Here is a 56,245-nt window from a genome sequence, read left to right as displayed (position 1 = left end):
TGTCAGATGGCAGTTGGGCATCGACTGGCCGGCTCGCAAGGGACTTTTTCCTAGCGGTGTGGCGTGAGCTTTCGGTCATCCATAGTGATCTGGCCAACAAGCGAGCACGCGTGCGCGCCCTTCGCATTCACGCCAAGCCGAAAAACGCGCCTGTGACTGAAACGGGCAGCGCAGCGGCATTCGCCAAGCGGATGAATCCACTTGGCGCTCCCCCGCATCTCGTCTGAAGGAGATCGATATGCCACATGTAATTGACGACCGAAACCATGGCACGGGCGGAATCAAGATTCACGCGATTCTGGCCGAGGGAAGCAGCAGTACCGGTGAGCGCGCCGCGCGGGACGTAGCAGAGATTTTCGCGATGGATATTGAAGAGGTCCTGCGCGAGAAAATTGCACCCGGTCTGGTTGATGAGCAGCTTCATCACCTGGTTCGCAAGGCTCTTGAGGAGCGCCTCACCACGATGCTTGTCATCGAGGCGGGTACGCCCAAGGCGGCCGCGCCGGTGTCGTTGCCTGTGGGCAATCTCAAGCCCTCGGATGTGAAAGGACAGGGACTGGTTCAACTCTCGCTCGCTAGCTTGTATCGATGCGTGGACACAAACCGGTTCTACTGCGTGAAGCCACCCGGCCAGAGCAACGGCCGCGTGTTTCCAGAATGGCAATTTGTACAGCCCGTGCCGGAACTGCTTCCTGCCGTCTTGTCTGAGCTTCGAGGGGCCGTAACGACTGAGATTCACGCCTTTCTCGTGACCGCTCGAGACGAACTGAACGAGCTTGCGCCGGCCGAATTGCTCGCCGGAAAGCCGTTCGCAGGCCGTGGAGAACTCCACAGCAGCCAGTTGCGCCTTTTGCAGCTGCCTGCTGCGGAACGGCAGCGCCGCGTTCTCGCCGCAGTTGAGCGTCAGAGGGAAGGTGTGGCGCATTAAACGGCCTACCCATGCAGAAAAACAACCAGTTGGAACCGCCCGACGTCGGCGAAGCAATGCCGTCCGTCGGGCAAATCATCACCGGTCTCGCGAACGAGACTGTACTCATCAACTGCGGGGAGCCGCTCTACCGTGCAGCATGGTCGCCTCACGCGATTCTCCCGGAGCAGGCGCCGCGTCCATATCGCTTTGGTCCTCCTGATGCCCTTAGGGCGGCCGACGGTGCGGTGCCGTTCTGGTGGTTGTACCTCGCTCAGACACCCGATACCACAGTTTGGGAAGCGCGTTTCTGTCTGAACGACGTTACCCGGCCTGGGACCTTCTATATTGATCCGGCGGCCGAATGCAACGGGCTGATCGCGAAGCTGTCGTTTCCCCGCGAATTGCGGCTCTGGAACCTCAACGGCGAGGCGTCGAGTCGGCTCGGCATCTACGACTATCTCTCTAGTCCGGACTACGAATGGTGCCAATGGTTCGGGGCCCGCATGCACGCTGCGATGTCGCAGATCGATGATGCGTCGAGGCCCGATGGGTACATCTATCCGTCACGTCGCCTGCGCGGAAGCACCGCAATCGTTCTATCGTCCGAGGCAGTCGAGTCGATGCGTGCGCAGGTGACGTCGCAATACGGGCGATTTATCGACCATCCTGTCTATGAGCGGCTGCGCGACCAGTCGCTGCGCGTGGCCCCGCCGCCAGCCTGAGATCTTGCACGAGCTGGCGTCGTCCTGGCGGGTTCGGAACGGCGACAGGACCCTCGATGTCCCAAAAGAAGTAGCGCCACCTGCGGGTGGCGCTCTCACTTCTTGTCGCGTTCAATTCAGAAACAGATTCTCGGTACGGGGCCTTGGGCTGCCGTGCAGGGATCAACACTTTAGTTGGGCCTTACCTCGCGGAAAAGCGCCGTCAACGTGGTGCCAGACCCGCGAGCCGTCTCGGTATGCACGACTGGCTTGCCAAGTTGATATCTTGGCGACCACACTCCGGTGCTTGCGCTTGAAGGAGTTGCATCGCATGTGCTCTATGTCTTCCCAAAACCAAATCACTGATTGGATCATTTGCTCCAGCAGGCATTCGGGTAGCGTGATCGAGTCGAAGGGGGGATTCTTGGGACCATCCTGCGATGCAACGATGCGAAAGGGACCTGCCACTACCTCTTCTCCTGGCGCTATCCAGTTGAACCAAAGCTTCGGGCAAAGTTGATGCACTTTTCGTGCGGCGGCTCCGTCGCCATGCCGAATGGCGCCGCCCAGGCGCTCACTGCCTCATGGGAGAACGCACGACAAGCCCCCGCGTGTTCAGACGATGCCGACGCGCGCGAGCCTGTGGAAACTTCTCGGCGTCAGTTCGTCGGTACGGGGGGCAAACTCCGCCCGATAGAGCCGACCCGATGAGCGCTCTATTCGTGATCAAGCCGTGGCAGGTCCGCGAGCGCTCGGCCCGCATCGGAATCAGCGACCACCATTTCGATGCCTTCGCGTCTGGCCTCGTCCACGACGCGTCGGACCTCTGGACCAGCGACGCGCTGTCCATCCAGCGGAAAGACTGCGACGACGGTGTCGCCCCTGGCCAGTGCCTCTACCACTTCGATGACAGGCGATGCGTGCGGCGCGACCTCAAATTGCTCCCCGCTCACTGACACCTGCCCCCAAAGCACGTGCGTGACCCTTTGCGAATGCCCGTCCATCCGAACCGCCGTTATAGCGTGCACTGCCATCGCCTTTCCTCCCTTGTCGGGGAAATCCTGGCACGAGTGCAACGACCGCCAATTCGGCACCTACCGATACCGCGCGCCGGCGCCGCACCCTTCGCCGACCGTGCGCGGACGAAGTTCCTAATGCTGAACCCGAGCGCGGTCAACACCTGATGCGGGCGTGCAGGGCGTGCGCCGTTGCGATCTCTCACGAAAAGCGCTGGCTGCCGGCGCGCATGCCGGCCGCGTCGGGGTGGCCGCGTACGTGGCACTCCGGGGCAGGCGCCCGGGTTGCGGGTTCGCAGCGGGCCGGTATCCCGTCGGTGCGGGGTTCGCCAGGCCGGCCGGGACGGACTTCTTACAGTCCACGTGATATGTCAAAAGTAGCAAAACTACGTGGTCGGGCGGCGAGCGGTGCACCTGCGCCATCAACTGAGATCCTTTAACCGACCTCAGCACACAGAATTTCTGACACCTCCTCCCTCGGGGCTTACTCGGTTCATCACTTCGGCTTTGATCGCTCCAGGCATGCTACAAGGCGCGCATCGCTGGCCCCGGTGCCGTACGCTCTCTAACGACGGACATCCTCAGCCCCTGTCGACCACGCCTGCGATGTGGAAGCAGCATCGTATTGCCATCGCGAGACATTTTCACAATCGCATCTCGGCCAGCTCCGGCCCTGGCCTTGGCAATCACGATCACACGGGCTCGACTTGTAACGCAGCTTAGGAGCCAGGAACGAAACCGATGCGCAGCGCTCGCGTCGTTTTCGCTGCTGGATCGTCGGCGGCAGGTGTTGCGCCGGACGACAACGGAAGGGGCGCACCGGAGGCAATCGCGACGAGGCGCACGAAAACGGCGCGGCCGCGCATGAACACATTCTTGATCGTATCGATGAGAAGCCGATAGTCCTGAAGCGTGCTTGCCATGCTCAAAGAACGAATCGAGAGATCGTTCCGCGACCGGCGTGATTTGCCAGGCGCGATCGGAGGCGCTGCATGTTCAAGCGCACGCGTTCCGCTTTCATTGCACATACATTGCACGCAAACGAATAACGTAAGCGCAAATCCGTTGTTATCTGAGCGAGCGCGCATCCCTATACTGGTTCGCTGTACTGCCGAACAAGTTCGGCATCAGGCCCACGCATGCCGGTCTGCAAGTCCAGCACAAGGAACGTTGAATGCCTGCACACGATCGAGCGAGTTCGCCCGCGCTCGAAGGCCATTGGGGAAGGCGCTGCATCGCGAGAGGCATGCCGCGAGTTGCCCTTCAAGGCCTTCACGCCCTTGCACGCAATCTTGCCTTGGCCAGTTGGGGCTTCCCATCGAACAGGCGGCTTGAACGGCTCGCTCAAAGACGCGCACATGGGCTCGCGATACTCGCCGCCGAAGCGGCGATTGCACGCTCAACGGCATGATAACGCATCTCCCACAAGGCCGGCATTTTTGGCCTTTTCTGGCGCGTATTCACGTATTCGTACGATATTCAACGGCCTGTCACGCTAATAAGGAGCGACATGCAATGAGCCGCGATCTTCTTTTGCTGCTGGAACCCGGATTCGCCGATCCCCGCTATCCGGGCGAGCGTTTCAGCTGCCCCGATGGCGCGCCGATCGAAGGGCTGCTCGCGAGCGACCCGTCGCGCGTCGAAAGACTCGACGTGAAGCGCCTGCCGTTCGAGCGGCCACGGGAAGTCGTCGTCGACATGCTCGATGCCGAACATCAGGGCTTGCCCGTGCTCGTGCTCGACGACGACCAACCCGCGCCCGCCGATGCACAGACGCTGGGCGAGCGGCGCTTCGTCACCGACCCGCGCCGCATTCTCGAACTGCTCGTCGAGCGGCACGGTTTTCCGAAGGTGCATTGATCTTCGCATACGTTGACGCCATCGTCATCGATGGCGATTGCCGATGTACCTCACCCACGACTTGCGCACACCATGAGCCAACGCAAAGGACATCTGCGCCTCGGCGCTTTTCTGTATCCCACCGGACATCACATCGCAGCGTGGCGCCATCCAGATTCACAGTCGGACGCGGGGCGCGACTTTCGCCACTATGTGCAGCTTGCGAAGGCTGCGGAAGCTGCAAAGTTCGACCTGATCTTTCTCGCGGACGGCTCGGGCACACGCGGCGACAATGTCGATTTTCTGAGCCGCACGGCGCACAGCTACGTGGCGCAATTCGAACCGCTTACGTTGCTCTCGGCGCTCGCCGCCGTGACCGATCGGATCGGTCTCGTGGGCACGGCGTCGACGACGTTCAACGAGCCGTATCACATCGCGCGCAAGTTCGCGTCACTCGATCACATCAGCAGCGGGCGAGCGGGATGGAATCTCGTCACGTCGTCGAGTTCACACGAGGCGAAGAACTTTAACTTCGATGAGCATCTCGCGCATGCGCGGCGCTATGAGCGCGCGGTCGAGTTTGCCGAAGTCGTCGAGGGGCTGTGGGACAGTTGGGATGAAGACGCGTTCGTGCGCGACAAAGCGGCGGGGCGCTACTTCGATCCCGCGAAACGCCACGTGCTCGATCATCGCGGCGAGTTCTTCAAGGTGCGCGGGCCGCTGAACGTCGAACGCTCGCCGCAGGGTCGGCCCGTGGTCGTGCAGGCCGGTTCGTCGGAAGCGGGCAAGGCACTCGCGGCGCGCACCGCGGAGGTCATTTTCACGGCGCAGCAGACGCTGGACGACGCGGTTGCGTTTTACGCGGACGTCAAAGGCCGGATGGCGGAATATGGCCGCGAGCCGGATGATCTCAAGATCATGCCAGGCGTGATGCCGATCGTCGGTGCGACGGAAGCCGAGGCGCGCGAGAAATTCGAAGCGCTTCAGGCCTTGATCGACCCGAAGGTAGGGCTCGCGCTGGTATCCACGCTGACGGGAGGCATCGATCTGTCGGAGTATCCGCTCGACGGTCCGATTCCGGAACTGCCGGAAACCAACGCGAGCAAGAGCCGCCAGTCGCTGACGCTCGAACTCGCACGGCGCGAAAACCTCACGCTCCGCGAGCTGTATCTGCGTGTCGCCGGTGCGCGCGGACATTGGCAGCTGGTCGGCACACCAGAGCAGATCGCCGATGCGCTGGAGGAGCGCTTCGTCCACCACGGCGCGGATGGCTACAACGTGATGCCGGCCTTGCTGCCCAACGGCCTCGATGATTTCATCAACCTCGTGCTGCCTGAACTGCGGCGGCGCGGACTCTTTCGCAGCGACTACGAAGGTCGCACGCTGCGCGAGAACCTCGGCTTGCGTCGGCTGGTGTCGCGCTATGCGCGCGAATCCGTGGCGCAATGACGAAGCGCATATCGCGACCCGTCATAACGTTAGTCGGATCCGGGTTTGAGCGGTGACCTGGCACTGCTTATACTCGGCGGGTTGTCGATCCACCTTCGCCACCTTCACCACCTTTGCCGCCTTCGGGCACTTGCATGCCGCGACATTCACGCTTTTCACCAAACGTCCCGTCTAACTCGCGCAGCACACCACGCGACGACGCATCGAAGAACACGCCGGCATTACCCCGTCGCAGGATGCTGGGTGGTCTCGCACTCTCCGCGTTCGTCGCACCCGGAGTGAAAGCCGCCACGTTGTTGAGGCCGCTGGGCGTCGACGCATGGTCGCAAACGCCGGGTGCGCCGATTCTCGAGCATCCTTATGGGTTGCCGTCGCCGCATGAAGCGAACGTGGTGCGGCGGGCCGCGCGTGCGTGGCCCACATCGGCACCGGGAAAACCACCGGATCCAGTGGAGGCCGGCGCGGGGACCGGATGAGGCGGATCGGCCGGCCCTAGAGTTTGATAGAAAAAAAGACGCCTTATGATAAGAATACTTATCCTAATGGCACGATCATCGATCGTCGGTCCATGGTCTGTTTGATGGCTTGGTAACAAGCCACGACCGTTCGATTCGACAATGGGCGAATGCGCGCAATGACGAAGGGTGATCAAGGATAAGGCTCCCGCGTACTTCTCAAGGGCTCAGTGGGTCGTACTGGGGGGGTACACGGGCTGCCGGATTCACATGCAGCCCTGGTTGAGCTTCCACGCGCCGACTGCATGGGCGAGCGTGCGCGCGCGTCCGTTGAGATCGTCGGTCGCCTCCACGAGATGCTGGACCATGCCTGCATTCTGCTGCGTGACAGAGTCGATTTCCCGGATCGCCTGGTTCAACTGCTGCACGCCGTGACTCTGTTCGCTCGCCGAGCGGCTCATTTCGTCGCTGAGCTCCACCACTTCGTGTGCGGCCGCAACGACTTCGTCCATGGTGGCGCCCACGTGGGCACAGAGCCGCGCGCCTTGCTCGATCGTGCTGCGCGCGCTGGTGATCAACTGGTCGATCTCGCGAGCCGCGCTGGCGCTGCGTTGGGCGAGGCTGCGCACTTCGGAGGCGACGACGGCAAAGCCTTTGCCTTGATGTCCGGCGCGTGCCGCTTCGACCGCTGCGTTGAGGGCGAGGATGTTCGTCTGGAACGCAAGGTCGTTGACTACGGAAACCACGGCGCTGATCTGCCGCGAATCGGTAGCGATAGAGTCCATGGCATCGATCACGGCGCGCACGCGGGTGCGGCTCGCGTCGGCGAGACGGGAGGCGTTTTCGGCCAGGCGGTTGGTCTGGGCGGCCAACTGTGCGCTGCGCTGCACGCCTTCGCTGATCTGCTGGGTCGTGGCCGCAGTTTGCTCGATGGCGGCGGCCTGCGACTCCGCGCCGCTCGAAAGGCGGAGGTTCTGGCTGGAGAGATGCGTTGCACAGTCATCGACGGCAACAGCCTCATGCGTGACGAGCGAAAGCGTCTTGACAAGCCCTTGCTGCATCTGCGCGAGCGCCGCGAACAGCTTGCGCGCCTGGGTCGCTTCGTCGATGACGATCTTCTCGCGCAACTCGCCCAGCGCGATGGCATTGACTGCCCGCATGGCGCCGTCGAGCGGATGGACGACCTTGGTGGTGAGCCAACGCCTCCCGGCGATTGTCAGCAACACGTTGCAGATCGTAAGGAGGCCGATGCAAAGCAGAGCGCTGTGCTCAAAACGCTGCAACGTCATCAGCGCTGCATCGCGCGGCGCCCGCGTTGCGCCGAGCGCGGCCTGGGCGAGCACGGAGGAAACGTGGACGCATGCCGCGCCTGCCGCAGCAATGGCCAGCGACATTGCGAGACCCACGCCGACAACGAGGCTCAACGCGGCAGGAATGCGGACCTTCTTCATCACCATCATCGACGTTCCAGGCTAGAAGGCGTGCACGATGCCAAAAATTCCGGTCGTGATGTCTTTGCCCGGGGAAACGGCAATGCCCGGGCCCGCAGCGTCCATCACGGTGAACGCCGTCGTGCCGTGGTTGTGCACGCCCGCTACGCCAGCATAGAGACCCGTGCGCTTCGAGAGCGGGTAGTCGTAGCGCAAGGCCCATGACGTGGCGTGACCGTCGCCGCCCGACTTCAGGAAGTACTGGCCGAAGCTCGCGAGCAGCGAGCCGTTCCCCAGATGGCGAATGAGCGCGTTCACTTCGTAGAAGTCGTGGTTGGGCGTGGCGTAGGCGCTCGAGATCGACGTGCTCACGCCGGTCGCGTTGCGGTGCATCTGATAAAGCGCGGCCGTCTTTACGAAGCCGAAGTCGTACGACGCGCCGATCAGGTAGTAGCGTCCCGTGCCGACTGGCGTCGTGGTCGTGAGCGTCGCCGTGTTGGCGAAACGCTGCTGCAGATAGTCGACGTCGGCGGAGAACTGGCCGGCCTTGAAGTTCACGCCCGCGGAGAGCGTGTCGCCGAGCGAGGCGGGTACGCCGCTCGTTCCGTTCGCGCCGCGCGCGTACAGCGCGCGCACCGTGAAGCCAGCGAGTTCATTCGAGGTGTAGCGGATCGAGTTCGCGGTGCGCGCCACCGGCACGAACACGTAGTTGTTGGTTGCGTTACCCCAGGCGAGTGCGTTGAGTTCGCCGATCGAGTAAGTCACGTAGGAGAGAAACAGCGGCGTGTAGTTGTTACCCGCCTGGACCTGGCCGAACGGTCCGCGAATGCCGATCCACGCCTCCCGGTTGAAGAGCGTGTTGCTGCTCGCCATCGCGCCCGAGTTCAGGTTGAAGCCGTTTTCGAGCTTGAAGACCGCGCTATAGCCGCTGCCGAGATCTTCCTTGCCGAAAAGGCCCCAGCGGTTCGGCGCGACCGAACTCGACGCCTCGCGCACCACCGTGTTGCCGCCCGTGCGGGCGACCTGGATGGCGGTGTCGATGATGCCGTAGAGCGTGACGGACGACTGCGCGTTGGCCGCGGGCGCAGCGAGCGCGGTAGCGAGCACAGCGATGGGAAAGGACGGCGCGAGCGGTAGCTTCATGAAGTCTCCTGAACGGTGCCGTCGGGATGCGGCACTCTCTGAAAGCAGGAGTTTTGTGTACGGAGTATCCAGTCGTCAATAAAAATATACAAAACTATCGAAAACACCAGGTTGTGTATGTTGTATGTGCGGACGAGCGCAACCGCGCCCCGGAAGGGGCGGCAGGCTGCGTTGACGGGGAAACGGCTTAGTGGGAGGAAGGCGGGAACAGGTCGGCGTCCGTGAGGATGATGTCTGCCGTCTGCTGGTAATGCGTGGTGAGGAGCTGGATAGCGTGGGCCGCGTCGCCGGCCACGACCGCGTCGAGAATTTCCTTGTGCTCGGCGCCTTCGTGGCGCTTGGGAAAGACGCGCCGCACGGAGAGCTGGCGGTAGCGGTAGAGCTGGTCGGCCAACTGCTCGCAGAAGTTGATGAGCCAGCGCGACTGGCAGCCGCCGATCAGCGCGCGGTGAAACTCGCGGTGGCGGCGCTCCCACTCGGGGTTTTCCTTGTATTCGCTCTCGGAAAGCGAGCGCGGTACCTTGGAAAGCCGGTGATACGCGAGCACGACGTCTTCTTCCCATTCGGTCGAACGGGTGGCGAAGGCCTCGCGCAGGGCGACTTCCTCGAGCCAGCAGCGCGTTTTGGTGATCTCGCGCAGGTCGCTCGAGCTGATGCCGGCGACGGCGAAACCTCGCTGGTCGCGGCGCTCGACGAGGCCGTCGGAGGTGAGCCGGTTGAGCGCCTCGCGCACGGGCGTCTGGCCCGCCTGGTAGTGGTCGCAAAGGAACTCGATCTGGAGCTTGCGCCCCGGTTCGAGCTTGCCGTCGAGCAGGTCGGCGCGGATGCGGTCATACAGGTTCGTTGCCAGGGTCGCGACGCTCGCGCCCCCCGTGCCTGCGGGCGCAGCTGGGTTAGCCACGATGCGGGACAAGTCACACCTCATTAGGATTCGATCTGGAATGAAGTATATCTGATTTGAGCGACTACACGGATCGGAAGCTCAAATATGGGGTTTTCCCTCAACAAATACACAAAACGTTCGACATACTAGTTTTGTATATATTATGATTCTCAACAGATCGAATCGCGACCGGAGAGCAACTTGGGGTAATCGTCCTTTTCGTGCTAAATCTGGCGGTTTGATCTGATTTGGCTTTTAAAAACAATGGGATACGAATTTCCCATTTTGCGGGAGCGCATCCTTTTGATGCAAAATATGGCGCTTTTGTTCGACCGCGCCTGATCGGCGAGCGCGTGATCGGGTGCGGCTGGTAAATCCTCGCCATGCGCTTGCTGTTTGCGCGCACGTTGTCAAAGCCAGATTCATATGTCGTAGCCACTGATTCGGAGTCGAGTCGCTTTGTCCCGGTTCACGGCTTTACAGAACCGCTTCACGATCCGGCCACGCGTCGCCATGGCGCTGCGTCGAGCAGCATCTCGCGATAGCGGTCGATCGGAAAGCTCAACGTTCCGCGGAAATTGACATGTGCGAAGTGCGCCGGCCCCATCCGCCGCAACCAGTCGTCGTCAATCCCTTGACCCTTGCTTCGCCAACGATCAAGGGTTGTCTGGATGCGCTGAGTATTCCACGCAATGACGAGGTTTGTCAGCAGCGTTAAAGAGCCCGATATCGCGATCATTTCGTCGCGGCGCCGCCCGCGCTCCGGCGCGATCTTGCCGGTATAGATTGCGCGCTGCAACTGATGGACCGATTCGCCGCGGTTGAGCAGCGTATGCATTTCCCGCCTGAATTCAATGTTGCTGAAGTAATCGCACAGGAAAAGCGTACGCAGCAACCTGCCAAGGTGGTCCGCTGCCCTGTACACTGGGTCGCCCTGCGCCGCGCTGCCCAACCGCTGCAACGCGACCATTGCGCCCACGCGTCCCGCATGAATCGATGCGACGAGGCGCAGCAGTTCCTTCCAGCCCTCGCGAATCGCCTTGATAGAGATCTCGTAGGCAACGACCGCTGCCAGTCCCTCGGGCGCAGCCACGCCTTTCGGCAGATGCAGTTTGCGTTCTGAGAGGTTGCGCAGACGCGGACAGAGATCAAAACCGAGCAGCTTCGACACCGTCATGCCTACGTTCGTGTATCCATGCGTGTCTACTGAAAGTCGCAACAGTCCGCCGTCGTCGCGGTTCTCGTTGTGTCGGATGACGCCCTCGATCGCCACGCCAGCCTGGCGTTCGTTCAGCACGATGGGCTGGTTATAGACAATGCCGTGCTGATCCAGCACGTGCGTGTACATGCCCACCGCGTGGGTGCGACGTCGCGGATCGACCCGCGCATAATAGAGGTGCGGTGACGTATCCAGGCTCATTGAGTCGCTCGATGCCTGCCGTCCAGTACCCCAGAGTTCCGTAATCGGATGCGTGCGCTGGAATTCAACCACGCGGTCATTTGCACGCGGCAGCCTGCCGGGCATCTCAAGCAGGCGCATTGCCGTCGAAATGTGCGCCGGGTCCAGTTGCGGGATCATGGCGGCGACGCTCTTCGCGTCAAGTTCCGTCCCGTGGGCGATCAACGCAGCGTACAGCGAGACGAGCTCATTCGCATCACGTGCCTTGCGTGAGCGGAGCACTTCACTGAAGCCAGTGTGGGCGTCCATCTCCATGATCATGTCGGCGAACTGTGCCGTGCCGATCTCCGCGAATATCAGATCCCGCGTGCGTTTCGGTATGCCATCGGTCGGCAACGCTTCGATCGCCGACAGGTGCAATGCGCCGTCGGTGCCGATCGTCACGCGGTCTGCCTCGCGCGCTTCTTCCAGCGCGGCCAGGCCTGCCTTGAGATGTTCCGTCAACCGTTCGAGGAATGGCTCAGCGGTCCCCGGCAACCCGAGCGATGTCAGGTAGCGGTCGCGTTCGCTTTCCCATTGCGCGGGGGGAATCAGCAACTGGTCGCGCTCCCGGAAGGACAGGCTGTGGTCGATCCAGACCGAGCCGCGGCGAAGCCCCTTGCGCAGACCCGTGATTGCCGAGGCTTGCAGTGCCCGCAACGCGCGAACACGATCGTCACCGTGGACGAGCTCGCGCCACGCGGCGCTGACCGGCACATCGCAGTCGCGCGGCAATTCGGTCGAGCCACTGTCGTGAAGTGTGCCGACAAGTTCGAACTGTCGCAGGCTCGGCTCCGCGTCGCGGCCCTCGAAGCCTAGCTCACGTAACGGCCCCAGCAGATTGCGGATGCGGTGGTGATCGTTGGCGAGCGTTTCGCGTACGCTGGCTGCGTGACTTGCCGGTGGCCTGTCGCCGAGGTCCTCAAGCAGCTTGCCAATATCGTCGAGACGTTCTTGCGCTGTACGCTTGCTGTCCTGAACCAGCGCCTTGATGGCGACCAGTTGTTGCCGGTATTCGATAGCAGAGCGTGCCTGCCGGACCGTCGTGCGGTCGTACGCCTGCCGTACGAGGTCGGAGACGCGCCGCCCTGTTTGGTAGAGTAGCGCGTCCGTCAGCTCGAGCAGCGAGACGCGCAGGAAGAAGACCAGTTCGATGGTGCGGGTCGACGCCTTGAGTTCGCGGACCTTCGCAGGACGGCGAGCCTGGATGCGTTGCGCGTATGCACGCTGCTTTTCGATTGGCACGGTGTCAAGTCCCCACGTATGCGCGCCGAGGTCCTTCAGAAACCGAACCTTCTCAAGGGTTTCGGTGAGCGTCGTGGGGCTGTGCCGCGCCGGCGGCGTCTTCAGCCATTCGAGAACTCTTATGCCGGAGGTTCCGTGCTGGGCGGAGAGGGCGGCATCGGCGTGCATCAACTGCGTTTCTGTGACCGTTGCCTTGATAAGTGCGAGCAGGCCACGTTCAACGTCCGACCAGATCGACCGGCCGAGATCTCGCAGCTTCCGTTCGGCTGGTATCAGAACGCGACGCTCATACAGCCAGCAATGGGCGTGCTGAAGCAGTTCGTCGAGCGTGAGCGATTCGGTGGCGTCCTGTCGCATCCACGCTTTAAGTTCCGCCCAGTGGCTCGGTCCAATCGACGTCATGCCGAGATATTCGCAGGTCCAGACCTGATGCTCGTACAGTGTCTTATAGCGCTGATAGAGCGTGCGGAGCGAGGCGATTGTCGGGGTAGGCAGGCCGAGCCGCTCGCCGACATAGCGCAACAGCTGGCGTGGCAGTGTGCCGACATGATCGAGCGTATGACCACTGGCACGCAGAAAGACCAACTGGATCGCGACGCCGGCACGGGAATCCCGCCGAAATCGCTCGTTGACCGCGGCGACGTCGCTATCGGTCAACGCGAAATAGCGCTCCACGTCGAATTCCGAAAGTCGGGCGGGCAGGCGATCCTGTCCCACATAGCGAAATCCCGGGCTTGGCATCTTCTGCCCCCTGTCAAGGTCGCGCGATACGTAGTCGCGGGCACGTATGTTATCGCAGGCGCTTTTTGGGCCTCGTGACAACGGTCAGAGCCGATGGCAGCCTTATAGATAAAGGACCTGCGGCGGAACCGCCAGATTTAGCACGAAAAGGACGATCACCCCTACGAGCCGCACCGCGCCAATCGGCAGCCCGCGTAAATCGTTGTCGAGAATGCGGTTCAGTACCTGATCTCGAACGCTTGCCGAAGCAACCGGGCTCGCATAGGAATCGTCATCCTGCTGCAAATGAACGACCGCAAGCCAGGGCTCTTGTCGCGTAAAGACGATACGATAGAGCATCGCGCAGGGTTTGCCCGCTTCATCCGGGTAGATAATGGGCATACTGGGACTTCGAAACCGCATGTCTGCTCCTTCGGTTGGAAACGTCGCCGGAAGTGGCGACCTTTCCACGGTACGGAGCGCCAGCTGAAGTCAAGTCGGGACGCTTCGGCTTTGGATCGTGGCGCGGAGGCGTACCGCGGTCCGATGGCTCGCGAGTCCAAGCATCCGGCTCACTTCTTCGTTGGATCGTCCACCTAGCAAGAGGCGGCGTGCGTATGTGTTGCGCAGGACGCGCGGGCTCATGTCCGGAAGCCGCACACCGATCGCATCCAGGGCCGTGCGAACGATTGTCCAAAGGGCAACGGGCTGCAGCGCGCCGGGCCCGCGAGGTGACGGAAAGAGATGGACTCCCGAACGATCAACGGCTGCTCTCAACCACGCTTGAAGTGCCACATCAGCGTACTCGGGAAGGGGAATGCGGCGACCGGGGCGTATGCCGCATTCCTCGACGTCGACGTGCGGCCGCGGTGCGGAGACAAGGACCTGAGCCATTGTCAACGTCCGAAATTCCGCGGCCGTGATCCCCGAGCCCAACAGCAGCGCGACGACCGCGCGATCCCGCACCTGCAGCGGCGCGTCCGTAGCGCGGGGCTGAACGTGGAGTTGCAGCCGCCTGTCAGCGTCTACGTCCAGGAATACCGGCGCAGGCTCGCTATCGGGCCACGTCGTCGCGAGGACCAACCCGGCCGCAGGGTTGCTGCTACGGATGCCCAGTTCTATCAGGTGACGGGACATTCGATCAACGAGCTTTATGTATCGCAGCCCGGTCGTCGTCCCCGGCGCGCTACGCCGACTGACATCTGCCAGAAAGCTCCCGAGGTGCTCGTCCCCGAAACTGGCCACCGTCACTCCGTGATGTTGTAGATGCCGCATGAAGCGCGCGAACATTGCTGCATGCTGCTTCGCCGACCGGGGAGCGAAACGTCGGCTGTCAGCGCCCGTCGCTTCCGTTTCCTGCCACCGTCGGAAGGCGCTCGTGGGGGCATCCAACCATTCGTGTCTGGTATCCATTTCGACCGAATATACTGAATTTGGCGACTCGCCCCTTGATACGGATCTTCGATCCGCATCGGGCTACCAATCGGAAGGGCTAGTAACGCCGCGAAGCAGGTCAGGAATTGCAGTGAAAGGTAGTGGTTTTTGTGCGGCTTTCGTCTGAATGAAACGAAGCCGCAACGGGGGCTGGTCGCCGCGCTGGACGCTGGCCCCCCGCGTTGTTCGCTGGACTATTCTATACGCCCCGCCTCGTAAGGGGGCGACTCGCGAATCCACTGTTCAATCTCGTCGAATCGTTCGAAGACCGGCTTTGAGCACCAGCCTCCGAACACTGCGGCCCATTCATCCCATTGCAGGTCGAACGGATCGAATTCTTCCTCGATCAGCGCCACGTTATCCTCACGCAGATAGGCGAACACAAGGTTCCGGCCGCTCCACCACGCAATGATGTGTTGTGTCACTCGGGCAGCGGTCCCGCGCGGTTGGTCCCGCAGCAGCATACCGGCGTCCGCGTAGAATTCCTGAAGGGTGTTCGTGGCCATCTCCGCCTCTCTGTCAGCAACACGATCGCCCAGTCTACGCCGGGTGTCACGTGACGTCTTGGAAAGCTGCCAGTTCCCGGATGCCCCCGTTCGCTTCGAAGCACGCATAGATGAGATGTGCTGCCGTGCTCCTCGTTATCGAAACTCTAGCCGGCCGTAACCGACCCGTTGCGGACAATCCAGGCCCGTGCCTGAATATGTCCGTTTCCAGCTTTCCTGCGGCCAGTCAAGTCAGGTGGTACTGCGTTTCAAGAAGCCTTCGATAACGGTTGCGAAATATGGCGGGCACTCCTGCATCGGGTAATGACCGCAGTTGGGGATAACTTGCAGTTCTGCGTTCGGATGCCATGCGAGAAAAGTGCGCGCCATTGCCTCCGAATCCAGTCCGGGATCCTTATCACCGACGATGACCAAATACGGTGTTTCAAGACCCCGAACGTCATCGACGAAGTCCGCCGTGACGAGCATTTCGAGGTATCTGGCCCGGCAGTCAGGTGAGACTGTGTCGCGGCTTTGTCGGGCCTTGCGTTCAGCCCACGAATCGGACAGTCCTCCGGTGACGAAGCGAAACAACCTCCGAAGGGCATCGTCGTCTTGCATGGTGCTGGCAAAGAAAGCCAGTGCATCAGGACTCAACCGATTTCCAGCTGCGGAAACGGGACATACGGCGATCGCGCTTATGACGCGGGACGGCGCGTCCGCCGAAATACGTTGCGTGACCATTCCGGTCATCGAGTGGCCGACGATATGGAAGTGCGTCCAACCCAGTCGGTCAGCGAGCATGAGGCAATCGGCTGCAATCTCCTCGACCGTGAATTCACCGTCCAGGTTGATGGATTGCCCGTAGCCGCGCAAATCGACGAAAACGTAGCTAAACGAATGGCCATCGAGCCAAGGCATGACTGCATCGTAGCTGGAATGGTCGCCGAGCCAGTCGTGCATGACCAGCACGCGAATTGGACCATTGCCATACTGCACATATCCGAGACCGGCATCCGAGCCAGATCGGATTTCAAGAGAGGCTTTCATTCCAGGGTTCCATTTTGGTTGCAGGAACCAAAACGAAACGCCCTCCCGGCGGACCGGGAGGGCGTTTTGAAAGTGAGGCCATCCTATCAATCTCCGGAGCATGGGTCAATAGGCGAGCGCGCGACGGGCGCGTGACCGGAGTACGGACATCAAGCACCGCTCCGGCATGCGCGTTGGCCCCGCTCGAACGACCGCATCTGGCCGGGTAGCGCCCGCCGTCCGGGCCTGGCGATCCCGCGGGCGCGGCGCCTCATGCAAAGGGCATAAAGCGACCCGTTGTTGCCGGTCGGAATCGCATTATCCGGCGTCGGCATTAGAGCCGATAGCAGCCATTTAGACGATAATTCGACGACTAAATGCCCCCACGTCGCGCACATCCCACAGCGATGCTGCCGATAAACCACGCCTTGAGCAATTGAACCGCCTGTTTGGTTCCGGCACTGGCGGGATGGACGAGGTAGTATCCGGCGTCCAACGCCAGCGCATTATCGAATGGCTCGATCAGTTCTCCACGAGCCAGTTCCGCTTCTACCAGCAGGGGGCTGGTAAGCACAACGCCTTGCGCGCGCACTGCGGCGTCGATCGCCATCAACGACTGGTCGAACCTGATACCGGTAATGGTTTCAATCCGCGAACCGTCGAGACCGCTGAATCGAGCAAGCCACGCGGCCCAGTGCGGGTGTAGCGTGTTATGGAGCAGTGTCGCCGTGCGCAAATCGTCGGGGCGCTTCAATCGGCGCTGTTTCGCGTATGCCGGATGGCAATACGCGCGGGCCTCGTCATGGCACAGTAGTTGAACGGATAGTCGTGCATCCATCCCGTCGAAATGCCTAACCGCGAGATCGACTCCATCCAGTTCGAAGTCGACCATCGTTGTCGATGTGCTCAGGCTCAGCGCAATCCCGGGGTTTGCCTGCAGGAAGTCGGCCATGCGTGGGGCGAACCACTTGGCAGCGAAGCTCGGCGGCATCGACAACCGCACGCCGCTACCGCGACGCTCACGAATGCGATGGCTCGCATGAATGAGGTCGGCCAAGGCGGGTTGAATCTGCGCGAAGTAGGCGCGACCATCCTCTGTGGGCGTTACCTGCCGTATCTGGCGTACGAACAGGGCAACGCCGAGCCATTCCTCAAGCTTCTGAATCTGCTGCCCTATCGCACCAGGCGTCACGTTCAGTTCCCGGGATGCAAGAGTAAAACTGCCGAGCCGCATGGCAGCTTCGAATGCAGGCAGGGCTTTCAGTGGAGGAGTCAATCCCATAACTCAGTTTTTCTATTCCATAGTCGACATTAAATCATTTGTAGCGCATGACCGGGCCGAACACAATCAGGACTTCATCCGCTTTCCGGTGCGCTGTCATGAACCCCGCTTATTTCGCCTTCGCCGCCCTCGGACTGATCTGGGGCACCAATTTCCTGTTCATGAAGTGGGCGAGCGTCGATCTGGCTGCCAGCCAGATCGTGTTTCTGCGCGTGCTTTTCGGCTTTATCCCGCTGCTGGCCGTCGCGCTTTTCAGTAAGGCACTCAAATGGCGCCATCTCCGGCACGCTCACCATTTCGTGGTGATGTCCCTGCTCGCGACGGTGATCTACTACTACGCATTCGCGAAGGGAGCCGGCCTGCTGTTCTCGAGCATTGCTGGGATGCTAAGCGGCGCCATCCCGCTTTTTTCCTTCCTGTGCGCATGGGCGCTGCTGCGTGAGGAGCGCCCGAACGCGCGAATGATCGCGGGCATCGTCTGCGGATTCGTCGGCGTACTGCTGATCGCGCGTCCGTGGAATGCCCACGCGGCTGGCGTCAACCTCCTCGGAGTCGGCTATATGATCGCCGGCTCGCTGAGCGTGGGCTGCTCGTTCGTGTACGCGCGCCGCTTTCTTTCCGGCCTGGACCTCTCACCGCTCGCCCTCTCGACGTGGCAGATCGGCTTCGCACTGGTCCTGATCGGCTGCGTCACAGATTTCCACGGCATCGTGCGTGTGACCGGCGATGCGCGAGCGCTGCTCGGCCTCGTGCTGGGACTCGGTCTGACGGGCACCGGGATCGCTTACATCCTTTATTACTTCATCGTCGGACGGCTCGGAGCAGTGGCGGCGTCCAGCGTGACGTACATTCCGCCGGTCGTTGCGTTGCTGATGGGTTCGTGGCTCGCGCAAGAACCCATCGGCGCCGTCGAACTGTTCGCGATGGGCGCAATCCTCGGTGGTGTGTTTCTGCTGCAACGTGGCCGGCAACCACGCGCAGCCGCGGCGCGCGGTCCGGCGAAGGCAACCGGTCAGGGCCGCAGTGTCGTATGAATGCTTCGATGAAATATCGCGCGGACCGCAATTCGGCATCTCGACGGAAGTCCACGGGCGAGTGGTCGGCGTACGGGTGCCCGATGCCATATGAAGCTGACATCCGTGCCATTGGCGCGCAGCGCCCGGTCGGCAAATCTATCCAACTCATACCAGCGTGAACAAACATGTCTTCACGGGTTCCCTCGACCATATTCGTCATCGGTGGAACGGGCGCACAGGGATTGCCCGTCATCCGGGCGCTCGTCGCCGACGGCAAATATGCCGTGCGCGCCTTGAGCCGAGATCCTGAATCGCGAAGGGCAATCGAACTCTCCACTCTGGGGAACGTCTCGATCGTGAAGGGCACGTTTGCCGATGAAGCGGTTCTGCGTGACGGTTTTCGTAATTGCAACGCAGCGTATATCAATCTCGATGGATTCAGCACCGGCGAGAAGACTGAGATTTATTGGGCCATCCGATGCTATGAAATAGCCATCGAAGAAGGTGTCAAGTTCTTCGTATATGGAAACCTCGATTACGCGCTCAAAAGGTCCGGATACGATTCCCGGTTTCGGACAGGCCACTATGATGGCAAAGGCCGCGTAGGGGAATGGATTCTGTTCCAGAACCTGACAAACCGGGACCGGATGGGCGCCGCGCTGCTTACGACCGGCCCGTATATGGAGATGGCCATCTCGGCAATGACACCGATGACGCCGTCCGTGGAAAACGGCGTCGTTACATGGCGGGTGCCGCTCGGTGACGGCGCCGTCCCGCATGTAGCGCTTGAGGACTGCGGGTACTACGCACGTTGGCTTTTCGACAATCCGGAGCGTGCGAATGGCATGAATCTCGAGGTCGCGATCGATCATGTCGAGTATGCGAAGCTTGCCGAGGCGTTCGAAGCCGTGACCGGACATCCCGCGCAATATATCGATACCGACCTCGAAGCATACTGGAGCGGACCGCTCAAAGCCGCGGCCGATTTGCCTTCCGGATATAACGCCGATCTCCGCGACAAAAGTACGATGAGCTTCCGCGAAAACTTCACCGGCTTCTGGAATCTGTGGAAGTACGGGATCGTCAAGAGAGACTACGCATTGCTCGACGAAATTCATCCTGGGCGAATCAGGACGGTCGAACAATGGCTCAGGCGCGAAGACCAGTTGGGACGAGCACTGGGCAACGGAGGCCTCTGGGAAAGGGTTCAGCCTGAAAATCTGCTCAGGTCGCCGCCTGTCTTGAAGCTGTCCGAAGACAAGAGGAAGGGCGCGTTATAAGTTCCTCGCGAACGTCTGGTTCAACTGCAAAACGCCTCACTACTTGCTACGCGCTTTCTCACGCTGCGATGCCGGCGAAGATCGTCGACGCTCAACGTCCGAAGCTGTCGCCAAGGCGGCCGACGAGGAACGGCATGCCAATGTCCGGACATGGCCGCGAAGCGCCCGACAACCAAGCGCGGCGGTCGCTGCAGGCGCAGCCTGTCATGCAAAAGGCATAAGGCGACCCTTAGCCGCCCTGACCCAGCCCGTGGCGGACATCGGTTTCGACAGCGAATTCACCGACGCTTAACCGATGGTCGGCGGCGCTTGACGCAAAGGCCGGTATTCGTGGTTGGGCGAGGCGTAGTCGATGTACTGATCAGCCGCGTTGGTCATCCGTAGCAGTAGGCGCTGGAACAGCCCCCTCAGCAGCTTCATGTCCCGGATCGCAGCCACCTCCTGACCCTGTGGGATCGGCGTGCCATGGGCGGCTTTGTTCCGTCGGCGCCACGCGGCGTCCTCGTCATCGCCCAGCTCAAGGTTCAAGGCAGCCATCACGTCTTTCAGCCGCTGACGCTGATCGATGCCATTGAAGGTAGGCAGCTTGTTCTTCAAGGCCATCTTCGCCTCAAGGGAGATGTTGCCGCCGTCGATGACGGCGCTGAGTGCAGTCTTGAGGATCTTCCATTCGTCTCGGGTGGCCCAGCCCTCTTGCACCTTTCCGGGGTTGGCTTTGGTGTAGGCACTCTGCAAGCCCTCGATCGCCGCGCCGAAGTGAGCGGGCGCGATGTGCGGAGTGGCGGCGCACGCATGCCAGAAGGCCCAGTGCAGGTTCGCAAGATCTAGGGAGTCGAACGCCGTCACAAATGCCTGGATCGCTTTTGACAGTTGTGGGGCACCAAGCTCATTCAGGAAGCGGTCGCCGAGCGGCGCGAGCTGGAGAGTTTCAATGTCGAAGGCATGGCGGCGCAGGCTGTAGGCGCTCCGTGCGAGCGTGGACACGACGTTCCATTCGGCATCGTAGTGGGATGTGCCGAGATCGACCAAGTACACGCCCATCGCGAAAGAAAGGCCTGTTCGGACCTTCTTTCGAAACTGGTCGTCTGGGGCGCCATCGTAGACGATGCACCCCGGCTTGATGGCGCCGGGGCGGTCTTCTCTGTCGAGCGCGCAAACGTAGAAGGTCGCGCCATCCACCGTCACCTTGGCGGAGTTCCACGAGGTGCTGGAACGGTCGGTATCGCTCGCGATAGTGATGCCGTCGTTCAGAGAAATTCTTCGAGTGGTGATGGTTCTGGTAACCACGTCGGAAGCCGCTGGCCAAACGTATGGGCTCGTGGGCAGGTTTTCGAGCCAGTCGATGACATATGCCGCGGGCGCCCCGGACGGGTTGTTTGTCTTGGCGACATGGACCTGAGCCAGCTCCTTGAGCGGCTGCTCGGTCACACCGAGGGTCTGGCGATTCTGACTGTAGGGCATCAGCCCAAAGAATTCCCCTTCGAGACCACCCACGCTCCGGAGGAGCGCCCGCTCGTTCGTCAAACGAACCGTGCCTGGCGGCAGATTGATCGCCGCCGACGTCGCATTGGGGGCGGCCTCAGTCTCCAAGATAAGGTTCAGCTTTTCGTCCCGGCGGATCGAAAAGCTACGAATTGGCTGATGGAGTGGGCCGGGATCGGTGATCTCGAAAAAGCCCTTGTTCAGGATTCGAAGGCATTCCTCGGTCAGGTCGCGCATCACAAGAAGAGCCGCCGGATGTCAGTTATCGGCCGAAATAGCTTTATGGGCTGATCGGGCAATGCGAGGAGACTCTCCCACTCATAAAAGCGACGAGCGCCCTCATCTTTCGCGTCGATGATAACAGCGAACGACGCAATTTCACTCCGTGCGGCGCGGTGGAGCGCAAGCGATCGCTGGGGACCGTGGCCAGGGTGATTGCGGCGCACGCGTATTGAATGAAGGAGTGAATACGTTCGGGACAGCATGGCGGGCAGGTCTTGCCGGTGAAGCGGTCACTGGACAGGCTACTTGAGCGATCGCGCAAAAGACTCATATTGGCCGGCTAGCGCCAGACGACCACGCGTGGCGATCGCCGCGGGCACGGACTCTCATGCAAAAGGCATAAAACGACCCTCAACGGCCGTTGCACCCAATGTTGGCCAGTGGCTCTTTTCGGAAATGCAGCCGCCATTCGATACGGTGGTCCGACAGAGGAGCGGATGGCGTCGCCTCGGGTGATCGCAGCGATCCGCTACACTGGCAATCTCCCGCATGCTGAGTTGGGGCTTCCGAAATGCTTGAATTTCAAGTTCGAGTCGATGACATGCCTAGGATCTTCAGGGGGCTTTCTGAAATCGTCGGGGACGCTAGTTGGAACAAGGTAGTCCACAATAAAAAAAAGCATTCGCGGAGCAACGCATTTCTCCGTGAGCACTACGAGCGCGAGTACGCAATTGCATTTCAGCTTGCCAAGTGCAGTGAGCTGATGACCAAGTACGGCAAATTGCCCGTGACCGAGCTCGCGCAGCTTCATCATGCCTGTGGTTTTGCCGGCCAAACGCTGTCCATACTAGAAAGCTTGCAGACGAAACACCGCAACGAGTTCGCCGGGAGGATTCGGGGTGCGCTCAAAAACTCTGACAATATGCGCGGCATGCTACTGGAAATCGCCACCGCCACACATTTTGTCCGTCGCGGAAACCAAGTTTTGTGGCCGGAGCACCAGACGGCGGGGTCTCCAATTGCGGGTTCTACCTACGATCTTTTCATCGAGGACGTTGGTCCGAATGGACTAGAAGTCGAATGCAAGTCGGTATCTGACGACAAAGGCCGGAAATTCCATCAGGAAGAACTGCTGGCTTTCCAGCAACTGATCAAACGTAGGCTTGAGCCCCTCGTCAAGAACATCAAAGCGGGCGTTGCGGTCATAATCACTGTACCTGATCGTCTACCGAAGTCGCATAAAGAGCTGGAAGAGTTGGCTGACCGCGTGCGCGCTCAAGTGCTGTCGAATGAAAGCAAAGTATTCGACGACGGCTCGAGTGTACGCGTCGCCGATTTCGACATCGCCTTGTTGAAAGACATACCGATGATTCCAAACTCTCCCGCCGTACGTGCCGTGATTGAGAAAGTGACAGGCACACGAAATCGAAACGCGATGATTATTGGCCGACCGAACGGTGGCGCGATTGTATTTGTTCCGCAGAGTGCTCAAGACGATAGCGTACTTGCAGCGGCGTTCGATACCGCCGCTGATGCCGCGAAAAGGCAATTGACCAAAACGCGGCCGGGTCTTCTTGTCCTTGGTTTCGATGGGATGGAGGCCGATCAGCTGCGGAGTGTTGCCGAGGATGACTTTGAGAACCCACAGAAGCCGACGGCATTGCGCATCGGCGTTAGTCAATTTCTTTCTGGCGAATCGCGCGATCACATCGTAGGTATAGGGTTCGTCAGCCGAGGCACGCTCACGCCGCAGAGCGACGGGGCGCTTGATACTGGGGGCTCGGTCTACAGCTTCTCTAAAGAGGAAAGCTCCTTCTGGCACAGCGACTTCGCCAACATTTTTGGTGCCAAGAGCACCTGAACCCCGAGCCTCGGCTTAGCTTTCTGGGTTTCCTATGCGTGTTGCTCGCGTTTCTTAGCCACTTTCAGCACCTTAACTCGCACCCATTTGCCGCGACCACCGGTTGCCGTGTACAGGATCATGAACAAGTAGCCGTCGCGGGCCATTTGCATGATCTCATCGGTCTGTTCAGCGATGCCTATCCATTGAGACCCCACGTCGAACCGATAGGGGATTCGCTGTGCCGGCGCCGGATCAGTGATAATGAACGCCTGTTTAGGCTTTCGGCGTCGAAAGGCATACCACCAGGATTCGAAATACATTCCACCAAGGTTCGTTATGGTTGTCGGCCGATCGCCCACATTGAGCGCGGTGACCGTCACATAGCTCCGCGGGTCTTCGGCTTCTCCGCCAACCATCTTCATTCCGGTTGAAACTGACAGATCGATCCTCGGGCCGGATCTGAGCCATTTATACGCGTCCCATCCGAGCAAGAAGGTGGAAACGAGAGCGGCGTATGCCGCTATTCCCAAGGTCCACACCTCGTTCGAATTAAAGGCGTGCGGGGCGATTGTTATCATGGCCGTCAAGTATCGTCGTGAAGACTCACTATACCTGTACTTCTTCGGACTCAGGTGCGATGACGACAATGACAACCTCGCGATCAACTACCACTTTTGTCCCCGCTCAGCTTTTTTCTCGGCTTCTTGACTGCAACTTTCTTTTCAGATGAAACCGAATCTGTTACCTGAACTGGCGTCGTCGCGTTAGGTCCCAGCAGCGCCAAACGTCGCTCTTCATCTTTCTCGGCGTCGGACAACGCCGACTTTCGGAAATCAGCGCTCGGAAGCTGCAACATGCCATGTGAGCTCCGTGCACTGGTCGTCGAGAGCATCTCCCGAATCGCACCATACAACATTGGATAAGCGGAATAACGCACGGCCTTGAATCGATCAACACCATGCATTTCGCTGCCCAAATATGTCAGATAGGCGATAACTTCTACATCGAACTCGTATGGGAGAGTCTTCTTCTCTTGATCCTTTTCCAAAGCAGTCATAGAAAAAACGACTTGGAAGTGACGCGGATCCGCTGCCTCATCGTCGGGAAAATTGACCCGGGTCCGACGAACAAAGTTAACTCCAGAGAAATTGAAATTCAATTGTGGATAAGCACAGTTCGCCTCTTCCGAACTGGGATCGAATTTTGGATTGGCCACGACATGAATTTTCGTGAATTCAAGCCGATCAAGTGAAAGCGAAGCGGGTTTCATATTAAACTCGTCTTGATCAACCAAAGGCAACACGGGCTTCATTCTCCGTATCACCCATTTCTTGGTGTACGCGATGACGCTCAGCCTGCTTCCATCGTGGTACCAGTCTAATCACGTTGTCGGGAGATTGGAAAAACTCGATCCCGTCAGTGCCTCCGCTTCCTTCAGCACCAACCGTCAACAACTCTCCGTCGCCCCCATGCGTTTCTCCGCCATCACCCGCAACGACAGTATTGGCATCTCCAATGGAAATGAAAAGCTCCGTTTCGACGGCATCAGCAAGCATATAAAGCGTGTCAAGAGTCACATTGCCCCGCCCCTTCAAAATTCGAGAAATATTGGCCTCGGACACGCAAAGCCGCTCCGCAATATCAACATTCTTCAAATTCTTATTTCGCATGGCGGTTTTCAGTTGAAGCATGGGATCGAGTCTACGTACAGCACCCCAGGTCGCGGCCTTTTCCTTAATTTCCGCAGCAAATTCCGCATTGCTCTTCGCCATTTCGCTCACCTCTTAAATAAACTTAATCTCCGCCATGCCAGTGATCAACTCTTTGATCTCTCGTGTACATGGCGTCTTTACCTCATTTGGCGTGTTTTGATCTTTTTTATGATACGCCATTAACAGAAAAATTATCTTAACGTCGCCAGCGCTAACAGGAAAGAAGTAAATCCTGTCTTTATTCTGATATTTAATTTCCCAAAGATTTACAGTTTTTGATTGAAACTTGAAATCGTGCGCAACCTTAACACTTACGGGTGTATCATCCTTCAAGGCTTTCTGATAATTATCGACCTGAATGGCGTGAAATAAAGCACGCCCCATCACCAAGTAATTAGACTTCTTTTCCGCCGAGTCGACAAAATCCTTGACCGTTTTCGCGAAACGACTGGCCGTGTAATCACCCGCACCACAAATAAGTGCGACATCCCAACGCTGCTTCACCCCCATCGGCTGGAGACCTGGCAGATTGATAGCCGGGTCCCCGATCAAGCCAATCAGCTCTTTAAGGGTCAGTTTGCGTGCTCGAATCATAGCCCCGAACTTAACTTATAAATTAACTTTACGCAACGCCGATGTGTGGGTTGGGCATCAAATTTCAACCCGGAACGCGACATCTGTTGGCTGTCGAACGTGGCTTGGTGCCAATACTGACGCGTGGCGCCGCCTTGTAACGAAATCCTACATCAAACTAGGGGTCGATCCCACAATGCTAGTCGACGCAGCGGTCACTGACGCGCTTTCGCAGCATACGACTGAAACAGTCGCACGCCGCCCCTCGTGGCACGGCACGCATCAAGCAAAGGGCGATCGGCAAGATGCGGCCATAAGTACGCATTTGCCGATCTGAGAGTCGCCGCTCCGAAACCGGCTTGAGCGAACGGCCGGTTAGCACCGCGCAGCAGCCCAATGACGGTCGGTAACTAGGCGTCTGCAATGGCCGAATTCCGCACATAGGTCCTCCGGCAGGTTCCAGAGTATTGCAGCCGCTCCAACGGCAGGATTTCCAGCTTGCTGAACGGCTGGTTGTGGCCGGCTAGCGCCCGACGACCAAGCGTGGCGATCGCCGCGGGCACGGACTCTCATGCAAAAGGCATAAAGCGACCCACACCGGTCAGATAACTTCCTCCATAACGGTCAATCAGCAGATTCAGGTTTTGCGAACCGGAGTGCCAGTAAGCGGTCGTTGTCGCCCTCACCCAATCGGCCATGAACGGCCACTCAAGGTGGCCGGGTGGATCATCAACAATCGCCGCGGCCATCAAGCAAACCCTCGGCTAGCAGTGCCGTCTTAACCTCGCACTCCAGGGCCTTGAGGCGCGCGCGCTCGTCTGTGGTCACGCCATCGCGCTCACCGTGGTCAACCTGGTCGCGCTTGACCCAATCATGTAGCGTCTGCGGCGTGCAGTCGATCATCGGTGCAATCGATTCGACCGCTGCCCACATAGATGGATGTTCCTACGCTGCTCGCGCACCAGACGTACTGCACGCTCGCGAACCTCCGGGGAAAACTTGATTGCCTTCTTGTTCATGGCTCCATTGTCTCAAGGGTTGGAGCCTCCACAAAATCCGGTGCGTTTCAACGAGCTTTGCGGCGCCTGCTGCCTTTCAATCATCTGCGACGCATGGGATCGCAGATGCGAGCAACATCCACGCTGCGTTTACGGGAACGTGACCACGTACGGAAGGTCGGTAGACCAGATCCCCACGTCTGATTGGTGCGCTTGTTAAAGCGCACACGCCGCGCCCTCGGGCCCGCGTCAAGCGCCAGGGCTGCTCTCCGTAACAACCTGCGGTGGGATCCTTCAGGCAGACCGCGATCAGGACGTCCGAGTGGCGTCCTACAACGGTTATATTGCTGGTCGCTGGTGCGGTCTTTGTCGGAGCCTGAGCCATCGGCCGATGTCCTGCGGCCGCACGCCGTGCGCCTTGGCAACCCCCGGAGACTTCCAACATTTGCGCCAAAAGGGCAAGCGCGTAACCCCAGGCATCGGCAGGTAACCGTTCATTCATGACTGGTCTCAGGCAACTGGCGGTGAGTTAGCTCGAAGCCCCGGGGTGTTCGACGTGTCCTGCAGTTCGATCCTCGGGTCTCTGGCGATAACCTGGCATAACTTAAGATTGGTGCGAACCCTGCTGTCTGACGTTGGTAAAGTCGGCCTATCGCGACCATGAAGTAGTTGCCTGCCATGGTCGGAAGCAACGATGATATGGTCGGCAGAAGTCCACGCAGAAGTTCGGCTGCAGCCCGTCGAATGAGTCGGACACAGCGAACGGGCGCGACACCATCCAGCTCGCAGGTGCGTTCGTGACTTGATAGCGGAAAAGCAGTGATGCGAGTTCATCGTATCGGCTGGCCAGCGGCATTTCTGGTCGCTGGGTGCCATTTAGACGGGCAACGGTTGACTGAACGTGCCACGGGGGTGGCAGATATTGTCCGACAAATGATGCGCACATGTCCCATCGAAGTGCGAAGACGCTCTATACTCGATTCCGCATGATATTCGTGTAGCGTGAGTAGCCTTGGGGTCTGAGATGACAATTACGACAAACACTTCTCTTTGCCATTGGTCGACCAGCGAAGTCGAACCAGCCATGCGATTTGAGTACTATGCGAACGCACTATCCACTGCACTTACGCCGATGCGGCTGATTGCCGGAGACCCGCGCACATTCGAATCACACATGACCGCGGCATCAGTAGGCCCCGTCTCCGTGATCCGGCAAAGCGGGTCTTCGCACAGTGTTCGCCGGGACCCGTTCCACGCCGACCGCGCTCTCGAGCACTCGTGGCATTTGATAGTCAATCTGTCGTCCGCATGGAATACACGCCATCGTGAACTCGTTCGCCTGCTGCCCGGTGAGATGATGATTGTGGACTCGCGCCTGGATTTTATGGTCGAGATTGCCGGTCGTTACGACGTCGCCCATTTCAAATTTTCGCCGGCCTGGCTGCGCCAGTGGATACCGGCGCCTGAAGCGCTGGTTGGGCGCCGTATTGCTTCGACTTCGGGATGGGGGCGTGCGCTGGGTGTCTATCTGGCCGAGCTTTCGCCCGAGGTGATCGAGGCAGCGCCGTTGCCCGTGTCAGTCCTGACCGATCACATTGGCGCCCTGCTGGCGCTGATCGCCGCTGAGCGCGATCTACCAGCCGCTGTTGCGCAGCGCCGCGACGACTCGCTGCTTCGGCGCATTCGCGACTGCATCGCCCAGCGCAGCGCTGAGCAGGGTGTCTGCGCCGCCGACATCGCCAGGGAACTCAATATTTCAGTGCGTAGTTTGCACCGGACGCTCGCGGCACACAACGAGACGTTCGGCAAGCTCCTGATCGACCGCCGGGCGGCGGTAGCTGTGCGGATGATTCGCTCGAGCGTCGGCCGTCGCCTAAGCCTTGCGGAGATAGGCCGGCGCGCTGGATTCGCCGATCCGTCGCATTTCAGCCGCGTCATATCGGGCCGCTACGGCATGACGCCGTCGCGCATACGGAATGAGGATCAACGCTCGCCCGATGACGCAGAGAATTCTGGCTCGTAAGGAGAATCGGTCCTGATTCTGCGTTGTGTTAACTCCACAACGCTTTAGATTAGCGGCTTGGTTGCGTGACCAGCCAGGTGACGCTCTCTTTGGCTAGTCGAGCAATAAAATGGGTCCTCCAGTATGGCCGACTTCCTGAATCACCTGCGCATATTCGTTCGTGTCGTCGAGGCAGGGTCGTTCACCGCGGTCGCAAAAGAAAACGACTCCACTGCTGCCCAGATTTCCCGCGCCGTATCTTCGCTGGAAGAGGAGTTGCAGGCGGTCGTATTGCATCGCACGACGCGCCACCTTTCCGTGACCGACGTGGGCGCACGGTTCTACGAGCGCGCAAAGGCGATCCTCGGCGAACTCGACAACGCGACGGACGAAGCGCGCAACGCCACCCAGAAGCCATCGGGGCGTATCCGCGTGCATTCGGCACCGGGGCTGGCGTACAGCTGCGTGGCGCAGGTGCTTGCGAGCTATCAGCAGGCATTTCCCGATGTTTCCGTCGAACTCAAGGTCGAGCAGAGCATGCCGAGCCTTGTCGAGGACGGCTACGACCTTTCGATCGTCTCGGCCACCCAGTTGCCGGACTCTGCCTATATCTCGCAAGCGTTGGGCGCGGCGTACGCAGTGCCGGTTGCCTCCGAGTCATATCTCAAGCAGCGTGGCTATCCGCGAAAGCTGACCGATCTGGCCAATCATGCACTGCTGCAACTCGAAAGCCCCGTCGCGCCGCCCGACGAATGGCATCTGCAACAGGGAGCCGACACCCACGTCTGGACCATTACGCGCACGCCGTTCCGGGCAAACTCGCCCGAGGCGTTGCGGGCGGCGATTCTGGCCGGAGCGGGCATTGGCACGCTTGCCACCTATTCGGTGGCTGACGATCTCGCGAGTGGCAAGCTCAGGCGCGTTCTGCCGCAGATCCATCTGCGTCCGTTCTCGGTTTATGCCGTCTATCCTTCGCGGCGCTACCTCGACGCCAAGGTGCGCACCTTGCTTGCGCATCTGCGTGCAACGCTCTCTCCCGCATTGGCACGGGCAATGGGGATCTGCGAGGCCCACGCCGACGCAGCCGTCGCTCCCAGCGCGCGGCGGAGCAACCGGACAAAACAGCAGACGAAGCGCAAGTAGGGCAGTCTGGCCTCATACGCGCAGATATGTACATGATTCCATGCACGCGCAGCAAAATTGATTATCGCGCGACCCGTCTTAATCGCCGACGGCTTCATTTCTAGACTCCATTGCAAGCCGATGATTGTTCGATCGTTCATCGACGGATTCTCAATCCGATACTGGAGTCACCACATGAAACCCACCTTGTTTTCCTGCCTGCTCGCGGCCGTGCTGGCCGCGCCCGTTTCAGCCTTTTCACAGCCAATCATCACGCGTGCGCAGGTCCGCGACCAGCTCGTGACGTTCGAGTCTGCCACCGTTCCCGGAACGCCGGGCGATGCGCATTATCCGGATGCTGTCCTCGCCGCCGCCAACGGCGGTGCGAAGACTGCAATGGCGGCGCGTGCCTTCGGCGATCACGGTGGCGTTGCCGCCGGTTCGAGCGAAGCGGGCCGGCGCTCGCAGCGCACGGTTTCGGGTGACATGAACGACGTTCCCGGACTCAAGCCCATCTACTTCGGCCAGTGAGGGAGCGGCGAATCATGCAAACAATCGACCTCGTTCATCACACGGTCAGGGCGAACGGCATCCGGCAGCACTATGTGGAAACAGGGGATGGACCGCCCGTGGTGCTGTTGCACGGCTTTCCGGAAACGCACTACGCGTGGCGCCATCAGATTCCGGCGCTCGCCCGGAAGTATCGCGTGATTGCGCCGGATCTGCGTGGATATGGCGAAACCGACAAGCCGGCGAGCGGCTACGACAAGCGCACGATGGCGAACGACGTGCGCGCGCTGCTGGATCATCTGGGTATCGATCGCGCGGCGCTCGTGAGTCACGATCGCGGATCCCGCGTGGCGACGCGTTTCGCCAAGGACCATGCGAACCGGCTGGACCGGCTCGTGGTGATGGACAACGTGCCCACGCGGGTCGTGGCGGAGCAGCTGGACGCCCGCATCGCCCGCGCATACTGGTTCTTCCTGTTCCACCAGGTGCCGGACCTGCCCGAAACGCTGGTTGCCGGCAACGAACGCGCGTGGCTGCGCCACTTCTTCTCCGACTGGTGCTATGACCCGAATGCGATCAGCGGGGACGCATTCGAGGCCTACGTGCGCGCTTACGAAGCCCCCGGAGCGGTGCGTGGCGCGATGGCCGACTATCGGGCGAACGCCGAGGACGTGGCACAGGACAAGGCGGATGCCCACGTTCCCATCAGCGTCCCGACACTGGCGTTGTGGGGCGCCGAGTTCTACGCGGTCGGCAAGATGTTCGACATGGAAGCCGTCTGGAAAGGCATGGCAACCGATGTGCGCACCCATGCGATCGAGCGCGCGGGGCATCTGCCGCACGAGGAGCAACCGGAGCGGGTCAATGCCCTGCTGCTCGACTTCCTGGAGGGCTGGAAGGGCTAAGCGTGGCATGCAGGCGGACAGCCATCGCGCTGTCACGCCTGAGGCCCCGCGCATCTTCCGCATATCGCCATGAGCCACGAAATCGCTTTTGCCCTGGTGCCTTTTCTCTTTTCGATGGGTGCCGGTTATCTCGCCGGGCGGCTGAGCACGACGCCCATGCCGCTCGCCGCCATCAACACGATGCTGGTGCATTACGCGTTGCCCTTCGCGCTCTTTGTCTATACCGCGCGGATGCAGCGCGAGAGCCTGGGTGCGCATCTGGCGCTCATTGTCGTGCTGACGATCGTGATGATCGTGCCGTATGCGCTCTCGCTCCTGCTTTCGCGCTACGTCTTTCGTTCGAATCTCGCGCAGGCGGCCGTCAAGGCGGTCACGGTCGGCATGCCGAATTTCGCTTCAGTCGGGCTGCCATTGCTTCGCGCGGTGTATGGTGAAGGTGCCGATTTGACCGTCGCCATCGCGGTCACGATGGGGGCGGTCGTCATGTCGCCTGCTGCCCTCATCCTGCTCGAGCGCGCGCAGCATCGTGACGGACAGGCGCTGCTCGGCAAAGCGCTGCGCAACACTTTCGTCAAACCCGTCGTGATCGCGCCGCTGGCCGGCTTGCTGGTGTCGCTGTCCGGGTGCACGCTGCCAGCACTCCTCACGCAGTCGTTGGGCATCATCGGAAACACGACTGCCGGACTTGCCCTTTTCTCGACTGGACTCATACTCGCAGCACAACCGTTCCGGCTCGACGCACAGGCACTGGTTGGCGTTTTGCTCAGCAATGTCGTGCAGCCCCTGCTTGCCTTAGCGCTTGTCTGGCTGCTGGCGCTTCCGCAGCCGTTAGCCGGCCAGGCCATTCTTCTGTCGGCGATCCCGTGCGGTTCGTTCAGCATCCTGTTTGGCCTGTCCTATGGGGTAAAGGACACCTCGGCGGGCACGACGCTGGTCGTGTCGAGCGTAGTGTCGGCCGTCACACTCGCGGGCACGATGGTCTTACTCGGGCGGATTTGACCGCTTATCAATCAACTTACCTAGGAGTACGATTTAAAATGAAACGAACTTTCCTGATTACGGGTGCAAGCAAAGGCATCGGGCGTGCGCTGAGCGAGCGTCTCGCGCGTGATGGCCACAATGTGGTCGGCCTCGCGCGCAGTTCCGGTGACACGACTTTTCCAGGCACGCTCGTGTCCGTCGACCTGACCGACCGGGAGGGGACGCAAGCGGTGCTGTCCGATCTCGACGCGCGCTTCGAATTCGACGGCGTCGTCAACAACGTCGGGTTCGTTGAGCTTTCGCCGCTTGGATCGATCGATCTCGATGATCTCGACAGGGCGATGCGCGACAACCTGGCGCCCGCCGTGCAAACGGTTCAGACCTTGCTACCGGGGATGCGCAAACGCGGCTGGGGCCGTATCGTGAATCTGTCCAGCCTCGTCGTGCTGGGCGTGGCCCAACGTTCGACGTATGCGGCTGCGAAGGCCGCGATGATCAGCCTGACCCGAACGTGGGCGCTCGAACTCGCCGATACGGGTATCACCGTCAATGCGGTCGCACCTGGGCCGACCGAAACCGAGATGTTCCGCGCGAATACACCGGCGGGCAGCGAAGCGGAGCGCCGTTTCCTCTCGATTGTTCCGATGAAACGGCTGGGGCGTCCCGAGGAACTGGCGGCATCCATCGCGTTCCTGCTGGGCGAGGAAGCGGGATTCATGACGGGGCAGACGCTTTTCGTCGACGGCGGCGCGTCGATCGGGAAGTCGATGATCTGATTGGGGTGCTGGACGCCGGAGGCCTCCCGGGAGGCCTCCGCGTTTGCCGCTATTCCGGTTGGCCGAGAATATGAATGAGGTTCCCTTCGGGGTCCCGGATCATCGTAGAGGAAATGGTGGGCGTGAGTTGCGCCTGCGCCCAGACAATCTCTACGCCAAGCCTGGCGAAGCTGGCAGTCGTACCCGCAAGATCGCCGCTCTCCAGCACCAGCGCCTTCCATCCCGTCTCGTCCAGGTGCTCCGGTGGCGGTGTGCGCTTCGCGGCGACCTTGGGTGTGCCAGGGCGGGAGACGAGTTCGAGCCGGAAGCCCATGCCGTCGAGCATGGCGTAGTCCGCGCCAACGGTATCGAAGTGCCCCTTCGCCGCGATGGCGAGGCCAAGTACGTCGACGTACCAGGCAACCATGGCATCGAGATTCGCAACGGCGAGTGCGATATTGTTTAGACGTAGTGCGGGTGCAGCCGTTGGCTGCGGCGATTGTGCGGTACTCATGAGCCGGGCTCCTCGTTAGAGAGACGCATCGCGGGCAGCGCCGCGATGCGTCTGGAAAGCATTAGACGTTTTGGGGGAAGAGCGCGCGACGCGTTTCTTCGTCAAAGTCGGTCTTCAGCGTGAGCCGTTCCTTCAGTGCGAGCGCACGTGCGGCGGCGGGGCGTTTGCCGATTTCGTCTACGAGGCGTTTGACGTTGGCGTAGTCACTCAGTCCTTTTTCGCCAAGAATGTAGCCGGCGAACATGGCCCAGCCCCACAGCGCCATGTCCGCAATCGAATAGTGCTCACCTGCCAGATACCTTGTTTTCGCAAGCCGCTCGTCAAGCACGCGATAGTGGCGCTCGACTTCCTTCAGGTAGCGGTTGCGCGCATAGGGCAACGGCTCCGGGGTGTGGTGCTGGAAATGCACGGCCTGACCGGAGAACGGCGAGAGCCCCGTTGCCACGAACATGAGCCATGAGAGCATTTCGGCGCGCCCGGCAGCATCGGCGGGAACGAACTTGCCGTGCTTCGTGGCGAGGTGCAGCAGGATGGCATGCGAATCGAAGACGGTCACGCCTTCGTCGGTAATGGCCGGCACCTTGCCGTTCGGGTTGACGCTGCGGAATGCTGGCAGATGCTGTTCGCCCTTGAACGTGTCGACGGCGATCAGATCGAACGGCAATTCCAGTTCTTCGAGCAGAAGGGCGGCCTTCATGGGATTGGGCGAAGGGTGGAAGTAAAACTTGATCATTGGCGTTTCCTTTGTAAAGCCGGAGAGAAATTCGCTTGGAGAGGATGCAGTTCATCAAACCTGCATCGGTCGCGCGCACTACGAGGCGGACCGCGTCTCACTGACGTCATGGTGAACGCGCTGCGCGAGATTGCCGTTCGACGGGGCTGATGAAATCGTTCGACGGTATCGAACGTGTTGTTGCGAGGGGGCGGAGGGAAGTGAAGGCTACCGGCTGAAGCAGATGAGAAGCCAGTGGCACACGCAACGCGCCGCTGGTTCCCCTGCGCCAACTTACAGCTTTACGCAAAAAAGTCGATTAGCGCGCGAGCGATCGTTTTCGGATCGTTTTCAGTCGGAATATGTCCGGCCGCGGGGATACGCACGAGCGAGGAGTGCGGTATTTCGGTCACGAATCGCTCGGCGTGCTCGATCAACTGGAACGTATCGTCCTCGCCCCAAATCAGCAGCTTCGGCACGCTGGACGCGCGCAAGGCCGGAACGAGATCCGTCGTGTAGTGGCTGTATGCCGCGCCCGCCAGGGCAAGCCACGAGCGCGTCACGCGGGGCTCGGTCCACGGATCGAGATAGTCGGCAATTTCTGCCTCGGAGGCGGGGCGTCCTAGCGCGGTGATCACCGACGTGCGTCTCGCCGCGAGCACATCGGCGGGCGTCGTGGCAGCAGCAATCTCGGGGTCGCGAAAGCGTGCGACCCCGGGGACCGGCCAGGAGTCGAACATGACGGCGTTCATGAGCGCGAGACGGCTCACTCCGAGCTTGCCGTCGACGAGCACCTGTTGTGCAACGCCACCGCCGATGTCGTGGCCGGCAACGCCGACCGGTCCGCTTATGCCGAGCGCCTGTGTGAAGCGAGACAGCCAATCCGCGAGCGCGGGAATGGAAGCGGTCGCAACCGTCAATTCACCGGCGGAGCGGCCGAAGCCTGGGAAATCGACGGCGATCGGGCGCAGGCCCGCCGCAGCCAGATCACCGATGACGGGTTGCCAGACCCGGCTCCAATAGGTGCCGTGGAGCATGAGCACGACCGGTCCACGCTCGCCGGCGCACAGATAACTGGCGGCGACACCGTCCACTTCTACAGTCTTTCGTTGCATGATCAGAACCTCTTGATGGCGCGATTGCAGCGCCGGTATGTCTCAACGGATAAAGCGCCTGACGTAGTCCGTACCAAGTCCGATCGCCTCGTAGTGCTTGCGGGCCGCTTCGATCTTGGTGAAGACATCCTCGTAGCCTGTTGCGTTGCCTTGAGGATCGACGTAGGTGTAGCCACCCGTCACGTGAAACCAGGTGATCATCTCGTCGACGCCTTCGGGTACGAACAGCGTATGCGTTTCACCTGCCGGCTCGTGCGCATACGAGCCTTGTTCGGCGACCCAGTCGTGTTCGAGGTAATACCAGCGACCGCGCAAGACCATGGCATGCACCGGACCGGTGTGACGATGACGCGAGAGCACACCGGACTGCCGCACGCGCAGCAGATTAACGTAGTAGCCCTGGCTCGCATTGAGGAGCAGGGGCTTGAACGATACGGTCTTTGTCGTGGGCACCCACAGGTTGTCGTCTTCCAGCCACTGGTCGAGCACGCCGGCGTGAACGAGGTCTGCCGACATGTCGGCGGGCTGCGGATGTTGATAGGGGATCGCCAGTTCGTCCGGCTTGCGTGTTGTTGCTTCGCTCATGATGATGTCCTTGTCAGATCAAACGATGTTCTGTTGCGCATCACGCGCTCAAACAGCCTCTGCCGGCGCGACAGACCTTACGGGCCCGAGACCGCGCAGCAGTTGCCGGTATGCTGCGCAGCGCTCAGTTAGTGCTTCGTCGCTGATGGAACCGGTCCGTGTCAGCGGGCCGACGTTGTAGGTGACGAACGGACGTCCATATTCCATGCCGGCGAGGTGCGCAGTCTGTTCGAACGGCGTAAGCAGCGTATCGACAATGTGTTCACCATGGCGTTCCAGCAGCGCCGGTTTGAGATACGGCCGCGTGACGCCTTCGGCCCACATGTGTTCGCGAGAGGGCGGAAAATAGCGTTCGCGAACACGCCCGATCGTGACGGCAAGCTGGAGCGTGCGGCCATCCAGTACCAGGGATGTTTCCGGCGCGCTGCCGAACAGCGCGTCGTTGACAACGTCGTCGAGCCACTTCTTGAGCAATGGCGGGCAGTTGTACCAGTACATCGGAAATTGCAGAACGAGATGCCCATGCTCGCGAATCAGTTGCTGTTCCCGTGTTACGTCGACGCGGAAGTCGGGGTACAGCTTGTACAGCTCACGCACGGTGATATCCGGTTCCTGTGCGATTGCATCGCGAAGGGCCTTGTTGCCGCGCGAGTTTTCGATGTCGGGGTGTGCGACGATCACTAACGTCTTCATCTTTCATCCTCGATGGGTTTCGGATTCAACGTCGCCGACTATACTGGGGTGCCGAACGCTTGATTAGCCATCCGAACGCCAATTCACTTTACGAGCTCTTCAAAAGATGGACAGGATTGACGCGCTGCGCACGCTGATCGAAGTGGCCGAGATGGGCAGCTTTTCCGCCGTTGCAAGACAGCGCGCGATCGCACCTTCGTCGGTGACGGTGGCAGTCAGGCAACTCGAAGGCGAACTCGGCACGACGCTGATCACGCGCTCGACACGACGCCTTGTTTTCACACACGAAGGCTTGCTGTTGCTGGAAAGTGCTCGTCGTATCGTTGCCGAATGGGACGCAGCAGTTACGGGGTCGAGAGAGGATGGCCCGTTGAGCGGGCCGATACGGGTGACGGCAACGAACGATTTCGGGCGCGCTCAGTTGCGAGCGCTGCTCGACCGCTTTCAGGCCCTTCATCCCAGTGTTCATATCAGCCTGCTGCTCAGCGACAGCACCGTCGATCTGATTGATGAGCATATCGATCTGGCTCTGCGCAATGGCCCGCTCGTGGATTCCGGCTTGCACGCGCGGCTCCTCGTGCGCGGCGAGCGGCTCGTGTGCGCCTCGCCGCACTACTGGCGTACGCATGGCAAGGCCAAAGTGCCCGACGACCTGACGGGCCACAACTGCCTGATTCTTGCGCGGCCAGGCGCGCCGCTCGCGATCTGGCCGTTTCGCATGGCAGGCAAGCCACACAACGTCAAGGTTTCAGGCGATCGCCAGGCGAGCGACGGTGGCGTGCTCCGCGAGTGGGCGTTAGAGGGCGTGGGCGTCATCATCAAGAACCGTTGGGATATTCGGGCGGAACTCGCGTCCAGGACGCTGGAGACGGCGCTGGAGGAATACGTCGCGGAGCACGTCGATTTGTATGCCGTTTATCCGGCCGAGTTACCGGCGCGGCGCGTGACAGCGCTTATCCAGTTCCTCGCCGACGAACTTGCCACAGGATAAGGTCGTCGTGACTTTGCGCACGCAACGACTCATCCACCAATGCAGGCTAGTGTGAAATCGGCTTCTTGATCGGGTCGTGAGGCCCCGCGAGCGCGAACACGACGATCTGCGCGGGTTCTGTGTCGCTGGCATTCCTCGAAACGAGATGATGCGCGCCAGGCGGCTCGTACCAGGCTTCGCCGGGACCATAGGTCCTTGCGGGCGAGCCTTCGAGTTGCGACACGACGTGGCCAACAGTCACGTACGCGAAAATGGAACCCGGATGCATGTGTGGCTCAGAAGCATGACCGGGTGCGAAAGTCACGGTGGCAATATCGACGTTTTTGCCGGGTAGCTCTGGAATCGGTTGCTGCATCACCGGCTTGATGGCTTCCTCGCCAGCACCTTCCGCCATGGCGGTCTGAATGCCAGCGAAGGATAGCGTAGCGGTTGCGAGTGCACAATGAAGGACTACAAACCGAACGAATTTCATCTCGGCTCCTCAGGCTGGCGTTTTGCGGAATGCGATGGCGAAACGGTTCCAGCTATTGATTGCGCAAATCAGCAGGGTGAGATCTACCACTTCGGCGTCGCTGAAATGCGGTTTGACGCATTCCCATGCAGCGTCCGGCACATGGCTTTGCGCAACGAGCGTGAGCGCCTCGACCCATTCCAGCGCGGCGCGCTCGCGTGGCGTGAAAAACGGCACCTCTCTCCATGTCACCAGCGTTGCCAGCCGGCGGTCGGTTTCGCCGTTCTTGCGGGCGTCGCTCGTATGCATGTCGACACAGTAAGCGCAGCCGTTGATCTGTGACGCGCGCAGGCGCACGAGCTCGATCAGCGGCTTTTCGATCGTACTCTTTCCAATCCGCTCTTCCAGCGCGAGCAGCGCCTTGATGGCTAGCGGGTTGGCCTGATAGAAGTCCATACGTGGTTGCATGACAGCTCCTTCGAATGAGCCGAAGGCGGCGCGCGGACGTGGTACGCCTTTCGGATTTTGGAATGCGGCAACGCTGACGCGAGCCTATCGTATCGGCCGGTCTCCGCAGATTCTGGCCGCTGCGTGCCAACGATGCGGGCTGCGCTTGCCTGGGCGTGCCAGGCGCCTGTCGAAAGGCAAGCGTATCGCGCGACTCGATCGCGTGCTCTGGCACGCAGAGGCAACTTCAACCGTCGACGACGGCGCCTGGAGACCAGTGCCTTCGCGGAAAGGCCCATACGATTGGCCAGCCTGAGCGCTATTCGAAACTGCAGGTAAATCCGTAAGCGATGTCGGGTTACCAAGGTTCTCAATCTTGTGCAGCAAATCGCCGGAGGTGGCTAATGTCCCAGCGTATCGTTGTCATCGGAGCCGGGTTTGCCGGCATGTGGAGCGCCCTGAGTGCAGCGCGCCTGCTGGATGCACAGGGCAGGACCGACGTGGAAATCACGCTTGTTGCGCCCGATCCGCATTTGCATGTACGCCCGCGCCTGTACGAGGAGGGGCCGGCCAACTTCAGGGCGCCGCTCACGGAGATTTTCGACGCGGTGGGCGTGAAGTTCGTGCAGGGAACGGTAGAGCGCATTCAGGTGCCGACTCGTACGGTCGAGGTCGTTGGTGAGGATGGACGACGCGGGATGCTCGATTTCGATCGACTCGTGCTCGCGAGCGGCAGCCGGCTCTTCAGGCCCGCTATCCCAGGTCTTGCCGAGCACGCGTTCAGCGTGGACCAGACCCACGAGGCGGTTGAACTGGAAGCGCACATCCTGAAGCTGGCTGAACGGCCGGAATCGCTGGCGCGCAACACGGTGGTGGTAGCGGGGGGCGGCTTTACGGGTATCGAAACGGCGGCTGAAATGCCGGCTCGCCTGCGTGCCGCGCTGGGCGAGGATGCGGATGTGCGCGTGATCATCGTCGAACGCAACGAGGCAATCGGGCCCGATCTTGGCCCAGGGCCCCGGCCGGTCATCGAAGAGGCGCTTGGCGAGCTTGGTGTGACATGGAAGCTCGGCTCGGGCGTGGCATCGATGGACGACCAGAGCGTTGTCACGGCGGATGGAGAGCGTATCGAATCGAGTACGGTGGTCTGGACCGCAGGGCTGCGAGCAAGCTCGCTTACGGAGCAGATTCCCGGTCGACGGCATGCGAGCGGTCGTCTTTATGTGGACCGTTACCTCGCGGTTGAAGGGGTGCCGGGTGTCTACGCGACCGGCGACGTGGCGTATGCCGCGACGGACGACGAAGGCAATTACACGATGATGTCGTGTCAGCACGCGATGAATCTCGGCCGCTCAGCCGGGCACAACGTAGCAGCAGATTTGCTGGGCCTCGAGCCGATTCCCTATAGCCAGCCCAAATACGTGACGTGTCTCGATCTTGGCCCGTGGGGCGCGGTCTATACCGAAGGCTGGGAGCGCGACGTGAAGATGAAGGGCGCGGAGGCGAAGAAGCTCAAGCGCCAGATCAATTGCGAATGGATCTACCCGCCGGGCGCAGATCGCGCGACAGCGCTCGCTGCTGCGGATCCGCTTCGCATCGTCGTAGCCTGATTGTTCCGGGTCGTGGTGCCTAGCGGGCCTTTGTGCGAACCCGGGTCGCTGCTTGGGGTACGCAGAACGCCACTAACACGTGCTTCCAGTCCTGGTCGCGTTCGCCGGAGAAGCCATATAACAACTAGCCGCTAACGTGCAACGAGGCTGACGATGGATTCATCCGGGTCGTCCCACGGCGTCGCCCCCCTCAGTGGCCCGCGTTTCATGATTGGTACTTTCGCGGTCGCTCTTGCCACCTTCATGAACGTGCTCGATTCGTCTATCGCAAACGTTGCGATCCCGACGCTCTCGGGCAATCTCGGTGTGTCAGTGGATGAGGGGACGTGGGTCATCACCCTCTTTGCCGCGGCTAACGCAGTGGCAATTCCGCTTACGGGATGGCTGACACAGCGCGTGGGCCAGGTGCGCCTGTTTGTCTGGGCGATTCTACTCTTTGTCTTGTCTTCAGCTGCGTGCGGACTGGCGCCCAACCTCGCAGTCCTTCTCGTGGCGCGCGTTGTTCAGGGCGCGGTGGCCGGACCGTTGGTGCCTCTTTCTCAGGCTCTCCTGCTTGCCTCGTTTCCAAAGGAGAAGAGTGCGAGTGCGCTGTCGCTATGGGCGATGACGGCGACAGTCGGGCCGATTGCCGGACCCGCGCTGGGCGGCTGGATTACCGACAGCTGTAGCTGGTCATGGATCTTCTACATCAACGTACCCGTGGGGCTCTTTGCTGCGGGGGCGATCTGGGCGATCTACCGCGACCGCGAAACGCCGTCGCGCAAGCTGCCGATCGACAAGGTCGGCGTGATCTCGCTGATCATCTGGGTAGGATCGCTCCAGGTGATGCTAGACAAGGGGAAGGACCTTGACTGGTTCAACTCGCCACTCATCTGGACGCTGGGTATCGTCGCCGTAGTAGTGTTCGCGTTTTTCGTGATATGGGAGCTGACCGACGAGCGGCCGGTGATCGATTTGCGGCTCTTCAAGGGCCGAAATTTTCTTGGCGGGACGATAGCGATTTCAGTTGCCTACGCGGTCTTTTTCGCCAACCTGGTGATTCTCCCTCAGTGGATTCAGGGCTTTTTAGGCTATCGCGCCGTTGATGCGGGGCTGGCAACAGCGCCACTCGGCGTCTTCGCGGTCATCCTGGCGCCAGTGATGGGCAAGATCATGCCTCGCTCGGATATGCGGGTGCTGGCGACGCTCGCATTTTTAGGATTCGCGGGTGTGTTCTACATGCGCTCGCTTTACACGACGGAGGTTGACCGTTACACGCTTGTGCTACCGACCCTCCTGCAGGGGATACCGACAGCCCTCTTTTTCACGCCGCTCACAGCGATTATTCTTTCAGGGCTTCCCTCCGAGAAAATTCCCGCTGCCGCGGGGCTTTCGAACTTCGTACGGATCTTCGCGGGCGCAGTGGGCACTTCGCTCGTCAGTACCGGCTGGAACAATCGCACAATCCTGCATCACGCGCGCCTCATGGAACAGGCGAGTGTCGATAATCCCACGTTTACTGGCGCAATAGAGAGTATCGAGCGAACGCTCAATGTCGGAACCCCGCAAGCGCTCGCGTTCTTTGAAAGCTCACTCAACGTTCAGGCGACGATGTTGGGTCTTAATGACATTTTTTGGCTCTCCGCGGTCATTTTCATAGCGATCGTGCCTCTGATCTGGGTGACGCGGCCTACGCAAGATGCCAGTAACAGCGCGGTCGCGGCGGGGGGACATTGAGGTCGACCGAGGCAGCGGCAAAATCAGAATATCTTTGGCGATCGCAGTCCCAACGCCAGCCCGAAGAATACGCCTAACATTCCAGCCCGGGCAACAGACAATCCGTAGCCTCGAGACTCTCCGATGACCTGGTCGCGGTATTTCCGCCACTTCTCCAGGCCGGTGGCAGGGTGCTCGTACTGGTCGAGCAAGCTACCGTCCAAAAGGTCAATGGCCTGACAGCAAAGGCGCTCGCGGAGCTGGAGGAGTCCGCCGACGAACTCTGTGCTCGCCCGTACGTGAAGTGCCAGGCTTTGCACCGAATCGTCTTTTCCGAGGTTGAACTCAAACGAGCCGAACTCGCCGTCGTAGATGCCCAGCCGGGATCATTCCAGTTCGTGCCTGGAAAAACATCTGTCACCGCGGTCTGGACTCCCGAACGAGACCCTAGTGGATGTGGCTGAGCGTCGCTGGGAATCTACTCGATACGGCGATAACTTCAAGTGAATTTGTACAGTGAGACGTCCCAGCTCATGTTGGATGCTCCAGTGAGGCTATCGGTCAATAGGGGCAGACAGGGGAAATTGTCGGCAATTCACGCCCTCATGTCGAACGACCGGTTGTGGCCGAGTCTAGCCGAACAAGAGTAAGCGATCCATTATCGACGTCTACCCAACAGCACTCTGAGCGGGGAGCATAGGTGTCCACCTACTGTTGAAGGTGGACACCTATGGCCGACAAAGACTCAGAGTTAAAAGTAGTTCGCGAGAGTGCCGACGGCCGTCGGCGCTACGACGAAAAGAGCAAGCGGGTACTGATCGAGGCGGCGTTGCAGCCGGGCGTATCCGTGGCCCGGTTGGCGCAGGAGCACGGAGTCAATGCCAACCTGTTGCGCAAGTGGATCACGAAGTTCTTGATGGAGCGCGAGCAAGGCATCTTGCCAATACAGCACGCCGGTGATGACACCGCTTCGCCGGATGAGGTTGATGGCGTGACCATCAACCAGCAGGATTCGCGTGAGCTCGTCGCTACCGCTGCTGCACTTGCCGCGTTCGTGCCGGTCGTTTCGATACCGACTGCGCCGGTGCCGACACCGCCGCCTTCGTCCATGGCGCTCACGCTGCATGTGCGACTGGCCAACGGTGTCGAGCTCGAGATGGGCAAAGCCATCGCGACCATCGACGAACTGACCACCCTGGTCCAGATTCTGGGGAGGATGCCGTGTTCCGGTTCGACGAAAACCTGAAGGTGTACTTGCACCGCGATCCTGTCGATTTCCGCTACGGCATGAACAGCCTCTCGATTCTCGTCGAGCAGGCCATGCATCTGAACCCGATGGATTCCTCTCTTTATATCTTCGGAAACCGCCGTCGTGACAGGGTCAAGATTATCGGCTGGGATGGAAGTGGTTTCTGGTTGATGACAAAACGCCTTGAAACAAGCCGTTTTATCTGGCCCGACAGGAAGGCCGAAGTCGTGGCATTAACGTCGGCGTCGCTGCACGCGCTGCTCGATGGCGACGACATCACTGCGATCCGCCTACATCCACGGGAGGAATACTTGCGCGTGAGCTGAACATGGGCAGGGCATGCGTGGTCTAATCCGGCATGCCCGCCCAGATCACGATCTCTGCCGAGGAACTCAAGGCGTTACTCGCCATGCGCGAGGCGTATGCCAGTCTTGAGCGCGAGCACGAAGAAACCCGCAGCATGCTGCGTCTGGTGAGCGCGGAACGGGACCTGGCCGAGGAACGGCTGCGTGCCTACCGGCGTGAGCTGTTTGGCGCAAAGAGCGAAGTACGGGACTCGGAACAGTTCGGGCTGTTCAACGAAGCTGAGGCGCTTGGCGCGAATGCGGCACCCGCCCAGGAAGATACACCCGAAACGAAGGTCGGTGCGCATACACGCAAAAAGCGCGGCCACCGCAAGCCGCTTGACCCCAGTCTGCCCCGCGAGATCCGGCGGCACGAACTTCCGGAAGCCGAGCGTTTCTGCAGCAACGACGGCCATGCACTGGTCGAGTTCGGCGTGGAAATCAGCGAACAACTCGACGTGATTCCCGAGCAGTTGCGCGTGATCCAGCACCAGCGCGTCAAGTATGCCTGCCCGTGCTGTGATCTGGGTATCAAGATCACGCCGGCGCCGCCGCGCATCATCCCACGAGGACTACTGACCGAATCCGCGCTTGCCTGGATCGCGACGGGAAAATTCCAGTTTGGCATGCCGTTGTATCGCCAGGCTGGCCTGCTTCGTCGCTTCGGCGGCGATATCTCATCGAATACGATCGCTGCCAGCGTGGTCAAGGTCGGCCTCGCAACACAGCCTGTGATCAACCTGATGCGCGATGCGCTGCTTGAGGCAACGGTGATCCTCACAGACGAGACGACCTTCCAGGTGCTCAAGGAGAAAGGGCGCAAGCCACAGACGAAGAGTTACCTGTGGTGTCAGATGACAGGCACGGGAATCCCGATCTGTCGCTATGCCTATACGCCGGGTCGTGGGGCAAAGCTGGCCGACAAGCTGTTCGCCGGCGTGCAGGAAGGTGCTGCGCTGATGACTGATGGCTACGAGGCTTATAACGGTATCGCCGAGCGGTACAAGCTCGTGCACCTTGGTTGCCTCGTTCACGCGAGACGTTACTTCGTCAAGGCAGAGGAAAATGTTCCCAAGGCAGCACGTACGCCAGATTTGCTCGCAACACGCTTCATCAAACTGTTTGGCAAGTTGTTTGCCGCCGAGGCACGCAGTAAAACGTGGAATGCAGGGCGACGTCAGCGCCTGCGGCAACGCTATAGCGCCCGCGTACTCCAGGTCATCAAGGATCTCATGGTCGAGCAGTCTCCGGGAGTGCTGCACCAGAGCCTGCTCGGCAGGGCACTGACCTATCTACGTGAGCAGTGGCCGAAGCTTGTGCGTTACCTCGAGAAGGGCGACTGGCCGGCATCGAACAATTTCTGTGAAAATTCCATTCGCCCGTTTGTCGTTGCACGCAAGGGCTTCCTGTTCGCAGATACGGTTGCCGGCGCACATGCCAGCGCAAATCTCTTTAGTCTCGTTGAAACATGCAAGGCCAACGGTATCGATCCATACCGTTACCTGACCTGGCTGTTCGAGCGCCTGCCTCTGGCAAAGACCGCCGACGACTACGAGACGCTCGTGCCTTGGCGGATGCAGTCCCCCCTGAACTGATTCGCAGCACATCCACTCCACGAATCAACGCGCCTGTCCACTACTCAGAGGGACGGCGATAATGGATCGCTTACGAACAAGACACGCGATTGGTCGATGCTCGCTAGCTATCGAACGGCAGCTCGCGCTGAACGGGACGCTCGGCGGGTACCCCTTCTGCCGCTGACAGCGACCCGACGCGTACGCCTATGAGCCGAATCCTCCGATCCAGTCTCACGCGCTTCAAACACTCGCCGACGGCTCGCCGAATGGCCGCCGCGTCTGCCACTGGTTCGGGAAGTGAGAGGTCACGAGTCACGATCTTGAAGTCTGCAAACTTGATCTTCAGACCCACAGTGCGGCCCGCGTACCCTTTGCGCTGCAGATCCCCGGCAACCCGTTCGCAGAGGCCCGTTAGCGCCGGCGTCAGAATTGAGCGGTCTCGGGCTACGTGCATATCGCGTTCGAACGTCGTTTCGCGACTCATTGATTTTGGCTCGGAAGAAACGACAATCACGCGTTCGTCGATGCCTCGCGCAACTCTCGCCAGCCACTCTGCGTATGTGCGTCCGAAGTGCTCCTGCAGCAGCGCCGGGTCGGCAGCCGCGATCTCCCCGACGGTCAAGATTCCGATGGTCGCCAGGCGCTCATTTGCGCGAGGGCCGATGCCGTTGACCTTTTTCGCCGCGAGTGGCCAGATCCGTGACTCAAGATCCTCCATCGACAGAATCGTTAGCCCGTCTGGCTTGTCGAGCTCTGAGCCGATCTTTGCGAGCAGCTTGTTGGGCGCGATCGCGATAGAGCAGGTGAGGCCGGTTGCCTGCGTAACGGCCGCCTTAATCCGGCCGCCGAGCTCTCGCGACTCTCCTTCCACATCTGTAAGATCAATGTAGATCTCGTCTATCCCGCGGTCCTCAATACGGTCAGTAAATGCGCCAACCGCGTCCTTGAACAACCGCGAATAGCGCCGGTACGAATCAAAGTCGGTAGGCAGGAGAATGGCATCGGGAGCGAGCTGGGCGGCCTTCATCATGCCCATTGCGGAAAAGACACCCAGAGCGCGAGCCTCGTAGGTAGATGTCGTAACCACACCGCGGCCCACGTAGTCCCGCAGTTTCGCAAAGCGTCGCGTGCCGTCGGACAACATCTCCGGAGCCGCGTTACGGCCGCCGCCGATAACGACCGGCTTTCCTCGTAGCTCGGGATAGCGTAGCAACTCGACAGACGCGTAAAAGGCGTCCATGTCGAGGTGAGCAATCCGTCTCGTCCGATCGCCCTTCACGTCGCTGTTACAGCCGTGTCGCCGAGTAGACCAATGAGCGTCCGCGCGTTGCGCTGCCCCTGGTCCTCATAGTTGTTGTTGAACACAACATGCGTCTGCGCAACCAACGAAGCGATCTCCCTTATCTTCCCGGACAACTCGGATAACTCATCGTCGTTGTAGTCGTAGTTGAACCGATCACTTGCGACGGTCGCACCCTTAATGTTCCATGTCTCATGGTTACGCCCGTGCAGGCGCACCAGAGCAAGCGAGGGGTTCGTGACTTGCCACACGGAAGGAATCGAATTGGCCGACCCCTGCGGCTCATCGACAACAACATTGACGATCCCGTGTTCACGTTCGAATGCAAGCGTCGCTTCAGAATGTTTCGTGTCGAACCAGCTGCGGTTGCGGAATTCGACGGCCATCAGATGACGACCGTCCATCAACTCTGCGCAATGCCCAACGTGCGCACGCCCATCCGGTGCAGAGGTGATCCAAGGAGCGAACTGGAAATGCACTGCCCCAAGCTTTCCCGCATCCTGCAAGGGTGCTATCGCCTCGAAGTAGCGTCTCCAAAGCTCGGCACGAATTTCGTCGGGCATGTCCTTGTAGTAGAGGTTCTTCTTCCCGTTCTGCGGCAACGCGGGCTGCATGTCCTTCGGAAACATGTCGCGCGGGGTCTGATGACCCGTGAAGAGCCGGAACGCCTTGATGTTGAAAACGAAGCCCGGCGGTGTGCGCTCAACCCACGGGACGGAGTTGCTTCCGTTGGGCATCGAATAGTAGCTGGAGTCCACCTCAACGAGCGGAAACTGGCTCGCATAAAAGCGCAGACGAGCCTCCGCGCTGCTACATCCGGGCGGATAAAACCGTTTGCTTTTGATGAGTGTCGGATCAGTCCACGACGCAGTGCCAACGCGAATGTTCATCGGGTTTCACTCCACTAGCAGAAGTCACGACTCACGGTTGGAAGTTCGCCAAGCATGGAAGTCACATCAACGAGCCGGTTTGCAACGAGATGCCGCACCTCTCCCTCGCGCTGCCACACGCCATATACGGCGAGCAACGACGAGCCGAGCGCCTCACGGCGGAATTTCTCCAGCACTGACTGCCAGACGATTACGTTCACGCTGCCGGCTTCATCTTCGAGCGTCATGAACGTCACGCCGTTCGCAGTGCCCGGGCGCTGCCTGACCGTGACGATGCCGCAGGCGCGCGCAAGCTGCCCGTTACGATAGCGCAAGAGCGCATCCGAAGGCACGAGGCGCATTTTCGCAAGCCGTGGGCGGAGCAGGGCGAGCGGATGGCGGCCGAGCGTCAGGCCCGTCGCACGGTAGTCACTGACGATCTCCTGACCCTCGGTCATCGGCGCAAGTTCTGGCGTCTCGTCGTCATCGGTTGCGCCGCGCAGCAAGTCGCGGTCCGGTACTGCCGCGACCGCCTGCCAGAGTGCCTCCCGTCGTTCGCCCCCGAGGGCACGCAGGGCGTTCGCGGAAGCTAGCACCTCAAGATCACGCCGGTCGAGCTGCGCGCGGCGTGCGAGATCCGACACATCGCGGAACGGTCGCACCGCACGAGCCATCTCAATGCGCGTCGCGGCCTCTGCTTTCATGCCACGTACCAACGACATGCCGAGCCGCAACGGATCGCGCGTCGTCGGGCCTTCGATCGCGCAATCCCAGTTGCTCACGGTCACATCGACAGGGAGTACTTGTACGCCATGGCGCTTCGCATCCTGGACGAGCTGGGACGGCGAATAGAACCCCATCGGCTGGGAGTTCAGCAAGGCGCAGGCAAACACCGTGGGTTCGTGGCACTTCAGCCACGCACTCGCGTAGACCATCAGCGCGAAACTGGCCGCGTGGCTTTCCGGAAAACCGTACTCGCCGAAACCCTGAATCTGGGCAAAGATCTGTTCAGCGAACTCGCGCTCGTAACCACGCTCAAGCATGCCGTTGACGATGCGGTCGTAGTAGACGCCGAGGCCTCCCTTGCGACGCCACGCTGCCATCGCGCGACGCAACTGGTCGGCTTCGCCCGCGGAGAAGCCAGCGGCGAGCATCGCCACCTGCATCACCTGCTCCTGGAAAATCGGCACGCCCAGCGTACGGGCGAGGGCCTGCTCCATCTGAGGACTCGGGAACGTCACCGGCTCGATCCCCTGGCGCCGGCGCAGGTATGGGTGGACCATTCCGCCCTGGACCGGACCGGGGCGCACGATCGCCACTTCGATCACAAGATCGTAAAACTGGCGCGGCTGCAGTCGAGGCAGCATGCTCATCTGCGCACGGGACTCGATCTGGAATACGCCGACCGTGTCCGCACGGCAGATCATTTCGTACGTTGCCGAGTCCTCCGGCGGGATGTCCTGTAACTCGAACACCTCGCCGCGCTTTTCCGAAATCAGGTCGAGCGCGCGGCGCACCGCCGAGAGCATGCCGAGTGCTAGGACGTCGATCTTGAGCAGCCCGAGCGCTTCGATGTCGTCCTTGTCCCACTGGATGATTGACCTGTCAACCATCGCGGCGTTCTCAATTGGCACTAGGCGCGAGAGCTTCCCCCGGCTGATGACGAACCCGCCGCTGTGCTGTGAGAGGTGACGCGGAAAGCCAAGCAGCAGAGTGGCGAATTCAGCCCACTGCACAATGAGTGGCGCCTGTGGGTCGAGGCCCGCTTCCTCAAAGCGGCTGAGCAGGTCTTCCTTCGAGTCGAACCAGTGATGGGCCTTCGCAACCCGATCGACGATGGCCAGGTCAACGCCGAGCGCCTTGCCCGCCTCACGCAGCGCACTCCGCGGACGATAGGTTGTGACGGCAGCCGTCAACGCAGCGCGCTCGCGCCCGTACTTGCGATAGATGTATTGAACCACTTCCTCGCGCCTCTGGTGCTCGAAGTCGACGTCAATGTCTGGCGGCTCGCCGCGCTCCTTGCTGATGAAGCGCTCGAACAGCATCGACGAGCGTGCCGGGTCCACCTCTGTGACGCCCAGGCAGTAGCAAACGGCAGAATTTGCTGCCGAGCCGCGTCCCTGGCAGAGGATCCCCTCGTTGCGTGCGAAGCGCACGATGTCGTAGACCGTCAGAAAGTAAGGCTCGTACCTCAGGTCCGCGATGAGCGCGAGTTCGTGCTCGATCTGCGCCTGTACCTTGTGCGGAATGCCCGCTGGCCAGCGCCGGTGCGCGCCAATGTAGGTTTCCTGGCGCAGGTAGGCCTCGGGCGTGAAGCCTTCGGGCACAAGTTCGTCAGGATATTCGTAGCGGAGCTCATCGAGAGAGAACGTGCAGCGACGTGCGATCTCGACCGTCTCGGCGAGAGCACGTGCCGGATAGAGATTGGCCAGACGTAATCTCGAACGCAGATGCTGTTCGGCGTTGGGCGCGAGGTCATAGCCGCACTCGGCAACCGGCCGTCGGAGACGGATGGCAGTCAACACGTCCTGAAGCGGTTTGCGCGAGCGGACATGCATGACCGGCGCGCCGGTGGCTACCACGGGTACGGCATGGTGCGCTGCAGCCCGCTCGATCGCGCCGCGATGCAGGTCGTCCATCGCGCGGGCGTGAAGCGTGAGCGCAATTCGCGCGCGTTCACCGAACGTCGCTGCGAACCATTCGAGTTGCGCATCAAGGCGCGTCTCATTCGACGGGTACTCCGGGATGAGGATCGCCATGCAGTCCGGCAGTCCCTTCAGGTGTCCGTGAGAAGCTTCCGGGTGATCCAGGTCGCGTGTGGCGAGCCGGTAGCCACCCTTGTCCGCGCGCATGCGCGCGAGCGTGATCAACTCGCTGAGATTGCCGTAGCCCTCCCGCGTCATGGCCAGGGCAGTAAAGCGCAAGGCGTGCGAGCCGTCGGCATTTGTCAGCGCAAACTCGGACCCCACGATGAACGGGATACCTGCGGTTTTCGCTTCGACGTGCGCGCGCACGACCCCGGCCAGCGAGCACTCATCCGTGACGGCGATTGCTGCATAGCCCAGTTGCGCCGCGCGCGCGGCAATGTCATCCGCATGGGATGCTCCGTGGAGGAATGAGAAGTTCGATACACACTGTAGTTCCGCGTAGGCCGGCAGTGCGCCGAAGCCGGAAGTCGTCATTGGCCGCGTCCTGTTCCCGTCCTAGCCAAACAGTCCTTGCAGAAACCAGCGCGGCTCGCGTTCGTCGCGGCTGCCAACGCGTTCGCGAAAGACCCAGTAGTGCACGTGATTGGCCTCTGCAACGAAGTAGTCGCGCGTCACGATCTGGCCGTCCTGCCAACCACACTCGATCCGCTCGCCTGGCGACACCGTGCGCAACGGCGCGCCATAGAACGGACGATGTCCGCGCATGATTAGCTGGATAGGCGTGTCAAGCAGCCATGCAGGCCGGGGGAGATCGCGCGGCAAGTCCACGCGCGATGTTTTTGCATCACTGCCGACCGGCACCCACCGCGCGGCCACTTCCGGTCGGAAGTCGGCAACTGGCGCCGGTCTCAACACATTCTCAGCGCCAAGCCGTGCCGTGAGCAGTTCCATCAGGCGAGCAAGGTCCTGTGGCGTTCCACCAGGCTCGGGAAAAAGAGATTCGCTCGGCGCCTCCGCAACGCGCACGTCTTTCGCTTCAAGGCGCAGTGCTATGACCGGGGCAGCGAGGTCGATCCGCGACAACCGCTCTTTCAGCAACCGCACAAGGTGTTCTTCGTGCCATGTCGGCTCGCCGAGTGCGACTTCTACTTCCGTCGGGGCGATGGCAGCGCGGCCTCGTTCATGCTCGAGTGACACAACGAAGCGCGCAACAGCTAGTTGGCGCGCGGCAAGCCAGCCGGTCATCTGGAGCGTTAGCCTACGCGCAGCAAACAAGGCGGCTTCGACGTGCTCGATTCGGTCTGGCAGCTCGACACGCGCGTCGAAGGCGGGGGGCATCGTAAGCCATTCGTGGACTTCGGGGGCGTCGCCTGTCGCTCGGTCGAGCGCGTCGAGGAGGGCAGTGCCGCACCTTTTTTTCAAACCGGCACGCGGCAATCGCATCACGTCGGTGATCGTTGCGCATCCCAGGCCATCGAACCAGTCAACGAAACGTCGCGCAGGCGGAAGCGCACTTAGTGGCACGCGCGTCAGTGCGCGCGACAGAGAGCGCTGAGTGAGGGCAAGACCACCGCCGGCGCGCGCCAACAGCCATGCAGCCTCAGCCGTCGGTGCCATAGAGGCGGTGCACGTCACTCCAAATTCAGCAACTACACGACGAATGCTGGAACGTAGCGCGCGTAGACCGCCAAAGAGTCGCAGACTTGCGGTTACATCAGCCAGAACCACGTTTTCCTCCCCAACAACGACGTTCGGCGTAAATTGCAGGAGTGCGAACGATACTCCTTCTACGGTATGTTGCTCCCGAATCGGGTCGCGCTCCCGAAGCTCGGCGCTCGGCGCAAGCGTCAACACACCACCTCTGCGCATCCCGTCAACTACACCATGCCCCCGCGCTGCTGCATCGGCATCGAGCACCCGCCCCTTTTCCAGAACAACAAACCCTTCACTCGACACCGGCGTGTACCAAGTCGGGCAAAAGCTCTCGATGGGGAGGCGTGGCAGATGAACGCCGATCCAGTGGTGCATGACGGTTTAGAAGAACAGGGGAAGGGTGAAGCGACACGAACACCGGCTTATCGCGATGTGGGCCCCGGCGCTTTACGAATGAGACGTTCAGTCCATCGGGAACCGCTTCAAGCGATATCCGCAACGGCGCGGGAGACGTCGCACTCGCTGCGGCCGTGGGTCGAAACAGAAAAAACAGCGTCTCCGACGATTGGGCGGCGAGGTGCAGACGGCGCAGCGCCTCGGGGCGTACCTGCTGCTGCCAGAAAAGCAGGGCGCCGGCTGTCCCTGAGCGTAGGATCTGCTCGGCCGCCCAAAGACAGTCTGCAGTCGCAGGTGCCTTCAACACACTCACGTTTTCAACGCTCAAGCCCCACCACGCCAGCGCGGCGGGCTGCAGTCGATGTGGTGGCTGCAGGACAAAGACCGGCCGGCGCGCTACGGACTCCAGCGCCGGTTTCAACAGGCGCAGTTCTCCGCAACCCGGCTGCGGAACGAGTACCTCTGACAAAGCGCCGGTGGGCCACCCCCGACCGGGTAGTTCGGCATCCAGTTCGGCGTGTCCGCTGGCAACGGTTCGACCTTGCGCCGAGCCCAGTTGGGACGCTCGCCACAGATCCGGATGGATTGCCTCTGCCTGAATTGCGTGCCCCATTTCGGCCCCAACACTGTATATATATACAGGTATCTTAGCTCATCAGCCGACCGATGACCAATCTTCCGCAGTTCATCAGGCTCTGCTTCCTCGCGAGCCCCAGTTTTTGTCTTATTATTGCTCGCCAAACGACAGCCACATATTCGTATGCGACAAGGCCAAACCGCATTAGCCGCCGTAGCAGTCTCTGCACTTGCAATCCTCGTTGCCGGTTGCGCCAACAAGCAGGACCTGAGCGAGGCGAATCTGACTGATGCGCTGAACGCCTACTTTGCTCCCGCTCCGGGCATCTGCCTTAACGTTTGGCATTTCCCGTATCAGGTGAACCGCGTCACCATCAAAGGCGCTGCCGCGATCGACAACGATCCGCATCTGACGTCTATCGGTGCCCTCGAAGCGTTGAAGTCGGCGGGCCTCGTGATGTCCCACGACGTTCCGAATCCCCCCTCCAGTGACGGGGCGGTGGCGCGCACCTACGATTTGACCGAGGCGGGCTCAACCGCTTTCACCGACGCGCCGGGCTCAAGCGGAACAGCTTCATCGGGCGCCCGAACGGGTACTTTCTGCTATGGCCATGTGCACGTTACACACGTAGTCAAATGGGACGCGCCGGCAATGGGGGAAACGACGGCCTATTTCAACTACGTGATAGAGGGCCTTCCGGACTGGGCGAAGCAGCCCGCTATTCGCCGTGCATATCCCAAGCTCGATCACCTTGTCCAAGGCAGCGGATCCGACGACACCGCGTCGAGTGCCATGCGCCTGACGAGCAATGGCTGGGAGGTGAAGCATTAAGCGCAGCGAGATAAATAGTAGGGTCATATTACGGTCTGATCACCGATCTTCGAACAAACATTGATCAATTTACATGACGCAATTGGAAATCATTTATGCACCGGTGCATAAATGATATGACCCCAAAAGATCGATAATTTAATTTATGTTAAATTGAATGATCATTCGCGTCATGCTTGCGACCGCGCGATAGCCATTCCCGCGCGCGTACGATGCATCCGGGTCGCGTGCCCCGAGATGACAGAGAAGTCACGTTGACCCTATGCCCGAGAGTCGAGAAATATGGCAAACCATGCGCACGATTCGCGCACATCAGAGATGCTCATGATTAACGCACCTGTGGCACAATCGGATGTCGGCAAGCGCGTCGACAAGGCACCTGCCCAGTCAAAGGTTACGCGTAAACCCACCAACGTGTCGCTTCCGACGTCGGCCGTTCGCGTTTCGGTTTTGTTGCTCGTTGTGACGGGTCTTCTAACACTGTTGTATGAACGTGCGCTGAGTCTTGGTGCCGCGACTGGCTTCTTTTGCAGGATAACAATACGTACGGCTCTGATCGCATCGTTACGATGCTGAGCCGGTGACACGATCATCGAGTTCTACGATACCCTGATGCACTGAAGATGCTCTATCCTGCCGGCGGGTACGATCCGTCCATCGTTCCTGGCGTCCTCGGCATAAGCAGCACGACGACCAGATAGACCGCGCTGACGAGAGCGCTAATGATAGCCAGCGTCTTCGGCAGAACGTCAACTTCAGCCGTCAGCAGCGAGACAAGAGTCGGCATTGAGCCACCGGCGGCGAAGCCGAGGTTCCAAGAGATCGCTGTGCCACTCGATCGGATTTCGGTCGGGAAGCGCTCGTTGATCACAACCACGAGCGGTGCATAGCAGAACGTGCCAATCGAGCTGAGTGCAACCGTAAAAACGGCGATGGGACCGATTCCCTGTGCGTTGCTCAGCCCCATGTACAACACTGGAATCGATACAAGCGAAAGCAAACCATAGATCACCATTGCGCGACGCCGGCCAATTCGATCCGTGAGCGCACCCGAAAACACCGATGTAAGGCTCACGCAGACGGCCGACACGCTCAGGATCAAGCCCAGCGTGGTATGCGGCATACGATTGACGATCTTCAGGAATGTCGGCAGGTAACCGGAAGTCAAATACGAGAGACCACCACCGGTAAGGGCCAGCAACACGCTCCCGAAAGTGACGCCTGCGAACCCGCCACGTAGCGCGCTCACCTTCTTCTCCTGTTTCGTGGGGTCCGCGCGATGCTGAGTCGCGAGCGCAAGCCACAAGGGCGACTCCTGAAGGCGTGTGAATACAAGCAGGCCGAGAAGTGAACTGGCAAGGCCCGAAAAGAACAAGATTCGCCAGCCCCACCCGCGGATTCGCCGTGGCATAGCGTGAGCGCGAAACGTTCGCCCTCGCGCACGGTGAACGCGGCTTCGAGCGCCTGCGCGTGAACGCGCAACGGCACATCCGCGCGCAGCGTCAGCGGGCCACCTGCGGCGTGCAGTGTCGCTGCGCCGTTTGTATCTATCGCGGCGGCGCGCACAGCAGGTCCATCGGCGCGGCGCGGCTGCATGATCATGTGCATATCCACACTGCCTCGCGTGCCTTCGACCATGCGCACGATGCACGCCTCGGTGCTATCGGCCGCCATGAAGTCGATCACGCGCGCGCTGCCGCGCTCGCTCTCCCACGCGGTTTCGATCACGAGCGTATCGCGCTGGTAACCGCGGCTCGCGCGGCACGCCGGATCCGCCGGCGCAAGCCGCCAGTGGCCCTCTTCGTCACCGCCGAGCAACGCGGCAAAGCACGGTTCGCTGTCGAAACGCGGCCAGCAAAGCCAGTCGATCGAGCCTTCGCGAGCGAGCAGCGCCGCGCTGCGGCCATCGGCAAGCAATGCGTAATCTTCGATGAGGCGTGTGCGGGTCATGGGCGATGGCGCCATCGACCCGCGCAAGCACTTCGGATTCCCGAAAGGTCGGCGAGCAAAGGGGCGCGGCCCTCAGCATCGCGTTTTTTTCGCATGGCAGAGGCCGCGCGCGTAGTTGCATCAATTACGCGTAAGGCGTGAAACGCGGGCGCAGCGCCTTCCCCGCCTGCTGCCGCATCCACGCAGCGTGAAAGCTCAAAGCGCGTCGTGCCACTGGCGCATCACCACGAGCTTGCCGTGCAGATGCGCGCCGGCGAGGCGCTCGAACCCCTTGGGCGTGTCATCGAAACCGATACGATCGACCACTTCGGCCTTCACCGCGCCTTTCTCGACGAGATCGACGATATGCGCGAGCTGAGCACCGTCCGGGCGCGCGGTGTAGCGCGTGGCGCGCGCGCCATGGCGGCCGGCTTGCGCCTGCGAAGGTTCGCCCAAGGTCGAGACGAGCGCCCCGCCGTGCTTGACGACCGCCCAGGAGCGCTCCTGCGTTTCGCCGCCGACGAGGTCGAAGACGAGATCCACCTCGCCCGCTTCCTCCTCGAAACGCTGCGCATGATAGTCGATGACCTCGCTCGCGCCGAGCGCCAGCAGCGCGTCGCGTTCGCCCGCAGAAGCCGTGGCGATGACGCGCGCGCCGCAATGGCGCGCGAACTGCACGGCAAAGCGCCCCACGCCGCCGCTCGCACCTTGAATCAGCACGCCCTCGCCGCCTTGCAGCTTGCCGTGATCGAACAGGCCCTGCCACGCCGTGAGTGCCGCAAGCGGAATGGCGGCCGCTGCGTCCACGGCGCACGTTGCGGGCGCGCCCGCGAGCGCAGTTGCGTCGGCCACCACGTAATCGGCGAGCGCACCGGGCCCCTGGCCCACGAACGCGCACACGCGCGCGCCCTGCGGCCAGGCCTGCGCGCCTTCGCCTCTGCGCACCACCACACCGGCCACGTCACGGCCGAGCGTATAGGGCAGATCGCCTTGCGTAATGAGCGGATAGCGGCCCTCCAATGTCTTGAGATCGACGGGATTGAGCGCCGCGGCCTGTACTTCGATCAGCACCTCTCCATGCGCGGGCTCGGGCACGTTCACGCTCTCCTGGCGCAGCGACTCCACGCCGCCGAAGCGCGGCACCCGCCACGCAAGCATCGTCTCGGGAATATCAGCGTCCATGAATGGCTCCTTGTACG

53 protein-coding genes and 1 pseudogene (1 of these 54 cut by a window edge) are annotated in these 56,245 nt (G+C 60.7%); 22 read left to right on the top strand and 32 right to left on the bottom strand.

Annotation, left to right across the window (positions count from 1 at the left end; genetic code table 11):
* From BHE01S_RS37410 to BHE01S_RS32180, 4 genes are all read left to right on the top strand, one after another.
* A protein-coding gene (locus BHE01S_RS37410; protein ID WP_084069483.1) for a hypothetical protein crosses the window boundary here: on the top strand, positions 1–227 show its 3' portion. Its footprint begins 346 nt before the window's first position; the window shows 227 of its 573 coding nt (coding positions 347–573); its start codon lies beyond the left edge, outside the window; it ends in the stop codon at positions 225–227.
* 11 nt (positions 228–238) lie between these two features.
* A complete protein-coding gene (locus tag BHE01S_RS37405) occupies positions 239–928 on the top strand; it encodes a hypothetical protein (RefSeq protein WP_084069481.1) in 690 nt (229 codons plus the stop codon).
* A gap of 11 nt (positions 929–939) precedes the next feature.
* On the top strand, positions 940–1,632 hold the full coding sequence (locus BHE01S_RS32185; protein WP_042271368.1) for an RES family NAD+ phosphorylase: 693 nt from the start codon (positions 940–942) through the stop codon (positions 1,630–1,632).
* 686 nt (positions 1,633–2,318) lie between these two features.
* On the top strand, positions 2,319–2,567 hold the full coding sequence (locus BHE01S_RS32180; protein WP_042271365.1) for a hypothetical protein: 249 nt from the start codon (positions 2,319–2,321) through the stop codon (positions 2,565–2,567).
* Between the two features lie 779 nt (positions 2,568–3,346).
* On the opposite strand, the gene BHE01S_RS32175 is transcribed toward BHE01S_RS32180, so the two are convergent.
* Positions 3,347–3,655, bottom strand: a complete 309-nt coding sequence (locus BHE01S_RS32175; RefSeq protein ID WP_157025772.1) for a hypothetical protein — start codon at positions 3,653–3,655, stop codon at positions 3,347–3,349.
* Between the two features lie 487 nt (positions 3,656–4,142).
* On the opposite strand from BHE01S_RS32175, the gene BHE01S_RS32170 reads away from it, so the two are divergent.
* On the top strand, positions 4,143–4,487 hold the full coding sequence (locus tag BHE01S_RS32170) for a DUF3088 domain-containing protein (protein WP_042271359.1): 345 nt from the start codon (positions 4,143–4,145) through the stop codon (positions 4,485–4,487).
* 72 nt (positions 4,488–4,559) lie between these two features.
* Positions 4,560–5,915 (top strand): LLM class flavin-dependent oxidoreductase, encoded by a 1,356-nt coding sequence (locus BHE01S_RS32165; protein ID WP_042271357.1) that lies wholly within the window; start codon positions 4,560–4,562, stop codon positions 5,913–5,915.
* A 721-nt stretch (positions 5,916–6,636) separates the two neighbouring features.
* On the opposite strand, the gene BHE01S_RS32160 is transcribed toward BHE01S_RS32165, so the two are convergent.
* The 9 genes from BHE01S_RS32160 to BHE01S_RS32120 form a co-directional block, all read right to left on the bottom strand.
* A complete protein-coding gene (locus BHE01S_RS32160; protein ID WP_245639922.1) occupies positions 6,637–7,830 on the bottom strand; it encodes a methyl-accepting chemotaxis protein in 1,194 nt (397 codons plus the stop codon).
* A 12-nt stretch (positions 7,831–7,842) separates the two neighbouring features.
* Positions 7,843–8,943: a porin gene (locus tag BHE01S_RS32155; RefSeq protein WP_042271355.1), complete on the bottom strand. Its 1,101-nt coding sequence runs from the start codon at positions 8,941–8,943 to the stop codon at positions 7,843–7,845.
* Positions 8,944–9,130: 187 nt separating this feature from the next.
* Positions 9,131–9,868 carry a GntR family transcriptional regulator gene (locus BHE01S_RS32150; RefSeq protein WP_042271353.1) on the bottom strand — a complete coding sequence of 246 codons (738 nt, stop codon included), beginning with the start codon at positions 9,866–9,868 and terminating at the stop codon, positions 9,131–9,133.
* Between the two features lie 448 nt (positions 9,869–10,316).
* Positions 10,317–13,250, bottom strand: a complete 2,934-nt coding sequence (locus BHE01S_RS32145; protein ID WP_042271351.1) for a Tn3 family transposase — start codon at positions 13,248–13,250, stop codon at positions 10,317–10,319.
* Between the two features lie 102 nt (positions 13,251–13,352).
* The gene (locus BHE01S_RS32140; protein ID WP_052406209.1) at positions 13,353–13,631 is read right to left on the bottom strand and encodes a hypothetical protein; all 279 of its coding nucleotides are present in this window, start codon (positions 13,629–13,631) and stop codon (positions 13,353–13,355) included.
* Between the two features lie 90 nt (positions 13,632–13,721).
* Positions 13,722–14,366 (bottom strand): tyrosine-type recombinase/integrase, encoded by a 645-nt coding sequence (locus BHE01S_RS32135; protein ID WP_322787354.1) that lies wholly within the window; start codon positions 14,364–14,366, stop codon positions 13,722–13,724.
* Between the two features lie 491 nt (positions 14,367–14,857).
* The gene (locus BHE01S_RS32130; RefSeq protein WP_042271347.1) at positions 14,858–15,169 is read right to left on the bottom strand and encodes a hypothetical protein; all 312 of its coding nucleotides are present in this window, start codon (positions 15,167–15,169) and stop codon (positions 14,858–14,860) included.
* 231 nt (positions 15,170–15,400) lie between these two features.
* The gene (locus tag BHE01S_RS32125) at positions 15,401–16,198 is read right to left on the bottom strand and encodes an alpha/beta fold hydrolase (protein ID WP_042271344.1); all 798 of its coding nucleotides are present in this window, start codon (positions 16,196–16,198) and stop codon (positions 15,401–15,403) included.
* Between the two features lie 352 nt (positions 16,199–16,550).
* On the bottom strand, positions 16,551–17,459 hold the full coding sequence (locus tag BHE01S_RS32120; RefSeq protein WP_026121599.1) for a LysR substrate-binding domain-containing protein: 909 nt from the start codon (positions 17,457–17,459) through the stop codon (positions 16,551–16,553).
* 98 nt (positions 17,460–17,557) lie between these two features.
* Between BHE01S_RS32120 and BHE01S_RS32115 the strand changes: the two genes are divergently transcribed.
* Together BHE01S_RS32115 and BHE01S_RS32110 are read left to right on the top strand one after the other, a co-directional pair.
* The gene (locus BHE01S_RS32115; protein WP_017775490.1) at positions 17,558–18,493 is read left to right on the top strand and encodes a DMT family transporter; all 936 of its coding nucleotides are present in this window, start codon (positions 17,558–17,560) and stop codon (positions 18,491–18,493) included.
* A 167-nt stretch (positions 18,494–18,660) separates the two neighbouring features.
* Positions 18,661–19,755, top strand: a complete 1,095-nt coding sequence (locus BHE01S_RS32110; protein WP_042271335.1) for an NmrA family NAD(P)-binding protein — start codon at positions 18,661–18,663, stop codon at positions 19,753–19,755.
* A gap of 288 nt (positions 19,756–20,043) precedes the next feature.
* Here BHE01S_RS32110 and BHE01S_RS32105 read toward each other — a convergent pair whose 3' ends face one another.
* Complete coding sequence (locus BHE01S_RS32105; RefSeq protein WP_042271332.1) at positions 20,044–21,474, bottom strand: hypothetical protein; 1,431 nt, start codon at positions 21,472–21,474, stop codon at positions 20,044–20,046.
* A 586-nt stretch (positions 21,475–22,060) separates the two neighbouring features.
* On the opposite strand from BHE01S_RS32105, the gene BHE01S_RS32100 reads away from it, so the two are divergent.
* Complete coding sequence (locus tag BHE01S_RS32100; protein WP_042271330.1) at positions 22,061–23,320, top strand: hypothetical protein; 1,260 nt, start codon at positions 22,061–22,063, stop codon at positions 23,318–23,320.
* 32 nt (positions 23,321–23,352) lie between these two features.
* On the opposite strand, the gene BHE01S_RS32095 is transcribed toward BHE01S_RS32100, so the two are convergent.
* The 6 genes and pseudogenes from BHE01S_RS32095 to BHE01S_RS39950 all read right to left on the bottom strand — a co-directional run bounded on the left by BHE01S_RS32095 (position 23,353) and on the right by BHE01S_RS39950 (position 26,970).
* Positions 23,353–23,880: a hypothetical protein gene (locus tag BHE01S_RS32095; RefSeq protein WP_042271327.1), complete on the bottom strand. Its 528-nt coding sequence runs from the start codon at positions 23,878–23,880 to the stop codon at positions 23,353–23,355.
* Between the two features lie 83 nt (positions 23,881–23,963).
* Entirely contained in the window at positions 23,964–24,572 is a 609-nt protein-coding gene (locus tag BHE01S_RS38170) for a hypothetical protein (RefSeq protein ID WP_157025768.1), read from the bottom strand.
* Positions 24,573–24,588: 16 nt separating this feature from the next.
* Complete coding sequence (locus tag BHE01S_RS32085) at positions 24,589–25,074, bottom strand: helix-turn-helix domain-containing protein (RefSeq protein ID WP_042271320.1); 486 nt, start codon at positions 25,072–25,074, stop codon at positions 24,589–24,591.
* A 12-nt stretch (positions 25,075–25,086) separates the two neighbouring features.
* Complete coding sequence (locus BHE01S_RS32080) at positions 25,087–25,608, bottom strand: hypothetical protein (RefSeq protein ID WP_042271317.1); 522 nt, start codon at positions 25,606–25,608, stop codon at positions 25,087–25,089.
* Between the two features lie 729 nt (positions 25,609–26,337).
* A pseudogene (locus BHE01S_RS32075) lies at positions 26,338–26,606 on the bottom strand (transposase); the annotation flags it as partial.
* 76 nt (positions 26,607–26,682) lie between these two features.
* Positions 26,683–26,970 carry a DUF3331 domain-containing protein gene (locus BHE01S_RS39950; protein ID WP_407669577.1) on the bottom strand — a complete coding sequence of 96 codons (288 nt, stop codon included), beginning with the start codon at positions 26,968–26,970 and terminating at the stop codon, positions 26,683–26,685.
* Positions 26,971–27,669: 699 nt separating this feature from the next.
* On the opposite strand from BHE01S_RS39950, the gene BHE01S_RS32070 reads away from it, so the two are divergent.
* The 6 genes from BHE01S_RS32070 (at position 27,670) to BHE01S_RS32045 (ending at position 32,881) form a co-directional block, all read left to right on the top strand.
* Positions 27,670–28,608, top strand: coding sequence for an AraC family transcriptional regulator (locus BHE01S_RS32070; protein WP_167337728.1), 939 nt, complete (start codon positions 27,670–27,672; stop codon positions 28,606–28,608).
* 123 nt (positions 28,609–28,731) lie between these two features.
* Entirely contained in the window at positions 28,732–29,730 is a 999-nt protein-coding gene (locus tag BHE01S_RS32065; RefSeq protein WP_042271312.1) for a LysR family transcriptional regulator, read from the top strand.
* 57 nt (positions 29,731–29,787) lie between these two features.
* A complete protein-coding gene (locus tag BHE01S_RS32060; protein ID WP_157025766.1) occupies positions 29,788–30,240 on the top strand; it encodes a DUF4148 domain-containing protein in 453 nt (150 codons plus the stop codon).
* Between the two features lie 14 nt (positions 30,241–30,254).
* Complete coding sequence (locus tag BHE01S_RS32055) at positions 30,255–31,124, top strand: alpha/beta fold hydrolase (RefSeq protein WP_042271306.1); 870 nt, start codon at positions 30,255–30,257, stop codon at positions 31,122–31,124.
* 69 nt (positions 31,125–31,193) lie between these two features.
* On the top strand, positions 31,194–32,123 hold the full coding sequence (locus BHE01S_RS32050; protein WP_042271302.1) for an AEC family transporter: 930 nt from the start codon (positions 31,194–31,196) through the stop codon (positions 32,121–32,123).
* A gap of 38 nt (positions 32,124–32,161) precedes the next feature.
* Complete coding sequence (locus tag BHE01S_RS32045) at positions 32,162–32,881, top strand: SDR family oxidoreductase (RefSeq protein WP_042271298.1); 720 nt, start codon at positions 32,162–32,164, stop codon at positions 32,879–32,881.
* A gap of 49 nt (positions 32,882–32,930) precedes the next feature.
* On the opposite strand, the gene BHE01S_RS32040 is transcribed toward BHE01S_RS32045, so the two are convergent.
* From BHE01S_RS32040 to BHE01S_RS32020, 5 genes are all read right to left on the bottom strand, one after another.
* Complete coding sequence (locus BHE01S_RS32040; protein WP_042271295.1) at positions 32,931–33,374, bottom strand: VOC family protein; 444 nt, start codon at positions 33,372–33,374, stop codon at positions 32,931–32,933.
* 61 nt (positions 33,375–33,435) lie between these two features.
* Positions 33,436–34,107 carry a glutathione S-transferase family protein gene (locus BHE01S_RS32035; RefSeq protein ID WP_218000435.1) on the bottom strand — a complete coding sequence of 224 codons (672 nt, stop codon included), beginning with the start codon at positions 34,105–34,107 and terminating at the stop codon, positions 33,436–33,438.
* A gap of 281 nt (positions 34,108–34,388) precedes the next feature.
* Positions 34,389–35,201 (bottom strand): alpha/beta fold hydrolase, encoded by an 813-nt coding sequence (locus tag BHE01S_RS32030; RefSeq protein ID WP_042271292.1) that lies wholly within the window; start codon positions 35,199–35,201, stop codon positions 34,389–34,391.
* Between the two features lie 42 nt (positions 35,202–35,243).
* Positions 35,244–35,786 (bottom strand): 2,4'-dihydroxyacetophenone dioxygenase family protein, encoded by a 543-nt coding sequence (locus BHE01S_RS32025; protein ID WP_042271289.1) that lies wholly within the window; start codon positions 35,784–35,786, stop codon positions 35,244–35,246.
* 48 nt (positions 35,787–35,834) lie between these two features.
* Positions 35,835–36,479 (bottom strand): NAD(P)H-dependent oxidoreductase, encoded by a 645-nt coding sequence (locus BHE01S_RS32020; RefSeq protein ID WP_042271287.1) that lies wholly within the window; start codon positions 36,477–36,479, stop codon positions 35,835–35,837.
* Between the two features lie 106 nt (positions 36,480–36,585).
* Here BHE01S_RS32020 and BHE01S_RS32015 point away from each other — a divergent pair, with 106 nt between their 5' ends.
* Positions 36,586–37,470 carry a LysR family transcriptional regulator gene (locus BHE01S_RS32015; RefSeq protein WP_042271284.1) on the top strand — a complete coding sequence of 295 codons (885 nt, stop codon included), beginning with the start codon at positions 36,586–36,588 and terminating at the stop codon, positions 37,468–37,470.
* 46 nt (positions 37,471–37,516) lie between these two features.
* On the opposite strand, the gene BHE01S_RS32010 is transcribed toward BHE01S_RS32015, so the two are convergent.
* Both BHE01S_RS32010 and BHE01S_RS32005 read right to left on the bottom strand, forming a co-directional pair.
* Entirely contained in the window at positions 37,517–37,942 is a 426-nt protein-coding gene (locus BHE01S_RS32010; protein WP_042271281.1) for a cupin domain-containing protein, read from the bottom strand.
* A 9-nt stretch (positions 37,943–37,951) separates the two neighbouring features.
* Entirely contained in the window at positions 37,952–38,389 is a 438-nt protein-coding gene (locus tag BHE01S_RS32005) for a carboxymuconolactone decarboxylase family protein (protein ID WP_042271278.1), read from the bottom strand.
* A 383-nt stretch (positions 38,390–38,772) separates the two neighbouring features.
* Between BHE01S_RS32005 and BHE01S_RS32000 the strand changes: the two genes are divergently transcribed.
* The 5 genes from BHE01S_RS32000 to tnpC all read left to right on the top strand — a co-directional run bounded on the left by BHE01S_RS32000 (position 38,773) and on the right by tnpC (position 44,861).
* A complete protein-coding gene (locus BHE01S_RS32000; RefSeq protein WP_042271275.1) occupies positions 38,773–39,978 on the top strand; it encodes an NAD(P)/FAD-dependent oxidoreductase in 1,206 nt (401 codons plus the stop codon).
* 153 nt (positions 39,979–40,131) lie between these two features.
* Positions 40,132–41,694, top strand: coding sequence for a DHA2 family efflux MFS transporter permease subunit (locus tag BHE01S_RS31995; protein ID WP_042271271.1), 1,563 nt, complete (start codon positions 40,132–40,134; stop codon positions 41,692–41,694).
* A 709-nt stretch (positions 41,695–42,403) separates the two neighbouring features.
* Complete coding sequence (locus tag BHE01S_RS31985) at positions 42,404–42,919, top strand: transposase (RefSeq protein ID WP_042271265.1); 516 nt, start codon at positions 42,404–42,406, stop codon at positions 42,917–42,919.
* A complete protein-coding gene (gene tnpB / locus BHE01S_RS31980; RefSeq protein WP_042271262.1) occupies positions 42,895–43,248 on the top strand; it encodes an IS66 family insertion sequence element accessory protein TnpB in 354 nt (117 codons plus the stop codon). Before BHE01S_RS31985 ends, tnpB begins: the two co-directional genes overlap by 25 nt.
* 32 nt (positions 43,249–43,280) lie before the next feature.
* Complete coding sequence (gene tnpC / locus BHE01S_RS31975) at positions 43,281–44,861, top strand: IS66 family transposase (protein ID WP_042271259.1); 1,581 nt, start codon at positions 43,281–43,283, stop codon at positions 44,859–44,861.
* A 103-nt stretch (positions 44,862–44,964) separates the two neighbouring features.
* Here tnpC and dinB read toward each other — a convergent pair whose 3' ends face one another.
* Genes dinB through imuA form a run of 5 tightly spaced genes read right to left on the bottom strand, consistent with a single transcriptional unit; the run spans position 44,965 to position 52,322 of the window.
* Positions 44,965–46,122, bottom strand: coding sequence for a DNA polymerase IV (dinB, locus tag BHE01S_RS31970; protein ID WP_281177782.1), 1,158 nt, complete (start codon positions 46,120–46,122; stop codon positions 44,965–44,967).
* Complete coding sequence (locus BHE01S_RS31965; protein WP_042271254.1) at positions 46,119–47,033, bottom strand: DUF72 domain-containing protein; 915 nt, start codon at positions 47,031–47,033, stop codon at positions 46,119–46,121. Before BHE01S_RS31965 ends, dinB begins: the two co-directional genes overlap by 4 nt.
* Before the next feature lie 14 nt (positions 47,034–47,047).
* Positions 47,048–50,194 (bottom strand): error-prone DNA polymerase, encoded by a 3,147-nt coding sequence (locus BHE01S_RS31960; RefSeq protein WP_042271251.1) that lies wholly within the window; start codon positions 50,192–50,194, stop codon positions 47,048–47,050.
* Between the two features lie 21 nt (positions 50,195–50,215).
* A complete protein-coding gene (locus tag BHE01S_RS31955; protein ID WP_084069471.1) occupies positions 50,216–51,688 on the bottom strand; it encodes a Y-family DNA polymerase in 1,473 nt (490 codons plus the stop codon).
* Entirely contained in the window at positions 51,606–52,322 is a 717-nt protein-coding gene (gene imuA, locus BHE01S_RS37385; RefSeq protein WP_084069469.1) for a translesion DNA synthesis-associated protein ImuA, read from the bottom strand. The genes BHE01S_RS31955 and imuA overlap by 83 nt, the downstream gene beginning before the upstream one ends.
* 147 nt (positions 52,323–52,469) lie before the next feature.
* On the opposite strand from imuA, the gene BHE01S_RS31950 reads away from it, so the two are divergent.
* Positions 52,470–53,117 carry a hypothetical protein gene (locus BHE01S_RS31950; RefSeq protein ID WP_042271248.1) on the top strand — a complete coding sequence of 216 codons (648 nt, stop codon included), beginning with the start codon at positions 52,470–52,472 and terminating at the stop codon, positions 53,115–53,117.
* Between the two features lie 628 nt (positions 53,118–53,745).
* Here the strand turns inward: BHE01S_RS31950 and BHE01S_RS37380 are convergent.
* The 3 genes from BHE01S_RS37380 to BHE01S_RS31940 all read right to left on the bottom strand — a co-directional run bounded on the left by BHE01S_RS37380 (position 53,746) and on the right by BHE01S_RS31940 (position 56,228).
* A complete protein-coding gene (locus BHE01S_RS37380; protein ID WP_167337727.1) occupies positions 53,746–54,366 on the bottom strand; it encodes an MFS transporter in 621 nt (206 codons plus the stop codon).
* Complete coding sequence (locus BHE01S_RS38570; protein ID WP_052406207.1) at positions 54,363–55,067, bottom strand: trehalase-like domain-containing protein; 705 nt, start codon at positions 55,065–55,067, stop codon at positions 54,363–54,365. Before BHE01S_RS38570 ends, BHE01S_RS37380 begins: the two co-directional genes overlap by 4 nt.
* 195 nt (positions 55,068–55,262) lie before the next feature.
* Positions 55,263–56,228 (bottom strand): NADP-dependent oxidoreductase, encoded by a 966-nt coding sequence (locus BHE01S_RS31940; protein WP_042271381.1) that lies wholly within the window; start codon positions 56,226–56,228, stop codon positions 55,263–55,265.
* Positions 56,229–56,245: the final 17 nt, after the last annotated feature.

It is taken from the genome of Paraburkholderia heleia NBRC 101817 (genome assembly GCF_000739775.1).
Classification (GTDB): domain Bacteria; phylum Pseudomonadota; class Gammaproteobacteria; order Burkholderiales; family Burkholderiaceae; genus Paraburkholderia; species Paraburkholderia heleia.
This window is presented reverse-complemented; position numbering and strand designations above follow the sequence as displayed.

What these genes read in the sequence shown, in the direction of transcription:
- BHE01S_RS32080 (WP_042271317.1), bottom strand. Translation starts at nt 25,608, where the DNA reads ATGATTCGAGCACGCAAACTGACCCTTAAAGAGCTGATTGGCTTGATC.
- BHE01S_RS32045 (WP_042271298.1), top strand. Translation starts at nt 32,162, where the DNA reads ATGAAACGAACTTTCCTGATTACGGGTGCAAGCAAAGGCATCGGGCGT.
- BHE01S_RS38170 (WP_157025768.1), bottom strand. Translation starts at nt 24,572, where the DNA reads ATGAAACCCGCTTCGCTTTCACTTGATCGGCTTGAATTCACGAAAATT.
- BHE01S_RS32005 (WP_042271278.1), bottom strand. Translation starts at nt 38,389, where the DNA reads ATGCAACCACGTATGGACTTCTATCAGGCCAACCCGCTAGCCATCAAG.
- BHE01S_RS32035 (WP_218000435.1), bottom strand. Translation starts at nt 34,107, where the DNA reads ATGATCAAGTTTTACTTCCACCCTTCGCCCAATCCCATGAAGGCCGCC.
- BHE01S_RS32115 (WP_017775490.1), top strand. Translation starts at nt 17,558, where the DNA reads ATGAACCCCGCTTATTTCGCCTTCGCCGCCCTCGGACTGATCTGGGGC.
- BHE01S_RS32145 (WP_042271351.1), bottom strand. Translation starts at nt 13,250, where the DNA reads ATGCCAAGCCCGGGATTTCGCTATGTGGGACAGGATCGCCTGCCCGCC.
- BHE01S_RS31955 (WP_084069471.1), bottom strand. Translation starts at nt 51,688, where the DNA reads ATGCACCACTGGATCGGCGTTCATCTGCCACGCCTCCCCATCGAGAGC.
- BHE01S_RS32130 (WP_042271347.1), bottom strand. Translation starts at nt 15,169, where the DNA reads ATGGCCACGAACACCCTTCAGGAATTCTACGCGGACGCCGGTATGCTG.
- BHE01S_RS31995 (WP_042271271.1), top strand. Translation starts at nt 40,132, where the DNA reads ATGGATTCATCCGGGTCGTCCCACGGCGTCGCCCCCCTCAGTGGCCCG.
- BHE01S_RS32000 (WP_042271275.1), top strand. Translation starts at nt 38,773, where the DNA reads ATGTCCCAGCGTATCGTTGTCATCGGAGCCGGGTTTGCCGGCATGTGG.
- BHE01S_RS32055 (WP_042271306.1), top strand. Translation starts at nt 30,255, where the DNA reads ATGCAAACAATCGACCTCGTTCATCACACGGTCAGGGCGAACGGCATC.
- BHE01S_RS32120 (WP_026121599.1), bottom strand. Translation starts at nt 17,459, where the DNA reads ATGGGATTGACTCCTCCACTGAAAGCCCTGCCTGCATTCGAAGCTGCC.
- BHE01S_RS31985 (WP_042271265.1), top strand. Translation starts at nt 42,404, where the DNA reads ATGGCCGACAAAGACTCAGAGTTAAAAGTAGTTCGCGAGAGTGCCGAC.
- BHE01S_RS32010 (WP_042271281.1), bottom strand. Translation starts at nt 37,942, where the DNA reads ATGAAATTCGTTCGGTTTGTAGTCCTTCATTGTGCACTCGCAACCGCT.
- BHE01S_RS37405 (WP_084069481.1), top strand. Translation starts at nt 239, where the DNA reads ATGCCACATGTAATTGACGACCGAAACCATGGCACGGGCGGAATCAAG.
- BHE01S_RS32170 (WP_042271359.1), top strand. Translation starts at nt 4,143, where the DNA reads ATGAGCCGCGATCTTCTTTTGCTGCTGGAACCCGGATTCGCCGATCCC.
- tnpC (WP_042271259.1), top strand. Translation starts at nt 43,281, where the DNA reads ATGCCCGCCCAGATCACGATCTCTGCCGAGGAACTCAAGGCGTTACTC.
- BHE01S_RS32100 (WP_042271330.1), top strand. Translation starts at nt 22,061, where the DNA reads ATGCCTAGGATCTTCAGGGGGCTTTCTGAAATCGTCGGGGACGCTAGT.
- imuA (WP_084069469.1), bottom strand. Translation starts at nt 52,322, where the DNA reads ATGGGGCACGCAATTCAGGCAGAGGCAATCCATCCGGATCTGTGGCGA.
- BHE01S_RS38570 (WP_052406207.1), bottom strand. Translation starts at nt 55,067, where the DNA reads ATGACCCGCACACGCCTCATCGAAGATTACGCATTGCTTGCCGATGGC.
- BHE01S_RS32025 (WP_042271289.1), bottom strand. Translation starts at nt 35,786, where the DNA reads ATGAGCGAAGCAACAACACGCAAGCCGGACGAACTGGCGATCCCCTAT.
- BHE01S_RS32085 (WP_042271320.1), bottom strand. Translation starts at nt 25,074, where the DNA reads ATGGCGAAGAGCAATGCGGAATTTGCTGCGGAAATTAAGGAAAAGGCC.
- BHE01S_RS32015 (WP_042271284.1), top strand. Translation starts at nt 36,586, where the DNA reads ATGGACAGGATTGACGCGCTGCGCACGCTGATCGAAGTGGCCGAGATG.
- BHE01S_RS39950 (WP_407669577.1), bottom strand. Translation starts at nt 26,970, where the DNA reads ATGGCTCAGGCTCCGACAAAGACCGCACCAGCGACCAGCAATATAACC.
- BHE01S_RS32070 (WP_167337728.1), top strand. Translation starts at nt 27,670, where the DNA reads ATGCGATTTGAGTACTATGCGAACGCACTATCCACTGCACTTACGCCG.
- BHE01S_RS32140 (WP_052406209.1), bottom strand. Translation starts at nt 13,631, where the DNA reads ATGCCCATTATCTACCCGGATGAAGCGGGCAAACCCTGCGCGATGCTC.
- BHE01S_RS31965 (WP_042271254.1), bottom strand. Translation starts at nt 47,033, where the DNA reads ATGAACATTCGCGTTGGCACTGCGTCGTGGACTGATCCGACACTCATC.
- BHE01S_RS32050 (WP_042271302.1), top strand. Translation starts at nt 31,194, where the DNA reads ATGAGCCACGAAATCGCTTTTGCCCTGGTGCCTTTTCTCTTTTCGATG.
- BHE01S_RS32155 (WP_042271355.1), bottom strand. Translation starts at nt 8,943, where the DNA reads ATGAAGCTACCGCTCGCGCCGTCCTTTCCCATCGCTGTGCTCGCTACC.
- BHE01S_RS32095 (WP_042271327.1), bottom strand. Translation starts at nt 23,880, where the DNA reads ATGATAACAATCGCCCCGCACGCCTTTAATTCGAACGAGGTGTGGACC.
- BHE01S_RS32065 (WP_042271312.1), top strand. Translation starts at nt 28,732, where the DNA reads ATGGCCGACTTCCTGAATCACCTGCGCATATTCGTTCGTGTCGTCGAG.
- BHE01S_RS31960 (WP_042271251.1), bottom strand. Translation starts at nt 50,194, where the DNA reads ATGACGACTTCCGGCTTCGGCGCACTGCCGGCCTACGCGGAACTACAG.
- BHE01S_RS31940 (WP_042271381.1), bottom strand. Translation starts at nt 56,228, where the DNA reads ATGGACGCTGATATTCCCGAGACGATGCTTGCGTGGCGGGTGCCGCGC.
- BHE01S_RS32030 (WP_042271292.1), bottom strand. Translation starts at nt 35,201, where the DNA reads ATGCAACGAAAGACTGTAGAAGTGGACGGTGTCGCCGCCAGTTATCTG.
- BHE01S_RS32165 (WP_042271357.1), top strand. Translation starts at nt 4,560, where the DNA reads ATGAGCCAACGCAAAGGACATCTGCGCCTCGGCGCTTTTCTGTATCCC.
- BHE01S_RS32185 (WP_042271368.1), top strand. Translation starts at nt 940, where the DNA reads ATGCAGAAAAACAACCAGTTGGAACCGCCCGACGTCGGCGAAGCAATG.
- BHE01S_RS32105 (WP_042271332.1), bottom strand. Translation starts at nt 21,474, where the DNA reads ATGCGCGACCTGACCGAGGAATGCCTTCGAATCCTGAACAAGGGCTTT.
- BHE01S_RS32150 (WP_042271353.1), bottom strand. Translation starts at nt 9,868, where the DNA reads ATGAGGTGTGACTTGTCCCGCATCGTGGCTAACCCAGCTGCGCCCGCA.
- BHE01S_RS32125 (WP_042271344.1), bottom strand. Translation starts at nt 16,198, where the DNA reads ATGAAAGCCTCTCTTGAAATCCGATCTGGCTCGGATGCCGGTCTCGGA.
- BHE01S_RS32180 (WP_042271365.1), top strand. Translation starts at nt 2,319, where the DNA reads ATGAGCGCTCTATTCGTGATCAAGCCGTGGCAGGTCCGCGAGCGCTCG.
- BHE01S_RS32160 (WP_245639922.1), bottom strand. Translation starts at nt 7,830, where the DNA reads ATGATGGTGATGAAGAAGGTCCGCATTCCTGCCGCGTTGAGCCTCGTT.
- BHE01S_RS31950 (WP_042271248.1), top strand. Translation starts at nt 52,470, where the DNA reads ATGCGACAAGGCCAAACCGCATTAGCCGCCGTAGCAGTCTCTGCACTT.
- BHE01S_RS32110 (WP_042271335.1), top strand. Translation starts at nt 18,661, where the DNA reads ATGTCTTCACGGGTTCCCTCGACCATATTCGTCATCGGTGGAACGGGC.
- BHE01S_RS32040 (WP_042271295.1), bottom strand. Translation starts at nt 33,374, where the DNA reads ATGAGTACCGCACAATCGCCGCAGCCAACGGCTGCACCCGCACTACGT.
- BHE01S_RS32135 (WP_322787354.1), bottom strand. Translation starts at nt 14,366, where the DNA reads ATGTCCCGTCACCTGATAGAACTGGGCATCCGTAGCAGCAACCCTGCG.
- BHE01S_RS32020 (WP_042271287.1), bottom strand. Translation starts at nt 36,479, where the DNA reads ATGAAGACGTTAGTGATCGTCGCACACCCCGACATCGAAAACTCGCGC.
- BHE01S_RS32175 (WP_157025772.1), bottom strand. Translation starts at nt 3,655, where the DNA reads ATGTGCAATGAAAGCGGAACGCGTGCGCTTGAACATGCAGCGCCTCCG.